Origin of the sequence: Anaerotruncus sp. AF02-27 (assembly GCF_003465835.1) — a bacterium.
GTDB classification, from domain to species: domain Bacteria; phylum Bacillota; class Clostridia; order Oscillospirales; family Ruminococcaceae; genus Anaerotruncus; species Anaerotruncus rubiinfantis.
Genome location: NZ_QSBX01000002.1, coordinates 57,282 through 110,966, shown reverse-complemented (window position 1 = coordinate 110,966; position 53,685 = coordinate 57,282). Strand labels below are relative to the sequence as shown.

At 54.6% G+C, this 53,685-nt stretch carries 51 protein-coding genes and 1 riboswitch (1 of these 52 cut by a window edge); of the genes, 21 read left to right on the top strand and 30 right to left on the bottom strand.

The window, feature by feature from the left end; translation table 11 throughout:
* From ispG to hisE, 12 genes are all read left to right on the top strand, one after another.
* The coding region (gene ispG, locus DWV16_RS02575) for a flavodoxin-dependent (E)-4-hydroxy-3-methylbut-2-enyl-diphosphate synthase (RefSeq protein WP_243007260.1) at window positions 1-764 on the top strand (764 nt) is incomplete at its 5' end.
* A 2-nt stretch (window positions 765-766) separates the two neighbouring features.
* Window positions 767-5,119 (top strand): PolC-type DNA polymerase III, encoded by a 4,353-nt coding sequence (locus tag DWV16_RS02570; RefSeq protein WP_370218683.1) that lies wholly within the window; start codon window positions 767-769, stop codon window positions 5,117-5,119.
* A gap of 118 nt (window positions 5,120-5,237) precedes the next feature.
* On the top strand, window positions 5,238-6,431 hold the full coding sequence (hisZ, locus tag DWV16_RS02565) for an ATP phosphoribosyltransferase regulatory subunit (RefSeq protein WP_066459501.1): 1,194 nt from the start codon (window positions 5,238-5,240) through the stop codon (window positions 6,429-6,431).
* A 15-nt stretch (window positions 6,432-6,446) separates the two neighbouring features.
* Window positions 6,447-7,091, top strand: a complete 645-nt coding sequence (hisG, locus tag DWV16_RS02560; protein ID WP_066459503.1) for an ATP phosphoribosyltransferase — start codon at window positions 6,447-6,449, stop codon at window positions 7,089-7,091.
* Window positions 7,088-8,374: a histidinol dehydrogenase gene (gene hisD, locus DWV16_RS02555; RefSeq protein ID WP_118477714.1), complete on the top strand. Its 1,287-nt coding sequence runs from the start codon at window positions 7,088-7,090 to the stop codon at window positions 8,372-8,374. Before hisG ends, hisD begins: the two co-directional genes overlap by 4 nt.
* Complete coding sequence (locus DWV16_RS02550; protein WP_118477713.1) at window positions 8,374-9,423, top strand: histidinol-phosphate transaminase; 1,050 nt, start codon at window positions 8,374-8,376, stop codon at window positions 9,421-9,423. The genes hisD and DWV16_RS02550 overlap by 1 nt, the downstream gene beginning before the upstream one ends.
* An 18-nt stretch (window positions 9,424-9,441) precedes the next feature.
* On the top strand, window positions 9,442-10,020 hold the full coding sequence (gene hisB / locus DWV16_RS02545; RefSeq protein ID WP_118477712.1) for an imidazoleglycerol-phosphate dehydratase HisB: 579 nt from the start codon (window positions 9,442-9,444) through the stop codon (window positions 10,018-10,020).
* Window position 10,021: 1 nt separating this feature from the next.
* Window positions 10,022-10,624, top strand: a complete 603-nt coding sequence (hisH, locus tag DWV16_RS02540; RefSeq protein ID WP_066459512.1) for an imidazole glycerol phosphate synthase subunit HisH — start codon at window positions 10,022-10,024, stop codon at window positions 10,622-10,624.
* Window positions 10,621-11,346 carry a 1-(5-phosphoribosyl)-5-[(5-phosphoribosylamino)methylideneamino]imidazole-4-carboxamide isomerase gene (hisA, locus tag DWV16_RS02535; RefSeq protein WP_066459513.1) on the top strand — a complete coding sequence of 242 codons (726 nt, stop codon included), beginning with the start codon at window positions 10,621-10,623 and terminating at the stop codon, window positions 11,344-11,346. Before hisH ends, hisA begins: the two co-directional genes overlap by 4 nt.
* Window positions 11,340-12,098, top strand: coding sequence for an imidazole glycerol phosphate synthase subunit HisF (gene hisF / locus DWV16_RS02530; RefSeq protein ID WP_118477711.1), 759 nt, complete (start codon window positions 11,340-11,342; stop codon window positions 12,096-12,098). Before hisA ends, hisF begins: the two co-directional genes overlap by 7 nt.
* 3 nt (window positions 12,099-12,101) lie before the next feature.
* On the top strand, window positions 12,102-12,434 hold the full coding sequence (hisI, locus tag DWV16_RS02525; RefSeq protein WP_066459517.1) for a phosphoribosyl-AMP cyclohydrolase: 333 nt from the start codon (window positions 12,102-12,104) through the stop codon (window positions 12,432-12,434).
* A complete protein-coding gene (gene hisE, locus DWV16_RS02520; protein WP_118477710.1) occupies window positions 12,431-12,757 on the top strand; it encodes a phosphoribosyl-ATP diphosphatase in 327 nt (108 codons plus the stop codon). The genes hisI and hisE overlap by 4 nt, the downstream gene beginning before the upstream one ends.
* A 58-nt stretch (window positions 12,758-12,815) precedes the next feature.
* Here the strand turns inward: hisE and DWV16_RS02515 are convergent, their stop codons facing one another.
* Genes DWV16_RS02515 through DWV16_RS02495 form a run of 5 tightly spaced genes read right to left on the bottom strand, consistent with a single transcriptional unit; the run spans window position 12,816 to window position 17,300 of the window.
* Window positions 12,816-13,289, bottom strand: a complete 474-nt coding sequence (locus DWV16_RS02515) for a hypothetical protein (protein WP_066459521.1) — start codon at window positions 13,287-13,289, stop codon at window positions 12,816-12,818.
* Window positions 13,290-13,307: 18 nt separating this feature from the next.
* A complete protein-coding gene (dapB, locus tag DWV16_RS02510) occupies window positions 13,308-14,057 on the bottom strand; it encodes a 4-hydroxy-tetrahydrodipicolinate reductase (protein ID WP_066459523.1) in 750 nt (249 codons plus the stop codon).
* Between the two features lie 28 nt (window positions 14,058-14,085).
* Window positions 14,086-14,973, bottom strand: a complete 888-nt coding sequence (dapA, locus tag DWV16_RS02505; RefSeq protein WP_118477709.1) for a 4-hydroxy-tetrahydrodipicolinate synthase — start codon at window positions 14,971-14,973, stop codon at window positions 14,086-14,088.
* 38 nt (window positions 14,974-15,011) lie between these two features.
* Window positions 15,012-16,091 (bottom strand): aspartate-semialdehyde dehydrogenase, encoded by a 1,080-nt coding sequence (gene asd / locus DWV16_RS02500; protein ID WP_118477708.1) that lies wholly within the window; start codon window positions 16,089-16,091, stop codon window positions 15,012-15,014.
* A 27-nt stretch (window positions 16,092-16,118) separates the two neighbouring features.
* Window positions 16,119-17,300 (bottom strand): PLP-dependent aminotransferase family protein, encoded by a 1,182-nt coding sequence (locus DWV16_RS02495; RefSeq protein ID WP_066459528.1) that lies wholly within the window; start codon window positions 17,298-17,300, stop codon window positions 16,119-16,121.
* A gap of 161 nt (window positions 17,301-17,461) precedes the next feature.
* A riboswitch (Lysine riboswitch) is annotated at window positions 17,462-17,642 on the bottom strand.
* Between the two features lie 102 nt (window positions 17,643-17,744).
* Here DWV16_RS02495 and queA point away from each other — a divergent pair.
* The 8 genes from queA (at window position 17,745) to DWV16_RS02455 (ending at window position 24,050) form a co-directional block, all read left to right on the top strand.
* Window positions 17,745-18,773, top strand: coding sequence for a tRNA preQ1(34) S-adenosylmethionine ribosyltransferase-isomerase QueA (queA, locus tag DWV16_RS02490; RefSeq protein ID WP_066459530.1), 1,029 nt, complete (start codon window positions 17,745-17,747; stop codon window positions 18,771-18,773).
* A gap of 12 nt (window positions 18,774-18,785) precedes the next feature.
* Complete coding sequence (tgt, locus tag DWV16_RS02485) at window positions 18,786-19,916, top strand: tRNA guanosine(34) transglycosylase Tgt (protein WP_118477707.1); 1,131 nt, start codon at window positions 18,786-18,788, stop codon at window positions 19,914-19,916.
* Between the two features lie 113 nt (window positions 19,917-20,029).
* Complete coding sequence (gene yajC / locus DWV16_RS02480; protein WP_066459534.1) at window positions 20,030-20,338, top strand: preprotein translocase subunit YajC; 309 nt, start codon at window positions 20,030-20,032, stop codon at window positions 20,336-20,338.
* A 70-nt stretch (window positions 20,339-20,408) separates the two neighbouring features.
* Window positions 20,409-20,807: a TIGR04086 family membrane protein gene (locus DWV16_RS02475; protein WP_066459535.1), complete on the top strand. Its 399-nt coding sequence runs from the start codon at window positions 20,409-20,411 to the stop codon at window positions 20,805-20,807.
* Window positions 20,808-20,873: 66 nt separating this feature from the next.
* Window positions 20,874-21,020 carry a six-cysteine ranthipeptide SCIFF gene (scfA, locus tag DWV16_RS02470; RefSeq protein WP_066459537.1) on the top strand — a complete coding sequence of 49 codons (147 nt, stop codon included), beginning with the start codon at window positions 20,874-20,876 and terminating at the stop codon, window positions 21,018-21,020.
* Between the two features lie 71 nt (window positions 21,021-21,091).
* Entirely contained in the window at window positions 21,092-22,459 is a 1,368-nt protein-coding gene (scfB, locus tag DWV16_RS02465; RefSeq protein ID WP_066459539.1) for a thioether cross-link-forming SCIFF peptide maturase, read from the top strand.
* A 24-nt stretch (window positions 22,460-22,483) separates the two neighbouring features.
* Entirely contained in the window at window positions 22,484-23,287 is an 804-nt protein-coding gene (proC, locus tag DWV16_RS02460) for a pyrroline-5-carboxylate reductase (protein ID WP_066459541.1), read from the top strand.
* 97 nt (window positions 23,288-23,384) lie between these two features.
* Window positions 23,385-24,050 (top strand): stage II sporulation protein M, encoded by a 666-nt coding sequence (locus tag DWV16_RS02455; protein WP_341423469.1) that lies wholly within the window; start codon window positions 23,385-23,387, stop codon window positions 24,048-24,050.
* On the opposite strand, the gene DWV16_RS02450 is transcribed toward DWV16_RS02455, so the two are convergent.
* From DWV16_RS02450 to DWV16_RS02440, 4 genes are all read right to left on the bottom strand, one after another.
* Window positions 24,036-25,049 (bottom strand): tyrosine recombinase XerC, encoded by a 1,014-nt coding sequence (locus tag DWV16_RS02450; protein ID WP_066459544.1) that lies wholly within the window; start codon window positions 25,047-25,049, stop codon window positions 24,036-24,038. The genes DWV16_RS02455 and DWV16_RS02450 overlap by 15 nt on opposite strands.
* 141 nt (window positions 25,050-25,190) lie before the next feature.
* On the bottom strand, window positions 25,191-25,343 hold the full coding sequence (locus DWV16_RS18955) for a hypothetical protein (protein ID WP_158572757.1): 153 nt from the start codon (window positions 25,341-25,343) through the stop codon (window positions 25,191-25,193).
* 7 nt (window positions 25,344-25,350) lie between these two features.
* The gene (locus tag DWV16_RS02445) at window positions 25,351-26,541 is read right to left on the bottom strand and encodes an ABC transporter permease (protein ID WP_118477706.1); all 1,191 of its coding nucleotides are present in this window, start codon (window positions 26,539-26,541) and stop codon (window positions 25,351-25,353) included.
* Between the two features lie 4 nt (window positions 26,542-26,545).
* Window positions 26,546-27,631: an efflux RND transporter periplasmic adaptor subunit gene (locus DWV16_RS02440; RefSeq protein ID WP_147349414.1), complete on the bottom strand. Its 1,086-nt coding sequence runs from the start codon at window positions 27,629-27,631 to the stop codon at window positions 26,546-26,548.
* 184 nt (window positions 27,632-27,815) lie between these two features.
* Here DWV16_RS02440 and DWV16_RS02435 point away from each other — a divergent pair, with 184 nt between their 5' ends.
* Window positions 27,816-27,995, top strand: a complete 180-nt coding sequence (locus tag DWV16_RS02435; RefSeq protein ID WP_066459552.1) for a hypothetical protein — start codon at window positions 27,816-27,818, stop codon at window positions 27,993-27,995.
* Window positions 27,996-27,998: 3 nt separating this feature from the next.
* On the opposite strand, the gene radA is transcribed toward DWV16_RS02435, so the two are convergent.
* From radA to uvrB, 21 genes are all read right to left on the bottom strand, one after another.
* Window positions 27,999-29,384 carry a DNA repair protein RadA gene (gene radA / locus DWV16_RS02430; RefSeq protein WP_066459554.1) on the bottom strand — a complete coding sequence of 462 codons (1,386 nt, stop codon included), beginning with the start codon at window positions 29,382-29,384 and terminating at the stop codon, window positions 27,999-28,001.
* Window positions 29,385-29,407: 23 nt separating this feature from the next.
* The gene (locus DWV16_RS02425) at window positions 29,408-30,187 is read right to left on the bottom strand and encodes an N-acetylmuramoyl-L-alanine amidase (protein ID WP_242863682.1); all 780 of its coding nucleotides are present in this window, start codon (window positions 30,185-30,187) and stop codon (window positions 29,408-29,410) included.
* A gap of 49 nt (window positions 30,188-30,236) precedes the next feature.
* Window positions 30,237-31,049, bottom strand: a complete 813-nt coding sequence (locus tag DWV16_RS02420) for an HAD-IIB family hydrolase (protein ID WP_079988296.1) — start codon at window positions 31,047-31,049, stop codon at window positions 30,237-30,239.
* Complete coding sequence (locus DWV16_RS02415; protein ID WP_243007259.1) at window positions 31,046-31,972, bottom strand: RluA family pseudouridine synthase; 927 nt, start codon at window positions 31,970-31,972, stop codon at window positions 31,046-31,048. The genes DWV16_RS02420 and DWV16_RS02415 overlap by 4 nt, the downstream gene beginning before the upstream one ends.
* A complete protein-coding gene (lspA, locus tag DWV16_RS02410; RefSeq protein WP_066459561.1) occupies window positions 31,965-32,495 on the bottom strand; it encodes a signal peptidase II in 531 nt (176 codons plus the stop codon). Before lspA ends, DWV16_RS02415 begins: the two co-directional genes overlap by 8 nt.
* A 119-nt stretch (window positions 32,496-32,614) precedes the next feature.
* Window positions 32,615-35,413: an isoleucine--tRNA ligase gene (ileS, locus tag DWV16_RS02405; RefSeq protein ID WP_118477703.1), complete on the bottom strand. Its 2,799-nt coding sequence runs from the start codon at window positions 35,411-35,413 to the stop codon at window positions 32,615-32,617.
* Window positions 35,414-35,451: 38 nt separating this feature from the next.
* A complete protein-coding gene (locus DWV16_RS02400) occupies window positions 35,452-36,204 on the bottom strand; it encodes a DivIVA domain-containing protein (RefSeq protein WP_066459565.1) in 753 nt (250 codons plus the stop codon).
* A 26-nt stretch (window positions 36,205-36,230) separates the two neighbouring features.
* Window positions 36,231-36,995, bottom strand: coding sequence for an RNA-binding protein (locus tag DWV16_RS02395; protein WP_066459567.1), 765 nt, complete (start codon window positions 36,993-36,995; stop codon window positions 36,231-36,233).
* Window positions 36,995-37,447, bottom strand: a complete 453-nt coding sequence (locus DWV16_RS02390; RefSeq protein ID WP_066459569.1) for a cell division protein SepF — start codon at window positions 37,445-37,447, stop codon at window positions 36,995-36,997. Before DWV16_RS02390 ends, DWV16_RS02395 begins: the two co-directional genes overlap by 1 nt.
* A gap of 51 nt (window positions 37,448-37,498) precedes the next feature.
* Window positions 37,499-38,221, bottom strand: a complete 723-nt coding sequence (locus DWV16_RS02385; RefSeq protein ID WP_066459571.1) for a YggS family pyridoxal phosphate-dependent enzyme — start codon at window positions 38,219-38,221, stop codon at window positions 37,499-37,501.
* Complete coding sequence (locus DWV16_RS02380) at window positions 38,202-39,443, bottom strand: HlyD family efflux transporter periplasmic adaptor subunit (RefSeq protein ID WP_118477702.1); 1,242 nt, start codon at window positions 39,441-39,443, stop codon at window positions 38,202-38,204. The genes DWV16_RS02385 and DWV16_RS02380 overlap by 20 nt, the downstream gene beginning before the upstream one ends.
* 21 nt (window positions 39,444-39,464) lie before the next feature.
* The gene (hfq, locus tag DWV16_RS02375) at window positions 39,465-39,713 is read right to left on the bottom strand and encodes an RNA chaperone Hfq (RefSeq protein ID WP_066459575.1); all 249 of its coding nucleotides are present in this window, start codon (window positions 39,711-39,713) and stop codon (window positions 39,465-39,467) included.
* 53 nt (window positions 39,714-39,766) lie between these two features.
* A complete protein-coding gene (gene miaA, locus DWV16_RS02370; protein ID WP_066459577.1) occupies window positions 39,767-40,729 on the bottom strand; it encodes a tRNA (adenosine(37)-N6)-dimethylallyltransferase MiaA in 963 nt (320 codons plus the stop codon).
* On the bottom strand, window positions 40,730-42,709 hold the full coding sequence (gene mutL / locus DWV16_RS02365) for a DNA mismatch repair endonuclease MutL (RefSeq protein ID WP_118477701.1): 1,980 nt from the start codon (window positions 42,707-42,709) through the stop codon (window positions 40,730-40,732).
* Between the two features lie 17 nt (window positions 42,710-42,726).
* A complete protein-coding gene (gene mutS / locus DWV16_RS02360; RefSeq protein WP_118477824.1) occupies window positions 42,727-45,333 on the bottom strand; it encodes a DNA mismatch repair protein MutS in 2,607 nt (868 codons plus the stop codon).
* A 54-nt stretch (window positions 45,334-45,387) separates the two neighbouring features.
* Window positions 45,388-45,792 carry a YlbF family regulator gene (locus DWV16_RS02355; RefSeq protein WP_066459580.1) on the bottom strand — a complete coding sequence of 135 codons (405 nt, stop codon included), beginning with the start codon at window positions 45,790-45,792 and terminating at the stop codon, window positions 45,388-45,390.
* A 41-nt stretch (window positions 45,793-45,833) separates the two neighbouring features.
* Window positions 45,834-47,246 (bottom strand): tRNA (N6-isopentenyl adenosine(37)-C2)-methylthiotransferase MiaB, encoded by a 1,413-nt coding sequence (miaB, locus tag DWV16_RS02350; protein WP_341472897.1) that lies wholly within the window; start codon window positions 47,244-47,246, stop codon window positions 45,834-45,836.
* A 126-nt stretch (window positions 47,247-47,372) separates the two neighbouring features.
* Entirely contained in the window at window positions 47,373-48,578 is a 1,206-nt protein-coding gene (locus DWV16_RS02345) for an FprA family A-type flavoprotein (protein WP_118477700.1), read from the bottom strand.
* Window positions 48,579-48,648: 70 nt separating this feature from the next.
* On the bottom strand, window positions 48,649-48,807 hold the full coding sequence (locus DWV16_RS02340) for a rubredoxin (protein ID WP_066459586.1): 159 nt from the start codon (window positions 48,805-48,807) through the stop codon (window positions 48,649-48,651).
* Window positions 48,808-48,915: 108 nt separating this feature from the next.
* Window positions 48,916-51,735 carry an excinuclease ABC subunit UvrA gene (gene uvrA, locus DWV16_RS02335; protein WP_066459588.1) on the bottom strand — a complete coding sequence of 940 codons (2,820 nt, stop codon included), beginning with the start codon at window positions 51,733-51,735 and terminating at the stop codon, window positions 48,916-48,918.
* A gap of 64 nt (window positions 51,736-51,799) precedes the next feature.
* A protein-coding gene (gene uvrB, locus DWV16_RS02330; protein ID WP_066459591.1) for an excinuclease ABC subunit UvrB crosses the window boundary here: on the bottom strand, window positions 51,800-53,685 show its 3' portion. It continues 124 nt past the right edge of the window; only the last 1,886 of its 2,010 coding nucleotides appear in the window; the start codon falls outside the window, past its right edge — the gene reads right to left on this strand; the stop codon is at window positions 51,800-51,802.

The window sequence follows — 53,685 nt, the reverse complement described above, 5'->3', positions numbered from 1 at the left end:
TCGACAAGATTCGGATCACCCCCGGCAACATTGGGGTTGACGAGCGGGTTCGGCAGGTGGCGGTAGCCTGCGCAAACGCGGGCATCCCGATCCGCATCGGGGTTAACTCCGGCTCGCTCGAAAAGCAGATCCTTGCGAAATACGGCGCGCCCACGCCGCAGGCGATGGTTGACAGTGCGATGTATCACGCGCGCCTGCTGGAGAAGTTTGACTTTCATGACATTGTGATTTCGATCAAGTCGTCCGATGTGCGAACGATGATCTCGGCTTACCGGCTGGCGTCCCAGCAGCTTGACTATCCATTGCATCTCGGCGTGACCGAGGCAGGCACCAGGCATATGGGCCTTCTCAAATCGGCGGTCGGAATCGGATCGCTCCTATGCGACGGAATCGGGGATACCATCCGCGTTTCGCTCACCGCAGATCCTGTGGAGGAGATCCGCGCGGCAAAGGACATCCTAAAGGCGATCGGCTATCCGGATTGCGGCGTGCAGATCGTTTCCTGCCCGACCTGCGGACGTACAAAGATCGATCTGATCGCGTTGGCGGAAAAGGTGGAAAATGCGCTTGCTGGCTGTCGCAAGAACATCAAGGTGGCGGTCATGGGCTGCGCGGTGAACGGTCCGGGGGAGGCCCGTGAAGCGGATATCGGCGTGGCCGGTGGGGACGGGGAGCTTTTGCTCTTCAAAAAGGGGAAGGTTGTTGGGAAGTATCCGGAGCAGCAGATCTTTGAGGTGCTGTTTGCGGAGATTGAAAAGCTTTAGGAGTGAAATCATTGGCGTCATTCATTGAGATTTTTGGCGATTACATAGATACTCCGGTTGCGGATGAGGTCGCCCGAGGGGAGATCCTCTCAATGCAGGTTGACCGGGACAGCCGGGAAATGCGCCTTGCTCTGCAAATGGACGGGCTTGCCGCGCATGCGGCGCTCACCAAGCTGGGGCGGGCGCTTTGTGCCGCGCTGGGATTGCAGGAGGTAAAACTTCAGCCGCGTTACGCGCCGGAAAGCTTTTCAAGCGAATGCCTTTCGGAGCTGGTCGCCTGCATTGGCGCGCGCGGCGTACCGGTCAACGGCTTTTTTAATGGCGCAAAGGCGGATCTGCTTGGCGACACGCTGCGCATCTATCTGAGCCACGGCGGACAGGATTTTCTCGAGCAGATCCATTGCGCAAACCACCTTTCGGCCCTGATCAGGGAGGAATACGGCAGGGAGGTTTCGGTTGTGTTCGACGGGGTGCTTGAGATCGCGCCGGACAGCGAAATCTATCAGGAAACGATGGAAAAGGCACGGCCGGAGCCGATTGCCTACACGCCGCCCGCGCAAAGGCCGCAGGAGAAAAAACTCGACAACGGCGTTGTGATCCCCGCGCCGACCCGGCATTCGTTCGACGCGCAGGGGCTGCCCTTTGAACCGAACTCGATGGTGACCCTTTATGGCAACCCGCCGAAGGGCCGCCCGGTCGAGATGGCGCAGGTCAACATCGAAAGTGGGAATGTGACCGTCTGGGGGGACGTATTCAAGCTTGACCGCCGCACCAGCCGCGACGAAAAGACCCTGATCCTGACGATCTATTTTACCGACTACACCAATTCTTACTGCGCCAAGGTGATCGGGCGCTTCGATAAGAAGGTGAAGGGACTCGACGAACTGCGGGAAGGCGACACGATCGTTTTGCATGGGCTGGTGGAGTACGACCGGTTCGATCATGAGAACGTCCTGCGCCCGGACAGTATCGCGAAGGTGAAAAAGGTCCTGCGCCGCGATCTTGCGGAGGAAAAACGGGTCGAACTACATATGCATTCCAACATGTCCGCGATGGACGGCATGACTCCGGCGGACAAGCTGGTGCAGCGGGCCTATTCCTTCGGGCACAAAGCGGTCGCCATCACTGACCACGGCGTTGTGCAGGCATTTCCCGACTGCATGAACGCCTGCGCGAAGATCCGCGCGAAGGGCGGGGACTTTAAAATCATTTACGGCGTGGAAGCCTACTTTGTGGACGACATCATCCATGCTGTCAGCGGGCATGCGAAGGGGACCCTCGATGACGAAATGATCGTCTTTGACCTTGAGACAACCGGCCTTTCCGCCGCAACCGAGCGGATTACCGAAATCGGCGCGGTCAAAATCCGCGCAGGTGAAGTGGTTGAACGGTTCGACACTTTCGTGAATCCGGAACGCACGATTCCGCCGCAGATCACGCAATTGACCGGCATCACCGACGAAGATGTGCGCGGCGCGCCGCTCGAAGCGGAAGCGCTCGAGCAGTTTTACGCCTTCATCGGCAACCCGAAGGCGGTGCTCATCGCGCATAACGCGCCGTTTGATATGGGATTTTTGCGGCAGGCGGCGCGGCGCAGCAAGTTGCCGTGCGAATATTCCGCGATCGATACGGTGATCCTGTCGCGTTCGCTTTTCCCGGAGCTCAAAAAGCATAAACTCGATATTGTAGCCAAACATCTGGGCCTTGGTGAATTTAACCACCACCGCGCTTGCGACGACGCGGAGATGCTCGCGCGGATCTTCCTCAAGATGTGTGAAATTCTTAAAACGGAAAAGGCCTGCAATACGATTGAAAAGATCAATACCTCGCTCGCGTCGGTCGATGTGAAGAAATCCCCGACCTTCCACCAGATCATCCTGGTCAAGAACCTCACCGGTCTTAAAAACCTCTACCGGCTGGTTTCCATCTCCCATCTCGACTACTATGCGAAGCGCCCGCGTATCCCAAAAAGCAAATTGATCGAGCATCGGGAAGGACTGCTGATTGGCAGCGCCTGTGAGGCTGGACAGCTTTACCGTGCGATCATTGAGGGCAAAAGTTGGGGGGATCTCTGCGACATCGCAAAATTTTACGATTACCTGGAGATCCAGCCGCTCGGCAACAATGAGTTCATGGTGCGCAACAATACGGTTCCCAGCATCGATACGGTCAAGGAGTACAATGAAACGATCGTCAAGCTTGGCGAAAAGCTGAAAATACCGGTTGTGGCGACCTGCGACGTGCACTTTATGGACGCGGGCGACGCGAAATTCCGCGCCATCCTGATGGCGGGCATGGGCTTTTCGGACGCCGATCTCCAAGCTCCGCTCTATCTGCGCACGACCGATGAAATGCTCAAAGAGTTTGACTATCTCGGCGCCCAGAAAGCGCATGAGGTGGTCATCGAAAATCCCAATCGGATTGCCGATCTCATCGAAGCGGATATCCGCCCGATCCCGGACGGCACCTTCACGCCAACCATCGACGGCGCGGAGGAACAGCTTCAACAGATCACCTGGGACCGTGCCCGCTCGATGTACGAGCATAACGGCGTGATTCCGGAACTGGTCAGCAAGCGGCTCGACCGGGAGCTTGGCTCGATCATCAAACACGGTTTCGCCGTTCTTTACATGATCGCGCAGAAGCTGGTTGCCAAAAGTGAAGCCGGCGGCTACAAGGTCGGTTCGCGTGGATCGGTGGGTTCTTCCTTTGTCGCCACGATGGCGGGTATCTCTGAAGTCAATCCCCTGCCGCCGCACTATTACTGCCCCAACTGCGGCTGGAGTGAATTTTTTACGAAAGGCGAAATTGGCTCCGGATTTGACCTGCAAAGCAAAGATTGTCCGGAATGCGGGACCCATTGCAAACAGGACGGCCATGACATCCCGTTCGAGACATTTCTTGGTTTTGACGGAGACAAGGCGCCCGATATCGACCTCAACTTCTCGGGCGAATACCAGTCGAACATCCACCGCTACACCGAGGAGCTGTTTGGCCCGACCCATGTTTTTAAGGCCGGAACTATCTCGACCGTGGCGGATAAGACCGCGTATGGCTATGTCAAAAAGTACGCGCAGGAGCGCGGGCTTGTGATGACCCGGGCGGAGGAGGAGCGTCTGACCATCGGCTGCACCGGCGTCAAGCGCACGACCGGGCAGCATCCGGGCGGCATGGTCGTCGTGCCGAGCAGCCATGAGGTATTTGACTTTACGGCGGTACAGCGTCCGGCGGACGACGCGACCTCCGAAATTACCACCACCCATTTCGACTTCCATTCGCTGCATGACACGATCCTCAAGCTCGACGAACTCGGGCACGATGTTCCGACCATGTATAAATATCTGGAGGACATGACCGGGCTGGATGTCAACGACATCCCGATGAACGACCCGGCGGTCATGAGCCTGTTTTTGTCCCCGGACGCGCTCGGCGTTACAGCCGAGGACATTGACTGCAACACCGGCACGCTCGGCATCCCGGAATTCGGTACCAATTTTGTGCGCGGGATGCTCATCGAGGCACAGCCAAAGAATTTTTCCGACCTGCTTCAGATCTCCGGCCTCAGCCACGGTACCGACGTCTGGCTCGGCAACGCACAGGAGCTCATCAAGAACAGAACCTGTACGATTTCCGAGGTTATCGGAACACGTGACAGCATCATGACCTACCTGCTCCATAAAGGCCTCGAGCCAAAGATGGCGTTTAAGATCATGGAAATCACCCGAAAGGGCAAAGCGCCGAAACTGCTGACTGAGGAGCACATCACCGCTATGAAGGAGCACGGAGTGCCGCAGTGGTACATCGACAGCTGTCTCAAAATCAAATACATGTTCCCAAAGGCACACGCGGCAGCTTACGATATCGCCTCAATCCGGCTTTGCTGGTTCAAGGTGCATAAGCCGCTCGAATTTTACGCGGTTATCTTCACAGTGCGCGGCGGAGACTTCGACGCGGAAGCGGCGGTCGGCGGCAAGGCGATGACCAAGCAGAAGATGCAGAACCTCCTGGCGCTCGGCAACGACCGCACCGCAAAGGATGAAGGCGTTTTAACCATGCTGCAGATCATCCACGAATGCCAGGCGCGCGGGATCAGCTTTTTGCCGGTCGACCTCTATAAATCCCACTACAATGTTTACGCGGTGGAGGATGGAAAAATCCGGTTGCCCTTTATGGCGCTGAAAGGGGTTGGAGAGGCGGCCGCTAAAAGCCTGTGGGAAACGGCCAAAAAGGAGGATTTCATTTCCGCGGACGATATTGCGAACCGTGCGGGAGTTTCCTCCGCAGTCATCGAGATGCTGCGCGGTGCGGGCGCACTGGGGGATCTGCCCGACACTTCGCAGGTTTCTTTCTTCTGAATCCTGTCCCAGCATTTTTGTGAATTTTCCGCAGGTTTCTTTGGTTATTCTGTTGACAAGAAAAGTTTATCATGTTATCATATTAGCATGATAAAGTGAAACGGCAACGGAGGCAAATATGAAGCAGTATAACAAAATCACACCGGATGGTACCCGCGACCTGCTCTTTGACGAATGTGTTCTGCGTGAAGCGGTGACCAGCCGGCTGACAGCAATGTTCCGCTCCCGCGGATACCGGCAGGTGATCACCCCGGCAATCGAGTTCTACGACGTTTTCACTTCGTCCGCGGCGCATTTTCCGCAGGAAAATATGTATAAGCTTTCCGATATCCACGGCCGTCTGATGGTTCTGCGCCCTGACTGCACCATCCCGATCGCGCGGCTGGTCGCGACCCGGCTGCAGAATGTCCCGATGCCGCTGCGGCTTTACTACAGCCAGAATGTCTACCGCGTTGAGCACGATCTGCGCGGAAAACGCAACGAGATCTTTCAGACCGGCGTCGAACTCATCGGCGCGAGCAGCCTGCGCAGCGATCTCGAAATTGTCGAGCTCGCCGCCGCCGGCCTTTCGGAGATCAGCGGGGAAGGCTATCGGATCGAGCTTTGCCACATCGGCTATTTCAAATCGCTCATCGACAGCCTGGACGCCTCCTTTGAGACGAAGGAGGAGATCCGTCAGTGCGTCGAGCAGAAGAACTACGCGGCGCTTGGAGAGCTGCTCGAGCAGTTTGACGGTAGCCGCGCGGCTGTGGCGCTCAAATACCTGCCGCGGCTCTTTGGCGGGGAGGAGGTCTTTGAAAAGGCCTATGAACTCTTCTCGGAGAACGGCGCGAACGAAAGCCTCGATTACCTCCGTACAATTTACGAGAATCTGCGTGAGCTCGGCCTTGCCGACCGGGTTATCATCGACCTTGGACTGGTAAACCAGGCCGAATATTACACCGGGATCATCTTCCGCGGCTACTTTGACGGAATTGGGGAACCGGTACTCTCGGGCGGCCGGTACGACAACCTGCTCGCCGAGTTTGGCGCGCCGCTTTCAGCAACCGGCTTCGCATTCAATGTCGATCCGGCCACTACGGTCATCGGAATGGTACCGCAGCAGCGCACTGATATTTTGGTTTTTTCGGACGATGGTCATCTTCCGCAGGCGATCAATTATATGAAATCGCTTATCCAAAACGGCCTTACGGTCGAACACTGTGTTTTCGACGAGTTCGACGCGGCGGTAGATTACGCGCGAAAGCGCGGCATCCGGCATCTGCATGTGGTGGACGACGAGATTGAAGCGCTCGACGTCGAAAAACTGTAAAGGGAGGGCATACATATGAAACCGATTCGGATTGCCCTCACTAAGGGCAGGCTGGAAAAAGACAGCGTTGAAATGTTTGAGAAGCTCGGCTATGACTGCACTGCGGTGCACGAAAAGGGCCGCAGGCTGATTTTGCCGGTCGTGGGCACCAACCTCGAGATTGTGCTTGCGAAGGCCGCGGACGTGGTGACTTACGTCGAGAACGGCGTCTGCGATATTGGTGTGGTTGGCAGGGACACGATTATGGAGAAGGGGGGAACCTTCTACGAGGTGGCCGACCTGGGGTTTGGAAAATGCCGGTTCGCGCTGGCGGTGCCGAAAGGGGTCGACTTCTATGAGGGCTATCACACCCGCTGTATCGCCTCAAAATATGTAAATGTGGCGCACGCCTATTTTGAAAAGAAAAATATGGATGTCAAGATCGTCAAAATCGAAGGCTCAGTTGAGCTGGCGCCGATCCTTGGGCTTTCGGACGCGATTGTCGACATTGTGGAAACCGGCACAACCCTCAAAGAGAACGGGCTGGTTATCGCGGAATATATTTCGGACATCAGCGCAAGGCTGATCGTCAACATTGCAAGCCTCAAACTGCGTAAGGCGGAGATCGAGCCGTTTATTACGCGGATTGAAGATTACCTGAAGGAGAGGGCTGACGCATGATCCAGGTCGTCAAGGCGGACGGAACCGCTGAAAAAGAGCTTCTCGCGTCGCTGCGCAGCCGCAGCGGTGAGGTTGATAAACGGGTCGCCGGGCAGGTCGCAACGATCATTGAGGACGTAAAACAAAAAGGCGACGCGGCGGTGCGGGATTACACCCTGCGCTTCGACGGACACTGCCCCGATCTTTTTGAAGTTGACCGCGAGGTGATCAACGATGCGCTTTCGCAGGCCGACGAGGAATTCGTTTCTTCGCTTCTCAATGCGATGGAGAACATCGCGGCTTTCCATCAGAAACAGAAGCAGCAGAGCTTTATCGACGCGCAGCCAAACGGCGTCATTCTGGGGCAGCGTATCCGCGGGCTTGCCCGCGTGGGGCTCTATGTGCCGGGCGGAACGGCGGCCTATCCATCATCGGTGCTGATGAACTGTGTCCCGGCAAAAATTGCAGGGGTCGGGGAGATCATCATGGTCACGCCGCCACGCAAAGATGGCACGCCGAATCCGGACATCCTTGTCGCGGCGGCGATTGCCGGGGTGGACCGGGTGTTTCTGATGGGCGGCGCACAGGCTGTGGCGGCGCTCGCATTCGGCACCGAAAGCGTGCCAAAGGTCGATAAGATCGTCGGGCCGGGAAATATCTACGTCGCAACCGCAAAAAAGCTGCTTTACGGCGTGGTGGATATCGACATGATCGCCGGGCCGAGTGAAATCCTCGTGATGGCGGATGAAACCGCGAACCCGGTCTATCTGGCGGCCGATATGATGAGCCAGGCGGAACACGACGTGCTGGCATCTTCGATCCTGCTCACCACGAGCGGACGGATCGCAAATGATACCGTCGCGGAGATCGAGCGCCAGATAAAAGAGCTCTCGCGGGCAGAGATTGTCCGCAAATCATTGGAGACCTACGGCGCGGTGATCGTCTGCCGCAGTATCGACGAGATGGTTGCGCTGGCAAATGAGCTTGCGCCGGAGCATCTCGAGGTCATGCTGGAAAACCCATTTGAATATATCGGGAAGCTTGACAACGCGGGCAGCGTATTTCTCGGGCAATACGCCCCGGAACCGCTGGGCGACTATTTTGCCGGACCGAACCATGTCCTGCCGACCTCCGGCACGGCGCGGTTCTTCTCGCCGCTTGGGGTGGACAGTTTTATCAAAAAATCGAGCTATATCTACTACACGGCCGACGCGCTCTGCCAGGCGAAGGATGACATTGTGCGCATCGCGGAGCGTGAACAGCTCACCGCCCATGCGAATTCGATCAAAGTGAGGTTTTCCTGATGTACGAACTGCCGGAAAAGCTGAAAAATCTGACGCCTTACGTGCCGGTCACGGGGCAGTACCGAATCCGGCTTGACGCGAATGAAAGTTATCTGACTGCACCGGGCTGGCTGCGGCAGGAACTTGCCGCGGCGATTGAGAAGCTTGATTTCAACCGCTACCCGGACCCTTATACAGTTGAACTCTGCCAAAAGTTTGCGGATTTTTTTGACGTCCTGCCGTCGCAGGTGGTTGCGGGCAACGGTTCGGATGAACTCATTGGTCTGATCGTTTCCTCGTTTACCTCCACCGGTGAGGATATGGTGGTGGTCAACCCGGACTTTTCAATGTATTCATTTTACGCGCAGATGAACGGCGTCAGAGTACATACCTTCCAGAAGCCGGAGCTTGCGCTCGACGCGGACGCGCTGATTGCCTTTGCCAAAGAGCGGGCCGCAAAGCTTGTGGTCCTTTCGAACCCCTGCAATCCGACTTCGCTCGCCGCCTCGCAGGCGGATGTGCTCAAAATCGTGGAGGAGCTGTCCGACCGGCTGGTTGTAATCGACGAAGCGTATATGGATTTCGCAGAAGGCTCGATTCTGCGGATCGCACCGCGGCATGACAATCTGATTGTCCTCAAGACCTGTTCAAAAGCGTTTGGCATGGCTGCAATCCGGCTTGGCTTCGCGGTCGCGGGGACACAGATCACCCTTGCGCTCAAGGCGGCCAAGTCGCCTTACAATGTAAACAGCATGACCCAGGCGGCGGGCTGTGTCCTGCTGAGCCATCCGGATTATCTGCGGGGTTGCACCGAACAGATTAAGACGTCCCGCACCGAACTTTATCAGAAGATTCTTGCGCTTGCCAAAGAAAAAGCAGAGATTCTGGAGGTGGCCGACACCTGCGCGAACTTCGTCTTTTTGCAGATGCTGGACGCGCGCCGGGTGTTTGACGCGCTGAGTGCGCGCGGAATCATCGTGCGGCTCATGGCTCCTCGCCTGCGTATTACGGCAGGCACGGCCGAGGAAAACCGGGAGGTCGTCGGGGCCTTGCGGGAGATTTTAGACTGAAAACAGGAGGAAACCAGTATGCGGGAATGCACCATCCACCGGAAAACCAATGAAACGGACATCACGCTCTCGCTGAACCTCGATGGGAGCGGGAATTTTGCCGGTACGAGTGGGATTGGCTTTTTTGATCACATGCTGCACGCGTTCGCGGTGCACGGCGGATTCGATCTTGCGCTCACCATGGCTGGAGACTTGGAAGTGGACTGCCATCATTCGGTCGAGGATTTGGGTATTGTGCTCGGACAGGCGTTTGCGCAGATTCTTTCGGACAAAGGCGCCATCGCGCGTTATGGCAGCTTTGTGCTTCCGATGGATGAAGCCTTGGCTTTTTGTGCGCTCGATATTAGCGGCCGGGCCTTTTTGGTGTTTGACTGTGTCTTTCAAAACCCGCAGGTTGGTGCGTTTGACTGCTGTATGACAGGGGAATTTTTCCGGGCGTTTGCGATGAATGGGGGAATCACCCTGCATATCAAGGTGCCCTACGGGGAGAATGACCACCATAAGATCGAGGCGGTATTCAAGGCTGCAGCGCATGCGCTCAAAGCAGCGGTGACGCCGCGGGAAGGCGGGGTCCTCTCCTCGAAGGGAGTTTTGTAAGATGATTGCGATCATTGATTACGGAGCGGGAAATCTTTTCAGCGTCAAAAACGCGCTTGATTTTATTGGCGCGGAAAGCTGTATCACCGCGAAAGCAGAGGAGCTTGCAAAGGCAGACGGCTTGATTTTGCCGGGGGTGGGCGCCTTCCCGGACGCGATGAAACGGCTGACGGCGACCGGTCTCGTTCCGGTCATCCGGGAGCAGGCACAAAAAAAGCCGCTGCTCGGCATCTGCCTTGGAATGCAGATGCTGTTTGAGAAGGGGCATGAATTCGAAACGTGCGATGGACTAGGCCTTATTCCGGGCGACGTTCGGTTGATCGAAGCGGCGGGGCTCAAAATTCCGCACATGGGCTGGAACGATTTGACCGTTCTCAACCCCTGTGAACTGGTCGCAGACGTGAAAGAGGGCGATTACGTCTATTTCGTCCACTCCTACCGCGCTGATACAGCGGATGAAAACATCTCCTGTTACACCGTCTATGGGGAACGCATCCCGGCACTAGTGCACCGGGGAATGGTTTACGGCGCGCAGTTTCATCCTGAGAAAAGCGGCGCTGTCGGCATCCAGATGCTGAGAAATTTTGCGAGGTTGTGCCAATGATTATCTTACCAGCAATCGACATCAAGGACAAAACCTGCGTACGGCTTGTGCGCGGCGACTTTGCGACCGCGCACAAAGTTGCGGAGGACCCGTTCGAAACCGCTGCCGGCTTTCGGGCGGCGGGCGCTTCATGGATTCATATGGTCGATCTCGACGGGGCCAAAACCGGCGGCGCGGCGAATGCGGGGATCTTTCTGCGTGTCGCGCGGGAGTCGGGCCTCAGGGTGGAACTCGGCGGCGGCATCCGCAGCATGGACACCATCGCTTATTATCTTGAAAATGGAGTTTCCCGCATCATTCTGGGCTCGGTGGCAGTGAAGGACCCCGCTCTTGTGAAAGAGGCTGCCCAAGCTTACGGCGAAAAAATTGCGGTTGGGATCGACGCGAAAAACGGCATGGTCGCCACCGAAGGCTGGCTCGACACAAGCGATGTGAACTACATCGATCTTGCGAAGGCGATGGAGCAGGCCGGTGTTCAGACCATCATCTTCACGGACATCTCAAAGGATGGGACGCTTGAAGGTCCAAATCTTGAACAGTTGCAACGGATTAACGCTTCCGTATCCTGTAAGATCATTGCGAGCGGCGGGATCAAGGATATTTTGGATATCAGTGCATGTAAAGATTTGGGACTTTACGGAGTGATCTGCGGAAAATCCATCTATTCCGGAAGCCTTAGGCTTCCGGAAGCGATTGAAGTGGCAGGTGATCAGCAGTGTTAGCAAAACGGATCATCCCATGCCTTGATGTGCGGGATGGAAAGGTCGTCAAAGGAGTCAATTTCGTCGGCATCAAGGAGGTCGGCGACCCGGTCGAATGCGCGATCGAGTACGACCGGCAGGGAGCGGATGAGATCACCTTTCTCGACATTACCGCGACCCATGAGGGCCGCAGCACAATGATCGACGTGGTACGAAACACCGCCAAAAACGTATTTGTACCGCTTACAGTGGGCGGCGGAATCCGCACAGTGGAGGATTTTCGCGATATCCTGCGGGCAGGAGCTGATAAAATTTCAGTAAATTCCGCCGCGGTGCGCAATCCCCGGCTCATCCGCGAGGCCGCCGACCGGTTCGGCAGCCAATGCGTCGTGGTTGCGATCGACGCGCGCAGGAGTCCGGACGGGAACTTCACCGTCGTGGTAAATGGCGGCAGAATCGACATGCGTATCGACGCGGTCGAATGGGCCAAAAACTGCGAACGGCTCGGCGCGGGGGAGATCCTGCTCACCTCAATGGATACCGATGGCTGCAAGAACGGTTTCGACATCGAATTGACCAATGCGGTTACCGAAGCGGTTTCCATCCCGGTCATCGCATCTGGAGGCTGCGGAACGCTCGAACATTTTTCGGAGGTGTTTGAACAGACCGGCGCGGACGCGGCGCTTGCGGCGTCGCTTTTCCATTTTCGGGAACTGACTGTCGAGCAGGTGAAAGCACACCTTGCGGCGCATGATATCCCGGTCAGGAGGTAAACTATGAAGGATTTGGACCGTTATTTCGCAAAATCGGCGCTGATCCCGGCGGTCGTGCAGGAAGCCGGTACCGGAGAGGTTCTGATGCTCGCCTACATGAACCGCGAGAGTCTGCAAAAAACCTATGAAACCGGCTACACCTGGTTTTACAGCCGTTCACGGCAGGAACTCTGGAATAAGGGTGCGACTTCCGGACATCTGCAAAAGGTGGTTGATCTGCGCGCCGATTGCGATGACGATACACTGCTCGTCACAGTTGTTCAGACGGGCAATGCCTGCCACACCGGAGCGCACAGCTGCTTTTACAAAGAGATTTGGGAGGAAACAAAGCCATGACTGATGTAGTGAAAGGCCTTTATGAAGTGGTTCAGGATCGCCGCGACCATCCGCAGGAGGGTTCTTACACCTGCTATCTGTTCGAGAAAGGGATCGACAAGATCCTGAAAAAGGTGGGGGAAGAGTGCAGCGAGGTGATCATTGCCGCCAAAAACCGCAAGAACGATGACACCGCCGAGGAGATCTGCGATCTGATCTACCATCTGCTGGTGATGATGGCTGAGCAAGACATCCCGCTTGAACAGGTCGAAGAGATCCTGGAGGCACGCCGCCAAAAGATCGGCAACCTCAAACAGTTCCACGAGAGTGACCACAACACCTGACTGAAAAGCATAAAAGGACCCGCAACTGTAGTTGCGGGTCCTTTTCAATTTTATATGATCAGTCGGCCTTGACCTGGAACGCTTTTTCAAGCGCGCCGACCGCCTCGTTACAGCAGGCCTGCGGGACCAGCAGGGAGATTTCCACCTCGCCGGTCGAGATGAGGGTCAGCTCCGCGTTGGCATCAGCGACAGCGGTGATTGCGGCGGCGGCGACACCGTACATTTCGCGCATCTCTTCGCCGTAAAGCTGAATCTTGCAGTTGCCGTTCGAGACCATCGGTTTGAAGTCGGCATGGGTCTCGCAGAATTTGTTGACCAATCCCAGGACTTCCACCAACTGGTTTGCAAGCAGGGTGAAGGAGATATCGATATAATGTCCCTGCGGTGCGGTCTGGCTGATCATATCAAGGTTTACCTTGACATTTGCAAGCCCTGTAAAGATGGTAGAGAGCAGTTTCGGGTCGTTTGGAACCTTGTGGAAGGTCACAAGGGCAACATCCTCCACAATGGAAATTTTAGAAACGCCATTCATATGGACACATCCTTTCTATCAAACGATATCACCCATGTTGTAAAGTCCGGCCTGCTTGCCGCAGAGGAAGAGCGCCGCATTGAGCGCGCCGACGGCAAACACCCCTTTGCTGGCGGCTGAATGGGAGAGGGTCAAGATCTCGTCGTGACCCGCAAAAAGGATCTCATGCTCGCCGACAATCGTTCCGCCGCGCACCGCGTGGATACCGATCTCATTTTTTGCACGTTTACGGCGGTAGGCGTGGCGGTCATAAACATACTGGGATGGCTCATCGAGCACACCGGAGATCGCATCTGCAAGCATCAGGGCAGTGCCGCTTGGGGCGTCGATCTTCTGGTTGTGGTGTTTTTCGATGATTTCAATATCAAACTGCCCACCCAGGACTGCGGCCGCCTTTTTTGCAAGCTCTGCCAGCAAGTTTACGCCAAGCGACATGTTTGCTGTAAAAAAGAGCGCGACCTCGTTCGATTTTTCCCGGATCAGCGCGGTCTGTTCGGCGGAAAGGCCGGTCGTAGCGATCACGGCCGGGATCTTCTTCTGTACCGCGTATTCGAGCAGCGGCGAAAGCGCGCTCGGATGAGAAAAATCGATGATAACGTCGGCATCAACCGAGCAATCCGACGGTATGGTAAAGACGGGGAACGCGTCGAGCGCCTTCCCGGTGATGTCGATGCCCGCGACAATGGTACAGTCGTCCCGTTCCCTTGCGCATTCGGCGATCATCCGCCCCATCTTTCCATTGCAGCCTGATAAAATGATCCGTTTCATTTGAACCTCCAGCGCTTTGGCGCCTTTTTTAGATGAGTTTTGCGTCCCGCATCGCTTTTTCGAGCAATTGTTTATTCGCATCGGAGAGGTCGACAAGCGGCAGCCGGCAACGTCCAGCCTTCCAGCCAAGCAGGTTCATCGCTTCTTTGACCGGGATTGGATTCACGTCGCAGAAAAGCGCGTTTATAAGCGGCATCAGCCCGATCTGCAGGTCAGCGCTTTCCTTGATCTTGCCGTCGAAATAGAGCCGGCAAATGTCATGGGTTTGGCGCGGCGCGACGTTCGAGAGCACCGAGATGACGCCCTTGGCGCCAAGCGACAGGAACGGGACAATCTGGTCGTCGTTGCCGGAATAGACATCGAGTTCGTCTCCGCATAGATGGCGGGTATTGGCAAGCGCGGAAAGGTCGCCGTTCGCTTCCTTGACCGCAACGATATTCGGATGCTTCGCAAGTTCCTGATAGGTCTTAGGCTGGATATTCACGCCGGTACGGCTCGGGACGTTATAAAGGATGACCGGTAGGTCGGTGGCGTCCGCCATTGTGCAAAAATGACGGATGAGGCCCGCCTGTGAAGTCTTGTTGTAATAGGGGGTGACATGCAGCAGCGCGTCTGCGCCGGCCTGTTTGGCTTCCTTTGAGAGCCACAGGGCATAATCGGTATGGTTGCTTCCGACACCTGCAACGACCGGTACGCGGCCGGCAGTGTGCTCCACGGCAAAGCGGATGGCTTCGACATGTTCGTCATCAGTGAGGGTGGAGGCTTCGCCGGTGGTACCGACGATGACAATCGCGTCGGTGCCGTTTGCAACCTGGTCGTCGATCAGTCTGCCGAGCTCCGGCCAGTTGATCGAGAGATCCTCGTTCATCGGCGTGATGATTGCGACGCCCGCGCCGGTAAATATGGTTTTCTTCATATCGGATCAATCCTTCCTGAAAATAAGAGAGGTGGTGGTCAGTCAAGCCAGCCTTTCGCCGCAAGCAGCTCGGCCAGCAGCACACCGCCGCCGGCGGCGCCGCGCAGGGTGTTGTGTGAGAGGCACACGAACTTATAGTCGTACTGGGTATCTTCGCGCAGGCGGCCGATCGAAACAGCCATTCCGTTTTCGAGCATCCGGTCAAGTTTGGTCTGCGGGCGGTTATCCTCTTCAAAGTAGTGCAGGAACTGTTTCGGCGCGCTCGGAAGGCCAAGCTTCTGCGGAGCGCTCGCAAAGGAAGCCCATTTTTCCTTGATCTCCTCGATGGTGGGCTTTTTATCGAAGCTGACGAATACTGCCGCCATATGGCCGTCGGTGCAGGCCACGCGCAGGCACTGCGCGGTGATCGAAGGAGAGGCGACCGGTACAATTTCATCGTTTTCGATCTGTCCCCAGATTTTGAGCGGTTCCTTCTCGCTTTTTTCCTCTTCGCCGCCGATATAGGGGATAACGTTGTCGACCATCTCCGGCCAGGTTTCAAAGGTTTTTCCGGCGCCGGAAATCGCCTGATAGGTACAGACCAGCGTTTTGGTGACGCCAAAATCGGCCAGCAGCGGATGCAGCGCGGGGACATAGCTCTGCAGCGAGCAGTTCGATTTGACGGCGATGAAGCCGCGTTTGGTGCCAAGCCGTCTGCGCTGCGCCGGGATGATCTCGGCGTGCGCGTCGTTGATCTCAGGGATAATCATCGGAACATCCGGTGTAAAGCGGTGCGCGGAGTTATTGGAGATGACCGGGCATTCCGCTTTGGCGTAGGCTTCTTCGAGCGCGCGGATTTCGTCCTTCTTCATGTCGACCGCACAGAAGACAAAATCCACCTTCGCCGCGACCGCTTTCACATCGGAAGCATCCATCACGATCATCTTTTTGACGGCCTCGGGGATCGGGGTAGCCATTGCCCAGCGTTTCCCGACCGCTTCCTCGTAGGATTTTCCGGCCGAACGCGGGGAAGCCGCGACCGCGACCAGATGGAACCACGGATGATTTTCGAGCAGGGATATAAACCGCTGGCCAACCATCCCGGTTGCACCGACAACTGCGACTTTAAACTCTTTCATGATATGACAAATCCTTTCATTTGGAAATTATGCATAGTACCTGTTAAGCAGCTTTCCAAGGCGTTTGAGCCCTTCCTCGATCCTTTCATAGGGAACGTTCGAAAAGCTTAGCCGGATATGATGGGGCTGATCCTGATTGGCATAGAAGGAGGTTCCGGACAAAAACGCGACCTTTTCCTCTTTTGCCGCGCACAGGAGCAGTTCATCGCTTGTGGGACCCTTCTGCGGCAGGTCAAGCCAGTAGAAGAACCCGCCCTGCGGTTTTTGATAATGAACCGAAGCGGGGAAGTATTCCTTCATGCAACGGTCCATCAGATCGTTGCGGGCGCCGTAAATCTCACGGACACGCGCGATATGGTCATTCCAGTCCACCTGCTGGAGAAATTCTTCCGCAATCAGCTCATTGAAGGAGCTGCACTGCAAATCGGACATCTGCTTTGCCAAAATGATCTTCGCCCGGATATCCTCCCGTGCGATCACATACCCCAAGCGCAAGCCGGGACAAAAGATTTTAGAGAAGGTCCCCAGATAGATCACAAACCCTTTTTCGTCAAAGCTCTTGATTGACGGGTAGGCTTCGCCATTGTAGCGCAGTTCCCCGTAAGGGTTATCCTCTACAACCGGGATCTCGTACCGCGCGGCAAGCTCCGCCAGTTTTTTACGTTTCTCGACACTCATGGTCACACCGGTCGGATTCTGGAAATCCGGAATGGTATAGATCATTTTTACATCTGGAATTTCGCACAGCGCCTTTTCGAGCGCCTGCAAATTCATGCCATCAGCGTCCAGCGGAATCCCCACGCATTTTGCCTGAAAACTGTGAAAGACGTTGAGCGCGCCGACATAGCTTGGATTTTCGCAGAGCACCACGTCGCCGGGATTGAGGAAAATCTTCGCGGAGAAATAGATGCCCTGCTGGGAACCGGAGGTCAGGGTGATATCGTCCGGCGAGGCCTTGGTTTTGGTGTGGGAGGCAAGCGCGCAGATCTGCGCGCGGAAGCTGGAAAAACCTTCGGTATCGCTGTACTGAAAAGCGCGAACTTTGTCATTCGCAAGCACCCGCTCAATCGACGATTGGATCATCGCAAAGGGGAAGGAGGACTCCTCCGGTTTACCGGCCGAAAAAGAGATCATATCCGGCTGATCAAACAGCTTGTTGCGGATGGCCGATGGCACAAAATATTGCGTACATTCAGAAAATTGCAGCATGTAAATCCTCCTGTCTAAAAATATACGCCTGTTTTACGTCCGATAAGCTTCCTTTACAATAATAAAAAAACCGGTTGAAAACCGGCGTTGATTGCAATATAATAGAGTAGTTATCGTGATGGGCACGGAAACGCACGATCCATCCGCACATACCGCATGCCACCACCCATAGCCCTCCATCATAGTCCAATGATGACAGTCACACGCCTTTTCGACTGTGTGCCCAGGAAGTACGCCCGCCAACGGCGCCAACCTTCGGCGTCTGACCCTTTCACACGGCTTTTTACGACCTGGCAGTCTGAAGTCCCTGTTACTGATGAAAGACGCGCCTCTACCGGTTTGGCTTATTATTGATTATATTATCATTTAGCCCCGCTTATGTCAATAAAATTAGGAGGTTCACCGCAATAAACTGGTGAATTGTACAGATATTTGGAGGAAGAGATGAAAAAATCCGACTTTTTTTTCGACCTGCCGCCGGAACTCATCGCACAGACGCCGATTGAGCCGCGCGACCACAGCCGCATGCTGAAGCTCAGCCGCAAAACCGGAGAGATTGAGCACCGCTGTTTCCGCGATGTGATTGATTACCTGGAACCGGGCGATACGCTGGTTGTAAACACTTCCCGCGTCATTCCGGCGCGGCTTTACGGCCACAAGGAGCAGACCGGTGCCGCTATGCAGTTTTTACTGCTGGAGCAGAAGGAAAAGGACATCTGGGAGGTTCTGGTGAAGCCTGGCAAGAAAGCCAAAACCGGTTCCCGGTTTGTGTTTGGAGAGGGGCTGCTCACCGGGGAAATTCTCAGCACCGTCGAGGGCGGAAACCGCCTCGTAAAAATGCATTACGAAGGGGACAGCATCTATCCGGTGCTCGAAAAGATCGGCCAGATGCCGCTGCCGCCATACATCACCGAGACGCTCAGGGATAACGAACGTTATCAGACCGTCTATTCCAATCAGCTCGGTTCAGCCGCGGCGCCGACTGCGGGGCTGCACTTCACCAATGAGCTGCTCGACCGCATCCGCGCCAAAGGCGTCAACGTGACCGACGTGATCCTGCACGTTGGCCTTGGGACCTTCCGTCCGGTCAAGGTGGACGAGATCACCGATCACCATATGCACGCGGAACACTACCACCTGCCCAAACACACCGCCGACCTGATCAATGAAACAAAGCGCAAGGGGAAACGGGTGATTGCGGTTGGAACGACGAGCTGCCGCACATTGGAATCGGTCGCTTCAAAGTTTGGTGAGATCCGAGAGGATGACGACGATACCAGCATTTTCATTTATCCAGGCTATGAATTCAAGGTACTCGACGGGCTCATTACCAACTTCCATCTGCCGGAAAGCACGCTCATCATGCTGGTTAGCGCATTTGCGGGTTACGAGCATGTGATGGAAGCATATAAAACCGCGGTAGCCGAACAATACCGGTTCTTCAGCTTCGGTGACGCGATGCTGATACTATGAGGAGGAAACAGATTGTATACGCTTTTAAAGCAGGAAGGCAACGCCCGGCGCGGCACCTTTGAAACGGTGCACGGCACCGTACAGACCCCGGCGTTCATGAACGTGGGAACCTCGGCCGCGATCAAAGGCGGGATTTCATCGATCGACCTGGTGGAGCTCAAATGCCAGGTCGAGCTCTGCAACACTTACCATCTGCATGTGCGCCCGGGGGACGATGTCATCCGCGCGATGGGCGGGCTGCACAAATTTATGAACTGGCACCGTCCGATTCTCACCGACAGCGGCGGTTTTCAGGTTTTTTCACTTGCAAAGCTGCGCCGCATCAAGGAGGAAGGCGTCACCTTTGCCTGCCATCTCGACGGCAAGCGGATCTTTATGGGACCTGAAGAGAGTATGCGCATCCAGTCGAACCTTGCGTCAACCATCGCAATGGCGTTCGATGAGTGCATAGAAAACCCCGCGCCTTACGATTACACCGCCCGTTCCATCGAGCGCACCACCCGGTGGCTCATCCGCTGCCAGGCGGAAATGGCGCGCCTCAACGCGCTGCCTGACACATTGAATCCGCATCAGCTCCTGTTTGGGATCAACCAAGGCTCAACTTACGCCGACCTGCGCATTCGGCATATGCAGCAAATTGCCGAACTCGGGCTTGACGGTTACGCAATCGGTGGTTTGGCGGTTGGTGAGACCGCGCAGGAGATGTATGATACGATCGATGCGGTCGAACCGTATATGCCGAAGGACAAGCCCCGTTACCTGATGGGCGTCGGGACGCCGGTCAACATTCTGGAGGGGGTTTACCGCGGCATCGATCTGTTCGACTGCGTCATGCCCTCGCGAAACGCGCGGCACGGGACGCTTTTCACCTGGGAAGGTATCCGGATCATGCACAATGAAAAATACAAGCTGGACGACCGTCCGGTCGACGAGCACTGCGGCTGCCCGGTCTGCCGCAACCATACCCGCGCCTATCTGCGGCACCTGTTCCGGACGGGCGAAATCCTTGCTGCGCGGCTCGGGGTCATGCATAACCTCTACTTCTATAACACTCTGATGGAAAAGATCCGCGAAGCGCTTGATAACGGTACCTACGAGGAATTTTACCGGCATTGGGTGCCGATCTTGGGGCGGCGCATTTAAGTTCTTGTTAAAGTACAGGCTAAATTCCCAAAAAGGCTTGCAATAACGGGACGAAAACAGTATAATATTATTCGTATCTTTCCCGCTTTGGAATATTTTTTGGAGGTATCAAAATGGACCAACAGACTTCCGCGACCCTTATGAGTTTTGTTCCGCTGATCCTGATCTTCGTGGTGTTTTACTTCATGCTGATCCGGCCGCAGAAAAAACGTGAAAAAGAAACCCAGGCAATGCGCTCCAACCTTGATGTGGGCGATGAGATCGTGACCGTCGGCGGCATCGTCGGAATCATCGTTTCGGTGAAGGATGACACCCTGGTGATCGAAACCGGTTCCGATCGGAGCAAAATCCGCATCACCCGCTGGGCGGTTCAGGCAAATGTCACGCCGAAGGAGCCTGCGGACAAGCCTGCTGCAAAGTAAGAAACTGACAATTGGAACTGGTATAATGGGCGTTCGCTTTGAATACTCTTGTACAAAAGGGGGAATCAGAGTGAAACAACCCGATATCCATGGTGCCAAACGCTTTATCCGGCCGATCACTTATGGGATTCTTTGCGGTGCTACAGCATGTTTCCTGCTCCTGATCATCATGTCGATCCTCATGAGTTTTAAGGATATCCCACAGTCGGCCGTCTCCTTGATCTCCACGCTGACCTTTGTCTGCGGCGGCTTTGTTGCCGGACTCGCTGCGTCGTCCTTTTCCAGGGAAAAGGGGATGTTTCTCGGCCTTTGCTGCGGGCTTTGCCTGTTTCTTGTGCTGTCGCTCGCGAGCCTCGCGGTGGACGGCTCCGGATTCGGGATGGTTGCTTTGACCAAATTGATTGCGGTGCTGTTTGCCGCGGCAATCGGCGGGGTCATCGGGGTGAACCGTAAAAAAAAGTTCAAATGAATTGAAATTCAAAAATGATTGTGGTAAAATAATACCTAAGATCATGAATGAAATGGGGTAAAACCGATGAAACACGTAAAGACCATTAATCAGGCCAATTTGAAAGCTTCTGCTGTCAAGGGCGGTTGCGGCGAATGCCAGGCTTCCTGTCAGTCCGCCTGCAAAACTTCCTGCACAGTGGCCAACCAGAAGTGCGAAAACAAGAACAAGTAATTTTGGTCTACTGATTTTTAGGGCAGTCGCACGACTGCCCTATTTATTTGCTTGATATTGGAGAGAGAATATTGATACATAAGTATAAACTTTACGGCTATAACATCGTGCTTGATGTCAACAGCGGCGCCGTCCATGTGGTGGACGACCTGTTTTATGACCTGATCGACGGGCTTGGCGAGGATCTGCCGGAAAAATGCCCGCAGGAATTGCTGTCCAGATTTTCAGATAAATATCCTGCCGATGAAATTTTGGAAACCTACGCGGAAATCGTGGACCTGCATAAAAAGGATCAGCTCTTCTCCACGGATGATTACGATCAGTTCGCCAAGATGATGGTGCCCTCGCCGGTCAAAGCGATGTGCCTGCATATCGCGCACGACTGCAACCTGCGCTGCAAATATTGTTTTGCCGATACTGGTGAGTATATGGGCCACCGGCAGCTGATGTCCTTCGAAGTCGGAAAGGCCGCGATTGACTATCTCATCAAGCATTCCGGCGGGCGGCACAATCTGGAGCTCGACTTTTTTGGCGGGGAACCGCTGATGAACTTTGATGTCGTTCGGCAGGTGGTGGAATATGCCCGTTCACAGGAGAAGGCATATAACAAATTGTTCCGCTTTACCATCACCACCAACGGCGTGTTGCTCGATGATGCCAAGATCGATTTTATCAACAGGGAGATGTCGAACGTCGTCCTGTCGATTGACGGGCGCAAAGAGGTCAACGACCGGGTTCGTTCGCGCGTGGACGGCAGCGGATGCTATGACAGCATCATGCCGAAATTCCAGCGTTTGGTGGAAAAACGGGTAGGGAACGAGCCGTTCGACCAGTATTATGTCCGCGGCACCTTCACCAAGTATAACAAGGACTTCGCCAACGACGTGCTGCATTTAAACGATATGGGCTTCGATCAGATTTCGGTCGAGCCGGTTGTGGCAGACCCCAAGGAGCCATACGCGCTCACCGAAGCGGATCTGCCGGAGGTTTTTGCCGAGTACGAGCGGCTTGCAAAAATTATGATCGACCGTCATGGAAGCGGCCGCGATTTCAACTTCTTTCACTTCATGCTTGATCTTGACCAAGGCCCCTGCGCGATCAAGCGGCTGCGCGGCTGCGGCTGCGGCAATGAATACGTTGCGGTTACGCCGGATGGAGATGTCTATCCCTGCCACCAGTTCGTCGGCCACGACGAGTGGAAGATGGGCAACGTCTTTGATCAGTCGCTTGATTTCGACCGCAAATGCCAGTTCGCGGCCGCCACCGTCTATGGCAAGGAAGACTGCAAAAACTGCTGGGCGAAGTTTTATTGCTCCGGCGGCTGCAACGCGAATAGCATGGTCTATTGCGGCGATATCTTAAAGCCGTTCAAGCTCTCCTGCGAACTTGAGAAAAAACGTCTGGAATGTGCCATCATGATCAAAGCGGCGACGCTTTGACTCTTCTGGAAGGGGGAATTTTCCATGCAGTGTAAAATCGGATTTATCGGCGCTGGCAATATGGCCGGCGCAATCATCAACGGGATCGTTTCTTCCGGGTTGCTCAAGCCGGAGGAAATCGCGGTCAACGATGTCCGTGCGGCACAGGTGGAAAGTTATACGTCGCGTGGATTCGCCGGCTGCGATACCATTGCGCAGCTTGTGGAAAGCTGCGCGTACGTTGTTCTATCTGTAAAGCCGCAAAACTTTCCAGATGTGTTGGCCCAGATCAAACCAGCTGCAAAGCCGGATACGGTCTTTATTTCAATTGCTGCGGGTATGAGCGCTGAATATATCAAAAAGGCGCTTGGCTTTGACGCAAAGGTTGTACGGGTAATGCCGAATACGCCGCTTTTGATCGGTTGCGGCGCGGTCGCAATCAGTCGGGTGGATCCGACCTCCCCCGAAGAATTTGCCTTTGCCAAGAGTATCTTTGCCGCAGCGGGCCAGGTTGAAGAGGTTGACGCCGACAAGATGAACGAGGTCATCCCGCTGAACAGCAGCAGTCCGGCATATATCTACCTTTTTGCAAAGGTATTTGTCGACCGCGCGGCGGAGCTTGGCTTTGATCCGGACGTGGCGAACAGACTTTTTTGCAATACACTGATCGGATCGGCAAAAATGATGATGGAGACAGGGAAGACCCATCAGGAACTCATCGATATGGTGACTTCCCCTGCGGGTACCACCTTTGAAGGGCTTGCTGCGCTCGGACGCAACAATTTTGAAAAGGCCCTGACCGAATGCTTCGATGATACGATCCGTCGGGCTTATGAGCTTGGGAAGTAATATTTTCTGAACCTGCGGCATATCTTTTCGTATGGAAGACTGTGAAAAACGAAAGGATGGCTGCAAAATGAACCTTAACGCGACCGACTTGGACAAGATGATGCGTTACCAAAATAAAAGAACCGCAGGAAGATTTACGCCTGTTCGCAATGGGCGCAGATTCCTGCGGTCTTTTTGCACTTATTCAAAAGCACATCTGATGACCTATCTTTTTGCTGCGGTTTTTCTGACAGGCCTTCTGATCGGTACGCTTCTCGTCAACCGGAGCAGCCCCGAGACCCTGGAGGTGCTCAAAGCAATCCTGGGCGGTTATGTGGAAGAACGCGCGCATCAGAGCTTTGCCGGGATCGTTGTCTCGACCTTCAGCTCGATCTTCGTTTCCTTGCTGCTGCTGTTTTTCTGCGGATTCTGTTCAATTTCGCTGCCAATCATCTTTGCCGTACCGCTTTTCAAAGGTTTGGGATATGGCTTTTCGATTGGCACACTTTATGCTCAATACGGTACACAGGCGCTTTTATATGTCAGTGTGCTGTTGTTTCCAGCGATGTTTCTTGGCACACTGCTGCTGATCACCGCCTGCCGGACTTCAACCGCGCTGTCAGTAACTCTATTCCGGTCGACATTGATCAATTCGGAACTGGCAGACGGCGTTCGGATCAAACGATACTGTGTAAAGTTTTCTGCTTTTACAGTGATTTGCTTGTTGATCGCCCTGTTTGATGCGCTGCTGTATTATAAATTCGGCGCTTCAATCGTTCTTTGATGGATCGGGAACCCGTTTTTTCTTCGCTGGCGACACGTTCGACAGCGGAGATTTTTTTGCGGCATTTTCCATCTGCCGGTCGGAGACATGCGTGTAAATTTCGGTTGTGGAAAGACTCACGTGACCCAGAATTTCTTTCAATACCCGGATATCCACATCGCCATGCTGATACATCAACGTTGCAGCGGTATGCCGGAGCTTATGCGGTGAATAACCCTGGCCAGCCAGCCCAGCCTGCCGCAGGCAGTCCTCAATGATCTGTTCTACACGGCGCGGCGTGATCCGTGTCCCACGCGCGGAAAGAAAAAGCGCATCCTTTGCGTCTTGCTTCTGCGGCGGTTTGCGGACGGCTAGATAGGCTTCCAACGCCTTTTTGCAGGCGTCATTCAAATAGATGACACGTTCTTTGTTGCCTTTTCCGAGCAGTTTGATCGTATCGTCACGGATGTCGTATAAGTTGATTCCAACGAGCTCGGAGAGCCGCATTCCGCAGTTTAAAAACAAGGTGACGATACAGAAGTCCCGTTCATAATTGGAGGACTCGATATGTGTGAGCAGTTCTAAGCTTTCCTCCAGTGTCAAATAGCGTGGAACGGATTTTTTTACCGACGGAACCTCCAGATTCTCAACCGGATTTGTCTTTAATAGATTTGATTTTACGGTAAGGTAATGAAAAAATGAACGGATCGAAGAAACCTTGCGGGAGCGGGTCTTGGCATTATTTGCGCGGTCGCTGGCAGCATAGTTGAGGAATCCATAGACATCCGAGAGGGAAATGGCAGAGATGGTTTCCAAGGGAATGTCCTGAATGGACATCTGCTCGAAAAAGTCAAGATCATCCGGATTGTGTGAAAGTATTTTTACGCATTTGATATATCGCAGAAAGGTGCGCAGGTCGATATGGTATGCGTCAACCGTGCGCTTGGAACGGCCACGTATGGTCAGCATATAGAATAAAAAATCTTTTAAATAAGCGGGACAATCCTGATAATCAGCCATAGTCCAATCTCCTTTTATCTTCCCTTAATTTCTCTAAATTTTTATTTAGCGAAATAATATATTTTTATATTACTACAGATTCTTTGGCCTGTCAAGTAATGATTTCACATTCCTCTTTCTTAAGAATCGCACCAATCACATTCACAAAGGTTTGTCATGCGGCAGTTCTGTGTAGCCGACGGTACAGCTTTCCAAAGCCTCCATATGTGTCCAGAGCACTGTATCCAGGTTGACCTCCTGGCGTTCCGCCGGAATCTGAACGCCAGGAGTATCGTTTTCATAGAACCCGGTCATCTCCCCTTTATTCAGTACGAAGCGCATCAACCGGTTTGAGTTTTGCGGCGACCGTTGCAGGATAGACACCAAAAACTACGCCAATCCCAACCGAAAGCGCCACACTTGCGGCAAGCTGTGTGAAATTGAGGTGCATTGGCATGGATGTGATCATACAGCCAGCCCAGACAAATGCGAGCCCTGTTCCAAGCCCAATCAGGCCCCCAATCAGCGAGATGATAAAAGCTTCAATCAAAAATTCCATCAGGATAATACCGCGCGTCGCACCGATCGATTTTTTGATGCCAATTTCCCGGGTCCGTTCATTAACCGACACAATCATCACTGTCATGATTCCGAGTCCGGCAACCACGAGAGAAATTGCTGCAATTGCTGAGAGGATCAGCGTCACAATCCCCAGCATATTATTAAGGGAATCCTTTTGTTTTGAGATGTTCTCGGTTTTGAATCCTCTGCTGATGTTATGGGACCGGTTGATTATCGCGGAAATCTGCTCCGCCGCGGCGTCGATATTCTCCTGATCTTTGAGCGTAACTGCAATCTGCTCAAAAGAATCTTCCCCTTTATAGCGCTGCAACGTCGTATATGGGATATAGGCAAAGGACGGTATCACCTCCCCCAACATCGTCTGCAGGATATTCCCGCCCGATGTGGCAACACCGACAATCTCCAGGGTGACATAGCTTCCGCCAATGAGCGCCTCCACCTGTTTGCCTACAATATTGTCCCTTTTATAAAAAAGCTGCGCGACGTTCGAATCGACCACACAGACATTTGCCGCAGATGCAATATCCGCCTGGTTGATCATCCTTCCATATTTCGGCGTAAGTGAAATCACCTGGCTGCTGCCGGAATCCACCCCCCAAAGAACAGAATTTGCGACCAGTCCCCGCATTCGAATGTTGCTGTAATCCACCACAATTGGGGTCGCGCTTTCCACCGCCGGGGTGCCGCGAAGAAGGGACAGATCTTCCTTGGTCATTTTTAAGGATGTAAAACGTTTGTCCGCGCTGACTGTCACACTTCCCAACCCAAGGGAATTGAGCTCCTGCCCGATCGCCTCCTTGCCAATTTCCCCGATTGATCCGATCAGCACAACTGAACAGACGCCGATTGCAATGCTGGCAATGGTCAGAAAACTGCGAAACTTCTTACGTCCCAAATTCCGAAAACTGCTGACGAGACAATCCCTGATCATCTCATCACCCCCGTTTCAGCTGGATCCGGTCACCCGCCAGACCATCCGCGGCGTTTTTGAGAATCACGTCGCTTTCAGTGAGTCCCTCACGTACTTCCACGCCCTCCAAAAGCTCCATTCCGGTTTCAATATCCCTGCGGACAGCCCTGGAACCCTTTACAAGATAAACATATTCAACATTGTCTGTATCCTGGAGCACCGCCTCATAAGGTACGACCAGCATCTCTTTCTGTTTTCCCGTGGTGATCTCAGCGCGCGCCGTAAAACCGGTTTTGAGTGCGTCATCCGGATCGTCGATGGCAATTTCCAGATCCACCACTGTTTCCTGAGCTGTTGTTCCTGCCGTCTTTCTGGCAGTCGGGTAAACACGGCTCACATGACCCTCATATTTTTGGGAAAATCCGGACCCCTCAATCACCGCCGGGTCCCCAACCCGCAAATCGGAAACGTACGATTCCCCCACAGAAACCTTTGCGATGAAACTGCCGGTATCGGCAATCGTGACGATTGGCTTTGCGGTGCGAGAAAGCACGTCGCTCTTGATCGACAGGTCGGTGACCACCCCGGACATCGGAGCAGTTACCACCTGCGGGATGTACAGATACTCGTTCTTTGGTTCGCCGGCTTTTGTATCGGTTGAACCAAATACCTCTGCGAGCTCCCCCAATCCGGAAATGCCTCCAAAACCCGAGGCCAGACCGGATGCTTCCAACGCGGAATAAAGCCCCAGAAGCTCGGATGCCTCCTGGGCGGACGGCAGGCTGTCGAGCAGATCTGAGGCTGGAACGCTTTGTTCCAACACGCTTTTGGTGAGGCTGGTATCGATAACCGCGATCACCTGGTCCTTGTGTACATAATCCCCTACCGATACATTGACCGCCTGCGCGATCACCGGTGTTTCCAGATAGACCTCCTTTATCTCCCGCGCTTCTATCGTGCCGCTGGCATTGATATGTTTTTCGTATAGAATCCGCGTCGGCGTGATGCAGGCTGCGGTTGGAATGGCCCGCAGCGTTATCATAGGCGCGGCGGCCACCATCCCAAATGCTCCCGTCGCAAGCAGTAATGCAATCACACGCTTAAAAGCCAAAATAAAACCCCCATCGTTGAATTGTCGAAAACGCTTCCCATTAACGAAGTTAGTTTTCGCGTTCACAGGAGTTTTATTCCTTCAAAAACCAGTGCAAACAAATGCGAATGGCAATCGAATCTCCGGGTTATACTGTATTGCAGGAACCCGTAAGAAAATAATGATGTGTTTTGGAGTGAAGTTTATGGCGACGCCCAAAGAACGGAAAATTCATTTGATTCCCTGTGACAAGGACTGCTACCATCAGCAGCAGGGTTATTGTTCCCTTGACGATATCACCTATCTCACAAACTGCGAAAATGGCTGCGGCTATTACACCCGCACCGATCCATATGCCGATCTGGAAGATGAGGGAAAAGGATAAAATTTAGCGGATCACCGCAATCGCCTGCTGGATATTCTGCACACCAATCAGGTTGATGTTTGGCATGTCCTTTGTATCGATCATTTTGACGTTGTGTTTTGGGACGATACAGGTCGTGAAACCAAGCCGGTAGGATTCGCTGACCCGCTGCTGGATATTGCTGATCGAACGGATTTCCCCCGCAAGCCCAATTTCCCCAAATGCCGCAAGATCGTCCGGGACGGCTTTGTCGAGCAGATTTGACACCAGCGCGACCGCGACCGGCAGGTCAGCAGCAGGCTCATCCAGCCGCAGCCCGCCCACAACATTGATATAAGTGTCAAGCGCGCCGAAAAAGAACCCGCCGCGCTTTTCGAGCACCGCGGTGAGCAGCGCCGCCCGGTTTCCATCAAATCCGGTGGACATCCGCCGCGGCGTACCGAATCCTGTTTTTGAAACCAGCGCCTGCACTTCGGCAAGGATCGGCCGGGAACCTTCCATCACGCAGGCCACACAAGTCCCGGAAACGTTGGCCGGCCGGCCGGAAAGCATCATCAACGACGGGTTTGGCACCTCCCGAAGTCCATACTGACCCATCTCAAAGACGCCGATTTCGTTTGTGGAGCCATAGCGGTTTTTGACCGCGCGCAGGATACGGTAACTCTGGTGGCGTTCGCCCTCAAAATAAAGCACCGCGTCTACCATGTGCTCAAGAACCTTCGGTCCTGCGATCGCGCCGTCCTTATTGACGTGGCCGACGATGAAAACCGGGATCTCCGAACCTTTCGCAATTCCAATCAGCACCTGTGTGCATTCACGCACCTGGGTAATGCTCCCCGATGAGGAGGAAATTCCGGACAGGTTCATCGTCTGGATCGAATCGATCATCACCATGTCGGGGGAAAGCTGGCGCACCGTTTCCAGCACGCTTTCGATATCGGTAGTGGCGGCCACATAGAGGTTGCCGCTGTCCACGCCGAGCCGGTTCGCCCTCAGTTTGAGCTGCCGTGCGCTTTCCTCACCTGATACATATAGAATTTTAAGCCCCTCGCAAAGATACTGGCAAATCTGCAAAAGCAGAGTCGATTTCCCGATGCCCGGGTCGCCGGAAAGCAGCATCACCGAGCCGGGTACCACACCGCCGCCAAGCACCCGGTCAAGTTCCAGAACACCGGTCTTATACCGCAGGCTCTCATCGGATGAAATTTCATTGAGCCGTGCGACCGAAGCGGTACGAGCTGGGGCCGCAGAGGCGGATTTGGCCTTCGCGGAGCCCGCGCTCACCTGCTGGCGCACCTCCTCCACAAGTGAATTCCATTCTCCGCAGTCCGGGCATCGGCCGTACCATTTGACCGACTCATAACCGCAGTTTTGGCAGACATAGACGCTTTTATTTTTTGTAACCGCCATTTTAAAATACGTCCTTTCCCTTTTTATGGGATATTTTCAGCTTCTCCCGCTTCCGATGGTGCGGTCAGTTCGTCCGGCTGCGAAGTTTCGAGCCCCAGGTATTCCGCCGTGCCGGAAAAGATGGCAAACGCAATCTGCTTTTGGTAAGCCGGATCGATCAGCTTATGCGCTTCCTCAGGATTTGAGAGGAACCCGCACTCGATCAGCAGCGAGGGCATCGGCGCATTGTAGATCAGATAGACGTTGTCGTCGCAGGCTTTATAGACGCGGGTATTCTCCGGCTGTACCATCTCGATAAGCCTGCGCTGCATGATCTCCCCAAGCGCTTTGCTGCTTTCATTTTTGGGCCCGTAAAAAACCTGCGCGCCCCAATATTTTTCCCGTGGAAATTTGTTTTGATGGATGCTCAACAAAATCGAGTTTGGATAAGACTTTGCAATCTCCATCCGATTATGGATGTCGGAATTTTTCTTTTTCCGGGTACTGGCGCTGTCAAACTCGCTGCTGTGCAGTGATTCGTCCCCCTGTCTTGTCAGCACCGCGTCAAATCCGTTCACCGTGAACAGGTCGTACAGGTTCCTCGCAATGGCCAGATTGATGTCCTTTTCGACGATATTGTCCACACCAATGGCACCGCCATCAAAATTTCCATGCCCCGCGTCAATGACAATGGTCGGCAGATCTCCGCCAAGTTCATAAACCGGTGCGACAGCTGTGATCGCGGAAAAAGAATAATGCGCCAAAAAAGCAACAGCGGCGCCCAATATTACGAGCGTCGCCGCCACGCGTCCATTTCGTTTCATGCACATCCCTCCGCTTCAATCTATGCAGAAACGAAAGAGGTTTATGCGCTTATCCGCAGTGTGCTTCGAGGTATTCGACCAGGTCTGCAAGCGCGCCGTTCTCACAGGGACCGGTCACCAGCTTACAGACCGCTTTGATGTCGTCCGGCGCGCCAGCAACCGTCACTGGAAATGAAACGCTTCGAAGCATTTCAAAATCGTTATAATAGTCACCGATCGCGACAATACTCTCATGCAAAATGCCGCATTGCCGCGAAAGCTGTCGGATTCCCTCCCCTTTGTTCGAACCTTTCGGCAGCATCTCCAGGAAATTGGGACCGGAAGTGACAAACTCCACGTCGTCCCAGCACTGTGCCCGGACAAATTCAGAGACCGGCCCAACCAGCTCCTCCGGCATGGCCATCAACAGCTTAAAGTAGTCCCCGGTGAGTTCCTCCGCGCCAAGCGGAAAGATGGGAAGCCCTTCAATCTGCATATATGCCCGGGTCTGTTCAACATTGTGGAGCGCATGGATCTGGTACATTTCGTAAACAGCAAAACCGATCTGCGGAAATAATTGAATCAGTTTTTGTACATAGCCGGCAAAAGTTCCGGGCAGGTAACGCGCGTAATAAAGGCGGTGCTGCGCATAGTCATAAACCGCGCTGCCGTTAAAAACGATGCAGGGCGCGTTGACCGGCAGCAGGTCAATATACCGCCGCACCGAAACCAGCGGCCGGCCGCTGGCAATGCAGAAGCGCCCACCCTTTTCAGTAAAGTATTCGAGCGCCTCCAGATTACGCGCCGGGATGGGGCCCGGCGTCGGCATCAGCGTCCAGTCAACGTCGCTGACAATCAGATAATCAGAAAGTTTTTTCTTCACCGGACCTTGCCCTCCTTGATAGAGTTCAAAAATTGCAGATAGTATTCCGGCAGCTCACTCGTAAATTCGAGATATGCGCCGGTGCGTGGATGGACAAAGCCGATTGTCCGCGCGTGCAGGCACTGGCCGCGCAGGCTGGTGATCACTTTTTTGGGGCCATACACAGGGTCTCCCGCAACCGGATGGCCCTTATAGGCCATATGCACCCGGATCTGATGGGTGCGGCCTGTTTCAAGGCGAAGGACAAGATCGGTGAATGCGCCAAACGGTTCACGCACGCTGTAATGGGTAACTGCTTTACGGGCGTTTTTTTCAGTGACACACATTTTCTTTCGGTCACTGGGGTTCCTGCCGATTGGCGCATCAACCGTCCCCTCCAACTCTGTAAATCTACCGTAAACAATGGCGTTATAAATACGTGTAAAGCTATGTTCCTTTATCTGTTCCGCAAGCATACTATGGGAAAAATCATTCTTTGCCACGATAAGCAAGCCACTGGTGTCCTTATCGATCCGGTGGACAATCCCTGGCCGGATCACACCGTTGATGCTGGAAAGTCTGCCTGCGCAGTGGTAAAGCAGTGCGTTTACAAGCGTCCCATCCCAGTTGCCCGGCGCGGGATGAACAACCATCCCTTTGGGTTTGTTGACCACCAGCAAATCGTCGTCCTCATAGAGGATTTCCACGGGAATATTCTGCGGTAAAACATCCAGCGGCTTTGCGTCCGGAACCCGCAGCAGGATCTCTTCCCCGCCGCGCAGCCGGTAATTCTTGGCAACAGTTTTTCCATTTGCCAGCACGCCGCCGGATTCACAAAATCGCTGGATCGCGGAGCGGGTAAGCCCGTCCGCGTTTTCGCAAAGCCATTTGTCGATCCGCTCGCCCGCATCCACTTCATCGGTCAGATAGAACTGCTCATTCACCGCTCGGCTCCTCTTCTTCCGGATGGGTTTCTTCCGCCTTGACCGGCTGCGCATCTTTCCCCAAAGTTTTTTTCTCCTCAAAGAAAAGCAGGTAAACAAGCAGCAGCCCTGTCCCGATAACGACACAGCAATCCGCAAAATTGAATACTGGGAAATTGAAAAGCGGAGAAATATCCAGGTAATCGACCACAAAGGTGCGGAACACCCGGTCGATCAGGTTGCCGACGCCGCCCGCGATGATGAGACCCATGCTCCAGAGCACCAGCTTATGTTTGAACTTCCCCATCACCAAAGCGACGATAATACCGGCAAGCACAATCCCGGTCACGATCGAAAGCAGCTGGGTTTTCCCTTGGAAAATTCCAAAAGCCGCGCCGCGGTTCTCCACATAGGTCAATTGCAGAAGTCCTGGAATCAGTGTCACCGAAGGCGCTCCCACAAGGGTCCCCAGTACCCAAATTTTCAGCAGCTGGTCTACGATCACCAATGCGGCAGCCGAAAGCAATATCAAACTTACTGTCATGTTTTCCTCCCAATCGATGTGCCGCAAACCGGACATCGCGCCGGTTTGGGAACCGGCATTTCAAAAATCATGCGGCGCTTAAATAGGTCTTTAAGCGCCGCATTTTTTCATTTGGTTTATCAGCCGATGATCTGTGCGCAGCGTGCACAAAGGGTCGGATGCTTGGCATCAGCCCCAACAGAGTCGCTGTGCGCCCAGCAGCGCGGACAAAGTTCACCATCCGCCTTGGCCACGTCAACGGTAAACAGGCCGTTCGCACCGGAGAACCTGCCCTCCCCGCCCTTTTCCAGAACCACCTGGGAAACGATAAACACCGGCGCCAAATCCTTTTCCACACTGGAAAGGAATGCGAAGGTCTCGTCATCCGCAGCGTGCAGGATGACCTTCGCTTCCAGCGATTTACCGATCATCTTGGCGTTGCGGGCATCTTCCAACGCCTTAAGCACATCGTCGCGCACCTCATGGATGCGATCCCATTTGGCAATAAACGCACTGTCAACCAGGTTGCCGCAGTATTTCGGCATCTCGTTAAACATAACCGAAGCACTGTCATAATTCTTGTCGGCGGGCAGATAGCTCCATACCTCTTCCGCTGTGAACGGGATAATGGGCGCAAACACCAGCGTAAGCCCGCGCAGGATGGTATAGATCGCGGTTTGTGCCGCACGGCGGTTTTTGGAATCCGCCGCTTCGACATAGAGCCGGTCCTTGAGCACATCGAGGTAGAAGTTCGACATATCGATTGTGCAGAAATTATGCAGCGCGTGATAGATGCTGTGGAATTCAAAATTGTCGTAGGCCTCGGAAGTGGTCTTTACGAGACCATCAAACCGCGCCAGAGCCCATTTATCGAGATCGGTCAGCTCCGCAAAGGGAACCATATCCCTGTTGGGATCAAAGTCATAGAGGTTGCCGAGGATATAACGCGCCGTGTTGCGGATCTTGCGGTAAACCTCGGAAAGCTGCTTGAGGATGTCGTTCGAGATGCGGATATCCGCGTGGTAATCGGCCGAAGCGACCCACAGGCGCAGGATGTCCGCGCCGTATTTGTCGGTGATCTCATGCGGTTCCATGCCGTTTCCGAGGGACTTGCTCATCTTGCGGCCTTCCCCGTCGACCACCCAGCCGTGGGTGCAGACGGTTTTATAAGGCGCGACGCCCTTCCACGCGACCGAGGTGAGCAGCGACGACTGGAACCAGCCGCGGTACTGGTCGGTGCCCTCGAGGTAGAGGTCGACCGGCCAGGTCATCTCCGGATTGTCATGGATGGTGGAGGCATAGGACGTGCCGGAATCGAACCAGACATCCATGATGTCGGTCTCCTTGGTGAATTCGGTGCTGCCGCAGTATTTGCACTGGGTGCCCTTCGGCAGGATATCCTTGGCATCGGTGGTGTACCAGGCGTCGGAGCCCTCCTTGCGGAAGAGCGCGGCGACAGCCGCAATGCTCTCCTCATCCACATGGTATTTCCCGCAGTTTTTGCAGTAGAAGATCGGAATCGGCACACCCCAGGTGCGCTGGCGCGAAATGCACCAGTCGCTGCGATCACGCACCATGTTGATCATGCGGCCGCGGCCCCACTCAGGGATAAAGTTGACCTTTTCAATCTCTGCGATTGTCTGCTCCTTGATGTCGTCCACCGAGCAGAACCACTGTTCGGTGGCCCGATAGATGATCGGCTCCTTGCAGCGCCAGCAATGCGGATACTGGTGGATAATCTTCTCGATCGCAAAGAGATTTTTGGTTTCCTCAAGTTTCTGCGCAATCGCCTTATTGGCGTCGTCGGTGGAAAGGCCGGAAAATTCGCCCGCCAGTTCAGTCAGCTTGCCGTATTTGTCGACGGGCACAACCACTTCGATTTCCGGATAGTGCTGTGCACAGACATCAAAGTCCTCGACACCGTGACCAGGCGCGGTATGGACGCATCCGGTACCGCTCTCAAGGGTGACATGGTCTCCCAGGATAACCGGCGACTGACGGTCGAGGAATGGATGCTGATAGGTGATATATTCGAGCTCCTCGCCCATGCAGGTGCCCAGGATCTCATAATCTTCGATCTTGGCGGCCTTCATTGTGGAGGCAACCAGCTCTTTTGCCATGACAAGGTATTCGCCGTTCGCCTTGACAACGCAGTATTCAAACGCCGGACCGACACAGATGGCCATATTGCCCGGAAGCGTCCAGGTGGTCGTGGTCCAGATTACGATTGAAGTCTTGGAAAGATCGGCGGCGCCCATCCGAGTGAGCACGCCGTTCTTGTCGTCAATCACATTGAATTTGACGTAAATCGAATAGCATTTGTCCTCCTGGTATTCGATCTCCGCTTCCGCCAGAGCGGTCTCGCAGTGCGCACACCAGTAGACCGGCTTGAGACCTTTATAGATATAGCCTTTGTTGGCCATCGCGCCGAAGATTTCGATCTGGCGCGCTTCAAATTCCGGTTTCAAAGTCAGATAGGGATTGTCGTAGTCAGCGACGGTGCCGAGACGTTTGAACTGTTCCTTCTGATTGCCCACAAAACGCAGCGCAAAATCGTGGCAGACCTTCCGCAGTTCAATGGGGGTGATGTCCTTGCTCACGCCGATTTCCTTAAGCGCTTTGAGCTCGATCGGCAGACCGTGGGTATCCCACCCGGGGATATACGGGGCCTTATATCCGGACAGGTTCTTCTGGCGGATGATGATATCCTTCAGCACCTTATTGAGCGCGGTACCCAGATGGATGTTCGCATTCGCGTACGGCGGGCCGTCATGAAACATGTAGAGCGGCTTGCCTTCGTTTTTTTCGATCATCTTGTAGTAGAGGCGCTCCTCATCCCATTTTTTCACCATGCCGGGCTCCTTCTGGGGAAGCGCGGCGCGCATGGAGAAATCCGTTTTGGGCAGGTTCAAGGTCTTGCTGTAATCCTGTTCGGACATTGGACATATCTCTCCTTGTTGAAACTTTTTGTCAAAGCTTATTTTTTGCGTTTATCGTCGTCACGACGGATATCAAACTCCTTGCCGAACTTGAGCGGTCCGAAACGGGATTCCCGCTTGGCTGGGCGCTCAGGCTGCGGTTCGGGCTCATAACGGTCTTCCGTGGTATATTCAAGCTTCTGCTCGGTATATTCCAGCTGCTCCTCCACCGGTGGCAGGTCATCGGCGTAGTCTTCCGCTGGAAGCTGTTGGTCATCGTAGTCTTCCGAAGCCTCGGAAGACTCATAAACGGGCTGCGGCTCCGGAGCCGGTGAAGACGCGCTCGCGGCTTCCAGGAAATCCTGATCCACCGGAATCGAACTGATCAGCTCGAGATGCTGTTTATAAAGCAGCTGCAACTTGCTTTTAAAGGTTGCCACCTCGCGCTGCAGGCGGATATAGGCGTTCTGCTCCTTTTCGATGGCGTGCTTCGCATTTTCGACGAGCATGCCGGCCTGAACCTTAGCATCCTCGACAATCGACGCCGCCTTTGCTTTTGCCTCGCGCACGACGCTGTCCCCCAGCTTCTGCGCGCCGATGAGCGCGGAGCGCAGGCTTTCTTCATCCTGCTTATATTCCTCCAACTTGTCCGCAAGCACCATCATTTTATGTTCCAGATCGCGGTTCTGCGCGATCAGATCATTCATCTCATCCGCCACCTGATTGAGGTAGGCGTCGACCTCTTCCGCCTTGTAGCCGCGGCCCATTCCTTTGTCAAATTTTTTGCCGGCAATATCGCTCGGATTCAGCACAATGAAACATCCCCCTTATCGGATTTTTACACATATTTTTTGCATAAAATCTGAAGTCTGCCCTTTTTTGTCGTATGCGCGACCTGCGCAAAAAGGAATTTCCCATACCCGCGGATGCTCAGCACATCCCCTTCGTCAAGGTTCCAGGATGTCTCGGTTTTCACGGCGCCGTTGACGCTCACAAGCTGCGCGCGGATCATCTGCGCGGATTTTTCGCGGGAAAGCTTTGTGACGGAGGCAACTAGGCAGTCGAGCCGCAAAGACGGCACGTTGGCCACCCGGTCCTCGTAGCGGTGCAGCACAGGCAACGGCTCCGTATAGCCCCGCGTGACCCGCACGCCGCACCTGCCGACCTTTGTAAGCTCAGATTGAATGAGCGGGGCGATCTTGTCGCTTACGAACAGGACGGCGCGGCCCTGCTCCACCAGGATGTCCCCCACCGCCTCCCGCCCGATCTGCAGGCCGGTCAGTGAACCGAGAAAATCCCGGTGCCCAAGCGCGTCCTCCTCGCGGAAGGACACAGTCAGCGGTTCAATCGGGAACGCCCAATCGGCGGGTTCTTCAAAAGGCGCGAAAACGCCGAGCATCACCCGCTCTCCGTCGGGATGCCCCGCAAAGAAAACATAATTATCATAACCCGCTGACGCGGCAAGCCGCCGGGCCAGCAAAGCCTGATGCAGATCAAGGAAAGCTGAAAAACGCGTGATGTGTTTTTCCTGCGCGATTGTAAAGAGATCACGGACATGGGCCGCAAACGCCCGATCCTGTTTCTCCTCCATTCCCGGGATCATCAGAAGAACACGCCGTTGCTTTCCAGTTCGTCAAGCAGATCGCCCATAATATCGACATTGTACGGCGTAATGATATAGGTGCTGTTTGCAACGCGTTTAATCTGGCCATTGTTGGCATAGGCCACGCCGGACAGAAAGTCGATCAGCCTGCGGGAGACGTCTTTATTGGTCGATTCAAGATTCAGAACGACCGTGCGCTTATCATTGAGATGGTCGGCCACGGTGGAGGCATCATCGAAGCGTTCCGGCTTCACAAGCACCACCTGAAGCTGGGTCGTGGCATGGATGTTGACCACCTTATTGCCGCGTTTCCCACTTTCGGTATGCACCGGAGAATCTTCGGCCGGAGCTTCCGCACGAGGCGTTTCATTCGAGATGAAATCCACATCATCCTCGTAATATTCATCCTCAGGAATTCCGATGAAATTCTTGAATTTGTCCATGATTCCCATAAAAACATCCCTCTCACTATTTTTATTGCGAACGCAGTGCAGCAATAAAATTTACGGTTGCGGATAGATCCTGCGGCCGAACATCGCGCTGCCGATCCGCACGAGGTTGGAGCCGTGCTTGACCGCAAGCGTGTAATCGTCCGACATGCCCATCGACAAAAAATCCATATTGATATTATCTATTTTTTTGTCCCCAATGTCAACAAATAGTTTATACAAACTGGAAAAATGCCGTTCCTTTTCCAGCTCGCTGTCATCCACTGGCGGAATCGACATAATCCCGCGGACGCGCAGGCGTGAAAAGCCGGTGATCGACCCCAAAAAGTCCTCCAGCTTATCCGCTTCCACCCCGGATTTTGTCAATTCGCTTCCAATATTTACTTCCACCAGGCAATCCATCGTTTTATCGTGTTTTTCACACTGGCGTTCGATTTCCTGTGCAAGCGCAAAGCTGTCGAGCGATTGAATCATTGTGACTTTATCGATGATCTGGCGGACTTTATTGGTTTGCAGATGCCCAATAAAGTGGATTTCCACGCCGTCCTTGCGGTAGCTGTCATACTTCGCGAGCAGTTCCTGCGCACGGTTTTCCCCCAGCAGCCTTACGCCCGCGGCGATCGCTTCATTGACCCGTTCGGCCGGGACCGTCTTGGTGACGGCCATGAGCCGCACATCCGCGGGATTCCTGCCGCACTGGGCACAGGCACGTTCTATACTCTCCGTAATACACTGGACCGAAGCCTTCACCGATCCGTCATTTAAGCCGTTTGTCATTGTATAACTGGGTGCCTCCTATCACAACTTCATCGAACTGCTGCAGGCCGGTATAAACCGTACCGCTCATATATTCCGGGTCGTTTTCCCGGCATAGGACGAATCCCACATCCTCGTAAATGACCGTGATCGGGCGAAAAACCAGTTTTTCGCCCAAGACGATATAGACCCCTTTCTGGGTACCGTTAAAACGGATGGCCGAATCGCTCACCCGAAGCCCGGTGATCGATTTGAACCGTACCTCCACCTGCGTCACCCGCAGGTTCACCAGCGCTTCACTGATGTAGTCGGTTTCAAATATCACAACCGCGTCCGGTTCGTCGCGTTTCGTGTTGACATATTTTACGGTCGCGGGAACCGGCTTCTGACCACTGATGTTGAAGTCAAGGGTTACCGTCGCACCTTCGCGGTAGCGGCTGGCCTCGTCCGATGTGACAACCGCCGCGAAATACCAGAGATGGCTGGTCATCAGTTTTCCGACGCGTTTGGAAGCGGAAATCTTATTGGAATTGATAAGCTTGACGAGCTCCTCCGGGGTCAGTTCATCAAGGGCGTCCATATCCACCTTGTCCTCCAACCCGTCGATCGTACGGATGAAGTAACCCGGCTGCGGCGCTTTGATCACATCCGGCTCCGCTTCGATTTTTCCGCGGTAGTATTCCTCCTCGGCTTTGAGCTGCTCGATCGCACCGTTAAAATCAGTCTGTTTTCCAGTGGCGATCTGCTTGGTGTTCATCAGCACCAGCAGCTTGTCCGACATTGTCTTGAGCTCCAGGAGCGATTCCCGGTTGACCGCGTCGATGATCCCACCAAGCTCGCTGAAGATCTGCTTGTTGAGCACGTCAGTATGTGCAAATGAGGTGGTGCCCGGGTCCTGCGCCTTTTCGAGCAGCTGACGCCGGTTCTCAAGTTCCCGCAGGGTGCGGATATTTGCGATGTCCTCCTCGCTGTCATAGATCTCCGCGAGCGTGGTGCCAGGAGAAACCTTGCTCCCGTCGCTGGTTACATAGGTGGCTACCCCGCCGGTAATAAAGTCGTCGAGAAGGATCTCGCGGCGCAGCGCGATACCGGTCAGCTTGGTGCTTTCCGCCACGGTATATGGGTTCGCAGTCTCCGTCTTATATTGCGAATTTGTGTACCGGTAAATTTGCAGCCCGACATAGCCCAGCAGAAATAGCGCAAGCGTACCGAGCACAATCCGCTGCGTAAAGGTATTTTTCATAATAAGAAATACTCCGATCGGTCAGTCCGTATTTTCCTTATCGTTCTCAGCGGATTCCAGGATGCTGATCGGCTTTGAAGGGATGATGGTCGAAATTGCATGTTTATATACGAGATTCTGTCTGCCTTCGCAGTCCAAAATGACTGTAAAGGAATCAAACCCTTTCACCACGCCCTTGAACTGGAACCCGTTGGTCAGATAGATGGTGACAGTGATCTTCTCACGCCTCGCCTGATTCAGAAAGACATCCTGTAAATTGAGCTGTTTCATGTTTTGCCTCCTGGCTGGAAAACCAGCCTCACTGATAAGAGCTGTATAACTAGTTAATTATAGCATATTATCCCGCTCTTGTGAACTACGTTTTCTGCTTCCCTTGCAAGCTCTCCGGCAGAATCAAAATGGTCGGCCAAAAGCCAGTGAACCCTTTCATCCCGCCGGAACCATGAAAGCTGGCGTTTGGCATATCTTCTTGTTGCCTGTTTGAGATTCCCGACACAATTCTCGAGCGTTTCCTCCCCGTCGAGATACGGCTGCAGCTCTTTGTAACCGATCGCCTGCATGGCAGTCCCTCCATAGATGCGGCTGATTTCGCGCGCTTCTTCCACGAGCCCTGCCGCAAGCATTCCGTCTACCCGGCGGTTAATACGCTCATAGAGCCGGCTGCGGTCCTCAAATGTGATGCCGATCACGCACGGCAGATAGCGGGCCGGCGCAAGCCTTGAACGCCGTTGGTGTTCGCTCATCGGGATGCCCGTGAGCCGGTAAACCTCCAATGCGCGCAGGATTCTGCCCAGATTGTTGGGGTGCAGCTTTTCCGCGAGCGCGGGGTCCACCCGGCGCAGCTCTTCAAGCATCGCTTCGTTTCCGCGTTCGGCCGCCTGCGCATGAAGCGTCCGCCGGAGCGCTGGGTCGTTTTCGATCTCGGTGAGATCGAGGTTGTCGATCACCGCATTCACATAAAGCCCGGTGCCGCCCGCGAGAACCGGGAGCTTACCTCGCGCGGATACCTCTGCGATCGCATCATGTGCAAGCTTTGTGTAATCCGCGACGGAAAAAGCGGTATTGTCCGGTTCGGCAAAATCAATCAGATGGTGCGGGATACCCTGCATCTCCTCCCGCGTCGGCTTTGCGGTTGCAATTTCCATACGCCGGTAAATCTGCATTGAATCGGCCGATATCACTTCGCCGTCAAATGCTTTTGCCAGCGCGACCGCAAGCGCGGTTTTTCCAGAAGCAGTTGGCCCAACCACCGCGATGAGTGGGATTCTTTTCTTTTCCTGCATCATCTATCCCAGCCTGCCAAATTTTTTTTCAATCTCCTGCCTCCGCATACGGATTGCCACCGGCCGTCCATGTGGGCAATGCTGTGCGTCTCCATCCTCAATGAGCAGCGTGATAAGCTGCTCGAGCGAAGGCACAGGGGTTTTGTCATGTGCCTTGATGGCCGCGCGGCAGGCAACCGTGTGATAGAATTCCTCCAAATACTGGGGCAGAAGCCGGCTGCTGTAATGCAGCAGCTTTTGCGCAAACTCCTCCACAATTCCGGCAAGGTCCGCATCAGCCAGAATCGGAGCCACTTCCCGCACCACAACGAATGAATCTCCAAAATCCTCGACCGAAAGCCCTGCTTTTGCGAAAAGCTCCAGATGGTCGAGCACCGCCGCGTATTCCTCCGGGGAAAGCCGCACCGAGACCGGTGTGAGTAAAATCTGCTTGTCCGCCCCGACTCCTTCACGCAGAAGCTTATTGAAGATCAGCCGTTCATGTGCCGCGTGTTTGTCGACGAGGATCATTTCGTCCCCGGATTGCAGAACAAGATAGGTATCGAACAATTCCCCAACGAGCAATGCGTCCGCGAATATATCCGCGGTTTTCGCAGATATCCCCTGGGAGACGGACGGTTCCTGCGCCGCTTTTGGCACCGGCTCATAGGTGAGCCGAATCGGCGGATCGTCCGCGTTTCTGCTGGTGTATGGGGTATTCGGCGGCTCCGGCGACTCCACGGTCAAAAAACTGGCTGGCGCCTGCTGCTGAAGTTTCGGTTCAGGCGGGGTCTCGACGTCAAGCTTCCAGGAAGGCGTCCGGACCGGCTGTGCCGGGACCGCGGAAAAAACATGGTCAAGCGACGGTCGCTTTGGCTCCTCCCTGTACATCTGCTTTTCGAGCAGCATCTTGTATTCATTCACGCTCAGCCGCTGCTGCTGTGGCGCGGCTGGTTCAGTGTGGAGCGCAAATGGATTGAACGGTTCCGATTTCGCCTTGATTTCGGGCTGCAGGCGACTTTGTCCGAGCGCCGTTTTGCAACCGTAATAGACCAGGTCGAAAATGCTCTTCTCATCCGCGAAGCGCACCTCGATCTTGGCCGGATGGACATTCACGTCGACCACCTGCGGCGGGACGGTGAGGTCCAGGACACAGGACGGGAATTTCCCAACCATCAGCGCATTTTTGTAGGACTCTTCCAGCGCCGCCATACATGTTTTTGAGCGGATAAAACGGTGGTTGATGAAAAAATTCTGCATCGAACGGCTTCCGCGGGCCGCCAGAGGCTTGCAGATGTAGCCGGTGAGCCGGATATTCCCATGCTGATAGTCCACCGGGATCGCGTTCTCTGCGAATTCCCGACCAAGGACGCAGCGGATCGAGGAAAGGGTCTGGCCATCCCCCGGCGTCTGCAGCTTCACCGCGCCGTCGCGGATAAACTTAAAAGCCACGCCAGGATTGCCGAGCGCGGCTTTTTCAACGGCAGCCGCCACAGAGTTCCCCTCCGACACGTCCTTTTTGAGAAACTTCATACGTGCCGGGGTGTTATAAAAGACATCCCGCACCGTGATTGTGGTGCCGGCAGGACAGCCCGCATCCTCGCAGACAAGCTCCTCTCCGCCCGCGATCGCGTAATGGGTCCCGGCCACGTCATCCGGCGTGCGGGTCAAGAGATCGACCCGGCACATCGCTGCGATCGAAGCAAGCGCCTCACCGCGAAATCCCATCGTCAGGATATTCGAAAGATCCTCCTGCACGCGCACCTTGCTGGTCGCGTGCCGCAGAAAGGCGTTTGCTACGTCCTCCCGCAAAATGCCGGATCCATTGTCGGTGACACGGATATACCGCACCCCGCCCGCCTGGATTTCGACCGTCACGGCGGTAGCGCCCGCATCGATTGCGTTTTCCACGAGCTCCTTCACGATGGACGCCGGCCGTTCGACCACCTCACCCGCCGCGATCAGTTCGGCGATCTGCTTATCAAGTACATTAATCCTTGCCATGCGCCCACCTCCATTCGTCAATCTTTAAGCAGTGTTTTCAGCTCGTACAGTTTATTGAGCGCCTCAATCGGCGTGAGGGTGTTGACGTCGATCTGTTTGAGCTTTTCCTCCACTTCGGAAGGAATCACCGCTGTGAAGGACATCTGATCGCCCGGCGCTTCGGCGTGCGCTTTCTTCTTTCCGGCAGGTTTCACTTCTTCGCCTTCCTCAAGCTTGCCGAGCACCTGCCGGGCGCGCTTGATGATCCAGTCGGGCACGCCCGCGAGCTTACTGACCTCGATGCCATAGCTGTCGTCCGCGCCGCCCGGCACGATCCGGCGCAGGAAAGTGATGTCGTCCCCGCGCTTTTTGCAGGCGATATTGTAATTTTTGACGCTTGGCAGCTCGTCCTCGAGCGCGGTCAGTTCGTGGTAATGGGTCGCAAAGAGGGTCTTTGCGCCGACATAACGTTTATTTGCGATGTATTCAAGCACCGCGCGTGCAATGCTCATGCCGTCGAAGGTAGAAGTGCCGCGTCCAATCTCATCGAGGATGAGCAGGCTCTTGTCGGTCGCTTCACGCATGATCTCCGCGACTTCGGTCATCTCGACCATGAAGGTTGACTGTCCGGATGCGAGGTCGTCCGAAGCGCCCACGCGGGTGAAAATCCCATCAACCACGCCGACCGAAGCCGACGCGGCAGGCACAAACGAACCGATCTGCGCCATCAGCACAATAAGCGCCGTCTGACGCATATAGGTCGATTTTCCGGCCATATTGGGGCCGGTGATAATTGCGATCAGCTTGTCGGAATTATTCAGCGCCGTATCGTTGGCCACAAATGGAGCCCCGTTCATCAGAAGCTCCACCACCGGGTGCCGCCCGTCTTTGATGCTGATTTCGTCCGAAAAATTGACCTCCGGGCGGCAGTAGCCGTTTGCAACCGCGACCGCCGCGAGCGAACAATATACGTCGAGCTGCGCGAGCGCCGAAGCGGTCGCCTGCACCCGGTGCAGTTCGGAGGAAACCTGCTGGCGCACCGACTCAAAGAGCTTTGCCTCCAATAACGTGATCCGCTCGCCCGCCGAGAGGATTTTGTCCTCCAGGTCCTTGAGCTCCTGGGTGATGTAGCGTTCACAGTTTGCAAGCGTCTGCTTGCGGATATAGGTGTCCGGAACCAAGCCAAGATTCGACTTGGTCACTTCTATGTAATATCCGAATATACGGTTATAGCCAATTTTCAAATTTTTGATGCCAGTCTTTTCCTTTTCCTGCGTCTCGATCCCAACAAGGATCTGCTTGGTGTTGTGCACCAGCGTCCGCAGGCCGTCAAGCTCCTCGTCGAAGCCCTCCTTGATCACGCCGCCGTCCTTGAGCGCCACCGGCGGCTCGTCCACAATTGCACGGGAGATAAGCCCGCACAGGTCGGCGAGCGGGTCGGTCTGGCGGTAAATATCGGACAGATAAGCGCTTTTGCAATCTTCCAACCGCGCTTTGATCGGAGGCAGTACCCGGCAGGTACATTCAAGCGATTTGAACTCCCGCGGGGAGGCATTGCCGTAGATTATGCGGGTCATCAGCCGTTCAAGGTCGTAAACGCCCGCGAGCGATTCGATAAGGTCGCAGCGCAGCATCGTGTCGTTATAGAGTTCCTCCACCGCGTTGAGCCTCTTGTTGATCACCGCCGGGTTCACGAGCGGCTTTTCGAGGAAACTGCGCAGCAGGCGCTTTCCCATCGCGGTCTTTGTCTTGTCGAGTACCCAGAGCAGCGTCCCTTTCTTTTCACCGGAACGCATCGTCTGGGTAAGCTCGAGGTTGCGCCGCGCGGTGAGCCCGAGCACCATATACTGTTCCGCGTTGACATAGCTCACGCTGGTGATTCGCTCAAGACCCTTCTGCTGGGTCTCATACAGATAGGAAAGCAGCGCGCCGAGCACCGAAACCGCAAGCGCCTTGCCTTCAATCCCGAGCTCCTCCGGGCTCTTTGAGAAATGTTTTTCAATCAGCCCGCGCGCATTCCTAGCGGCAAAGCGGTCCGCGTCCAGCAGATCGGCCACACAGTGCAGCTTATTTTTAATAAAACCGGTGAGAGCGGCTTTATCAAGGATGCCGTCGTTAAAGATGATCTCGCTTGGGGAATACCGTCCCAGCTCGTTGATGAGCTCGCCTTCGGCGTCGGCCGCGAACTGGGAGACAAACAGCTGCCCGGTCGAGATGTCCGCGCAGGCAAGGCCGAAGCCCGCCTCCGTGAACATCACGCAGGCAATATAGTTATTCGCATCCTCCGAAAGCATATTCTGTTCGATGAGGGTGCCGGGCGTGACCACACGGATGACCTCCCGCTTGACCACGCCCTTTGCCTCGGCAGGGTTTTCCATCTGCTCACAGATGGCCACCTTGAACCCTTTTTTGATCAGCCGGTTGATATACGCGTCGCAGGCATGGTATGGCACGCCGCACATCGGCGCGCGCTCCTCCTGCCCGCAGTCGCGCCCGGTCAGGGTCAGTTCCAGTTCTTTTGACGCGACGATCGCATCGTCAAAGAACATCTCGTAAAAGTCGCCCAGGCGGAAAAACAGGATGTGATCCTTGTGTTTTTCCTTGACGGCAAAATATTGCTGCATCATTGGAGAGAGCTTTGTCATGTCAACTTGCATCTGCGGCGACCTCCGGGATGATTTTTGTTATCTGTCTTTCTTTTAATGGCAGCCGGAACAGGAATCGCAGCTCCCGCCGCAGCTCGCCTGCTGTTCGATCAGGTCAGGGTCCTGCCCATTCACGCTGCCGCGCAGGATCTGGAGCACGAAGTCCACCATGCTGTCAAGCCCGGCTTTCGCTTCGTTGTAAGCAAGCATGTTCTCATTCGTCATGATTTTGCCGTAGATCTCCTTGATCTCATCATTCACCTTGTTGATCGCTTCCTGATCTTTGTCGGCCTTATTGATCTCGTTGTTGAGCGCGATGCGTTTGAGGTTGAATTCTCCGATGAGCTGCTGCAATGCGGCATCCTCATCATTCTGCTGCTGCGCGGTCATCATGCGCAGATAGTTTTCATCCTGCTGGATGGCCTTTCCCAGTTCCCGTGCGATTGCAATAACGTCCATTTTTTGTTTCTCCTTTTATTTTCTTGGTTTTGATCACAATTCTATTCTATTTTGCCGAAGAGCGCCCAGTTTAACGCACGCGCAATCTTTACATCGGCAAAATTTCCAACCGCCTCTTCGGGTCCGGTAAATTCGACAATGTCGTTCGATACCGTCCGTCCGGAAAGGTAGCCTTCTCCGGTTCTTCCGGGACCTTCCACAAGTACCCGCAGTGTTTTTCCGACGCAGGCCTCCTGCTGTTCCCCGCGTATCCGCGACTGCAAGTCAAGCAATTCCTGAAACCATCTCGACTTCTCCGCCGCCGGGATAGGGTCCTCCATTTGAGCAGCTCTGGTGCCGGAACGCGGCGAGAAGATAAAGGTAAAAAGCGTCGTGTAGCGCACCCGCTTCACCAGTTCAAGCGTCTGTTGAAAGTCCTCGTAAGTTTCTCCCGGAAATCCAACGATGATATCGCTTGAAAAAGTCACGCCGGGGATCCGCTCACGCGCGTAATCGACAAGCCCGAGATAGCTTTCAACCGTATAACGGCGGTTCATTGCCGCCAGAACCCGGTTGCTGCCGCTCTGCACCGGCAGATGGATGTGGTTGCAGACCTTCGGACACTGGGCGATCGTATCGATCAGTTTTTGGGTGCAGTCCTTCGGATGGCTGGTCATGAACCGGACCCAGAAATCGCCCTCCACCGCATTTACCTCACGCAGGAGATCGGAAAAATCGACCGGATCGGCAAGCCCCTTGCCGTAGGAGTTCACATTCTGCCCGAGCAGAGTGATTTCCCGGTAGCCCGCCGCCGCCAGTTCCCGCGCCTCGTGCAGCACGTCGCGCGGTTCGCGGCTGCGCTCCCGGCCGCGCACATACGGCACGATACAATAGGTGCAGAAATTGTCGCATCCGTACATAATCGGCAGGTTTGCCTTGATCTTACCATCGCGGGCAAGCGGGATTCCTTCGACGATCTCTCCGTCCATATCCGCGTTTGAAAATTGCCTTGCCCTGCCGGACAACCGGTTATAGAGCAGCTCCGGCAGTGTGTAAAGCGCATGGGTACCGAAAACCAAGTCAACGTATGGGTAGCTCTGGCGGATCTTTTCCGCGACCCGATGCTGCTGCATCATGCAGCCGCAAAGCCCGATCAGCATATCCGGCCGGCGCTTCTTCACCGGCTTTAGGGCCCCCACATTTCCATAAACCCGCTCCTCCGCATTTTCGCGGATCGCGCAGGTGTTGTAGATTACCAGATCCGCATTTTCGGGCGAATCCGCAAAACCATATCCAATTTCGGCAAGCATCCCTTTAATCTTTTCCCCGTCGCTCGAATTCTGCTGGCAGCCGAACGAATGCACATAGCAGAGCGGCGGATGGTCGTATCGCTTCGCGAGCAGCTCGCCGGCACGGAAAGAAAATTCCTTCTGCCGCAGCATCGCTTCATCGCTCAGGCGGATTCTCTCTATCACAGACAAAATCAGTCCTCCAAAACCACAATATATCAGTTTATTATACCATTGGAGCACCATATTTTCAAGAGCAGGGCCGCAAAAAGCCGGACGGAATCCCCGTCCGGCTTGCAAGCTGCATTTTGATTATTTCAGGCTTTCCGCAAAAGCGCGGCCAAGTTCTTCCGCTTTGCGCAGATCCTCCTCTGAGGGGACGAAGCAGACCTTGTACCCCTCTCCGAATACCGACATCTTGAGCCCCTGCAGACGGGCGGTCAGGTTGGGAACCGCTTCCCCGCTCCAGCCGTAAGAGCCAAATACCAACGCCGGTTTTTTGCGGTTGTTGACCGCGTCCACATGGGACAGCAGAATCCATGCGGGCGGGACCGCGTCACCGTTGATGGTGGGGCTGCCGAGCGCGAAAGCATCCGATCCGTTCAGGATCGCGGACAGCTCGCCCATATCATGCTTGATGATGTCATAGGTCACGACATCTGCGTCCGGTTTTACCGACAGGATGCCGGACTGGATCGCCTTTGCGACCAGCCGGGTGTTGCCATAGGCTGAAGTGTAGAAGACCGGGATGGTCAGCCGCTCATTCTTAACGGGCTGGCTCCAAGCGCGGTAAAGATCCATCGCCGCCTGCAGGCAGCCGTCCCTGGTCAGGACCGGGCCGTGGCTGTTGCAGCAGTATTCGACCGGCAAATCCTTGATCTTATCGAGCCCAGCCAGCACATAGGGCTTAAACGGCCCAAAGATGGCGTCATAATAGCCGCGGAAAGCCGCCTGGTATTTCTTTGGATAGGCCATGTTATAGTCAAAAGTATACGGCTCACAGTAGTGCGCGCCGAGAAAATCGCAAGAAAAGAGCGTTTTCTCCTCCTCGCACCAGGTGAACATCGAATCCGGCCAATGCAGAAACGGCGCCGAAATAAAGCGCAGCGTTTTGCCGCCGATATCGAGTACCTCCCCGTTTTTTGCCACCTGGAGTTTCAGATCGGCGCGGTTGGTAATGTTTTTCAGATAGATCGAACCGGCCTGAGAAGCAATGAGCGTGGCGTTCGGCGTGAAGTCCAGCAACTGGGCCAAACAACCGGAATGGTCGGGCTCGTTGTGGTTAAGGATAATATAGTCAATCTCGGCGGGGTCCACCACCTGGCGGATATTGTCGAGATAGTGCTTAAAATAGGTCTTGTGGCAGGATTCGATGAGGACGGTTTTCTCCGAACCCTTGAGGATATAGGAATTGTAGGATGTGCCGTATTCGGTGGTCATCACAATGTCAAACACCCGCATATTCGGGTTGAGGATACCCACGGAATAGATGCTGTCGGTAATTTTAATGGCTGCCATGATGAAAATTCCTCCCTGTTAGAAATCCGTATAAAAGATGTGACCATCCCGGCGGATGGCCACATGATCATTACTCCTGTTCGAAGAGATCTTTGCCAACGCCGCAGGTCGGGCAGACAAAATCCTCCGGGACATCCTCCCATTTGGTGCCGGGCGCGATGCCGCCTTCCGGATATCCTTCCGCTTCATCGTAAACATAACCGCAAATAGTGCAAACATACTTCGCCATATTCAGAATCTCCTTTACATTATTGTTAAAACATCTGCAATGTTTCCATACCAAAAACTATACCATATTCGTGTATTACTGTAAAGACCCTAAATGAAAAAATTTCCTCTATTTAAGCATTTTTTTGAGATACTGTCCGGTATAGGAGGCTTTTACCCTGCAAATATCCTCCGGCGTGCCGGTCGCAACCACCATACCTCCTTTGTCTCCGCCTTCCGGACCGAGGTCGATGATGTAATCGGCGGTTTTAATTACCTCTAAATTATGCTCAATTGTGATGACAGTATTCCCCGAATCCACGATTGTCTGCAGGACTTCGATCAATTTGTGCACATCGGCGGTATGAAGCCCGGTGGTCGGCTCGTCCAGGATGTAGACGGTCTTTCCGGTCGGACGCCGTGAAAGCTCGGTCGCGAGCTTGACCCGCTGGGCCTCTCCTCCCGACAGCGTGGTCGCTGGCTGACCGACCTTGATGTAACCGAGCCCTACATCATAGAGGGTTTGCAGCTTACGGGCGATCTTCGGCACGCTTGCAAAGAACGCAAGCCCCTCCTCCACCGTCATTTCGAGCACATCATGGATCGATTTGCCCTTGTATTTCACCTCAAGCGTCTCGCGGTTGTAGCGTTTGCCCTTGCAGACCTCGCACGGGACGAAGATATCCGGCAAAAAGTGCATCTCAATCTTGATGATGCCGTCGCCCTCGCAGGCCTCGCAGCGCCCGCCCTTGACGTTGAAGGAAAAGCGGCTCGATTTGTACCCGCGCATCTTGGCATCGGCAGTCTGTGCGAAAAGCTCACGGATGTCGGTGAAAACGCCGGTGTAGGTCGCCGGATTGGAGCGCGGCGTGCGTCCGATCGGAGACTGGTTGATGTCGATCACCTTGTCAACCTGTTCGATCCCTTCAATGTCAATATGCTTTCCGGGCTTGACCCGTGGGTTGGTGAGTTCTCGCGTCAGCCGTTTATAAAGCACTTCATTGATTAAAGAGCTCTTTCCAGAGCCGGAGACGCCGGTCACACAGGTGAACACGCCAAGCGGGATGTCCACATTCACCTCTTTGAGGTTGTTTTCCGCAGCGCCGACGATTTTGAGGAAGTTGCCATTCCCTTTCCGGCGTTCGACAGGCAGCGGGATATGCTTCGCACCGGACAGATACTGTCCGGTGATCGATCCTTTGCACGCCTTGATTTCGTCCACCGTGCCCGCGCAGACGATTTGACCGCCGTGCACACCCGCGCCCGGACCGACATCGACGATATAATCGGCCGCGTACATCGTGTCCTCGTCGTGCTCTACCACGATCAGCGTGTTGCCAAGGTCGCGCAGCCGCTTGAGCGTCGCGATCAGCTTGTCATTGTCCCGCTGATGAAGCCCGATCGACGGCTCATCCAGAATATAAAGCACCCCCATCAGCGATGAGCCGATCTGGGTGGCCAGCCGAATGCGCTGGCTTTCACCGCCTGAAAGAGTCCCGGCCGACCGCGCCAGCGTGAGGTATTCGAGCCCGACACTGCGCAGAAAACCGAGCCTCTCGCGGATTTCCTTGATGATCAGCTCGGAGATCATCTGCTCGCGTGCGGTGAGCGTAAGTCCATCGAGAAATTCGAGCGCGGCCGTCACCGACAACTTGCAGAATTCGCTGATGTTAAGCCCGCCGACCGTCACCGCCAACACGGTCTTATTGAGCCGAGCGCCGTGGCAGACCGGACACTCGACGCTGTTCATCCAGTTGGTGATCTCTTCACGCATCCAGCTCGAATTGGTCTCCCGGAACCGGCGTTCCAGGTTGTTGACAATCCCCTCAAAATCGGTGTAGTAGGTGCCTTTGGTAGTCCCGTTTTCACGGTGCATCTGGATCTTTTCGCCGTTGGTGCCGTAAAGCAGGATGTCAATGACCTTCTGCGAAAGCTTCCCCACCGGCACATCAAGCGAAAAGCCGTAATGCGCCGCCAGTCCTTCGTAGTACATCTGCGCGATTCCGCCTTCGGCGTAGTACCAGCCGGAGGCGCGGATCGCGCCCTCCCGGATGGTCAGGCGTTTGTTGGGGATCACAAGGTCCGGGTCGACCTTCAGGAAAGTGCCGAGCCCTGTACACTTTTCGCATGCGCCGTACGGCGCATTGAAAGAGAACATGCGCGGGGTCAGTTCCTCAATGCTGATGTCGTGGTCCGGGCAGGAGTAGTTCTGGGAGAAGGTCAGTTCTTCCCCATCTGCGTCGACGACCGCCAGACCACCTGAAAGCGCAAGCGCTGTTTCAAGCGAATCCGCCAAGCGAGAACGGATCTCCTCTTTGACCACGAGCCGGTCCACAATGATTTCGATTGTGTGCTTCTTATTTTTTTCAAGCCGGATCTCCTCCGAGAGATCGTACAGATTCCCGTCGACACGCACGCGGACATAACCCGACCGGCGCGCGGCGTCAAACTCCTTGATATGTTCGCCCTTCCTGCCGCGCACGGTCGGCGCAAGGATCTGCACACGGGTCCCCTGCGGCAGAGACATCACCTTGTCCACCATCTGGTCGACCGTCTGCTGTTCGATCGGCCGGCCGCAGACCGGGCAGTGCGGAATGCCAATGCGCGCGTAAAGCAGACGCAGATAATCGTAGATTTCTGTCACGGTGCCGACCGTGGAACGCGGGTTTTTGGAAGTGGTCTTCTGATCGATTGAAATCGCGGGCGAAAGCCCCTCGATCGAATCGACGTCCGGTTTTTCCATCTGTCCCAAAAACTGCCGGGCATAGCTCGACAGGCTTTCGACATACCGCCGCTGCCCGTCGGCATAGATTGTATCGAATGCCAGGGAGCTCTTTCCCGAGCCGGAAAGCCCTGTAAAGACAATTAGCTTGTCACGCGGGATTTCCAGATCTACGTCCTTCAAATTGTGCTCCCGCGCGCCTTTAATTACAATTTTATCAAGTGCCATCTAATTTTGTTCCTCCAGCCTGCCGCGGCATTTACGCGGCGAGATGCGCGGATTTGCCGCGCACTTATTTCCTGCCTTTCATCGAAGGCAGCCTATTCGGTTTCTCATCTTCCGCTTTGAGCTTCTGGATTTTGTCACGCAGGTAGGCGGCATGCTCAAATTCCAAAATTTTTGCCGCATTCTTCATCTCAGCGGTCAGTTTCGCAATCATCGCTTCGCGCTCCCTGTGGCCCATCTTCTTGCCGCGCTTTTTCCCAGAGGAGGGCTCCTCCTTCGCAGAGATTTCGATGATGTCGCGGACATCCTTTTTGATCGTCTGCGGCGTGATGCCGTGTTCCTTATTGTAGGCGATCTGAATCTCGCGGCGGCGGTAGGTCTCCCGAATCGCGTTCTCCATCGATTCGGTGACCGAGTCGGCGTACATGATAACCTTTCCCCCGGCGTTTCGGGCGGCGCGGCCGACTGTCTGCACCAGCGACGTTTCGCTGCGCAGGAACCCTTCCTTATCCGCATCGAGGATCGCCACAAGCGAAACCTCCGGGATATCGAGGCCTTCGCGCAGCAGGTTGATGCCAACCAGCACGTCGAACTCCCCAAGACGCAGGTCACGGATGATCTCCATGCGTTCGATCGTATCGATGTCATGGTGCATATACCGGATTTTAACCCCCATATTCTCCATATATGCGGTGAGATCCTCCGCCATCTTCTTGGTGAGCGTTGTGACAAGCACCCGTTCCCCTTTTTCCGCGCGCAGGTTAATTTCGGAAAGCAGGTCGTCGATCTGCCCTTCGACCGGGCGCACCTCGATCTCCGGATCGACAAGTCCAGTCGGACGGATCACCTGCTCGACAATCTGAGCACTTTTTTCACGCTCCAGGCTGCCCGGCGTCGCGCTGACGAAAATGATTTGATTGAGCTTCTGGTAAAACTCGTCGAAATTGAGCGGCCTGTTGTCAAGCGCGGACGGCAGCCGGAAACCGTAATCAATCAGGCTGCGTTTACGCGACTGGTCGCCTCCATACATCCCCCGCACCTGCGGCAGAGTCACATGGCTTTCGTCTACAAACAGCAGAAAATCATCCGGGAAATAGTCGAGCAGCGTATATGGCGTGGAACCCGGCGCACGGCCGGAAATAACACGGGAATAGTTTTCAATGCCCTTACAGAATCCGACCTCCTGAAGCATTTCGATGTCATAGTTGGTGCGTTCCATAATTCGCTGTGCCTCGATGAGTTTACCCTGACTCTTAAAGCAGGACACCCGTTCGTCACATTCGCGGCGGATCTCATCGATCGCTGTCAGCATCTTTTCGCGTGGAACGATGTAATGGGAGGCCGGATAAATTGCGGCGTGGTTCACGATATTTTTGACCTCTCCGGTCACCGTATTGATTTCTGTGATGCGGTCGATCTCGTCCCCAAAGAACTCCACACGGATAGCCGTATCGCTCCAGTAGGCTGGAAATATTTCCACAACATCCCCACGGACCCGGAATTTATTGCGCACAAAATTGATGTCATTGCGTTCGTACTGCAGCTCTACGAGCTTTTTAAGAAGCTCGTCCCGGTCCCGCTGCTGGCCGGTACGCAGGGAGATCACCATGTTTTTATAGTCGATTGGGTCACCCAGCGTATAGATGCAGGAAACGCTCGCAACAATAACGACATCCCGGCGTTCGCCAAGGGCCGCCGTCGCCGAATGGCGCAGCTTTTCGATCTCATCGTTGATGGCCGAGTCCTTTTCGATGTAGGTATCGGTGTTCGCGATATACGCTTCCGGCTGGTAGTAGTCGTAGTAACTTACAAAATACTCGACAGCGTTGTTGGGAAAAAACTCCTTGAACTCGCTGCAAAGCTGCGCGGCCAGCGTCTTGTTATGCGCGAGCACCAGCGTGGGCCGGTTGAGACGCGCGATAACGTTTGCCATTGTAAAGGTCTTTCCGGAGC

Coding starts and splice junctions, on each gene's coding strand:
- DWV16_RS02385 (WP_066459571.1), bottom strand. CDS start 38,221: ATGACAAACGGCTTAAATGACGGATCGGTGAAGGCTTCGGTCCAGTGT.
- DWV16_RS02445 (WP_118477706.1), bottom strand. CDS start 26,541: ATGATCAGGGATTGTCTCGTCAGCAGTTTTCGGAATTTGGGACGTAAG.
- asd (WP_118477708.1), bottom strand. CDS start 16,091: ATGAAAGAGTTTAAAGTCGCAGTTGTCGGTGCAACCGGGATGGTTGGC.
- DWV16_RS02515 (WP_066459521.1), bottom strand. CDS start 13,289: ATGAATGGCGTTTCTAAAATTTCCATTGTGGAGGATGTTGCCCTTGTG.
- DWV16_RS02435 (WP_066459552.1), top strand. CDS start 27,816: ATGGCGACGCCCAAAGAACGGAAAATTCATTTGATTCCCTGTGACAAG.
- mutL (WP_118477701.1), bottom strand. CDS start 42,709: ATGGCAAGGATTAATGTACTTGATAAGCAGATCGCCGAACTGATCGCG.
- queA (WP_066459530.1), top strand. CDS start 17,745: ATGAAAAAATCCGACTTTTTTTTCGACCTGCCGCCGGAACTCATCGCA.
- ileS (WP_118477703.1), bottom strand. CDS start 35,413: ATGTCCGAACAGGATTACAGCAAGACCTTGAACCTGCCCAAAACGGAT.
- hfq (WP_066459575.1), bottom strand. CDS start 39,713: ATGAAACAGCTCAATTTACAGGATGTCTTTCTGAATCAGGCGAGGCGT.
- radA (WP_066459554.1), bottom strand. CDS start 29,384: ATGGCGGTTACAAAAAATAAAAGCGTCTATGTCTGCCAAAACTGCGGT.
- hisZ (WP_066459501.1), top strand. CDS start 5,238: ATGAAGCAGTATAACAAAATCACACCGGATGGTACCCGCGACCTGCTC.
- DWV16_RS02340 (WP_066459586.1), bottom strand. CDS start 48,807: ATGGCGAAGTATGTTTGCACTATTTGCGGTTATGTTTACGATGAAGCG.
- proC (WP_066459541.1), top strand. CDS start 22,484: ATGCAGTGTAAAATCGGATTTATCGGCGCTGGCAATATGGCCGGCGCA.
- hisG (WP_066459503.1), top strand. CDS start 6,447: ATGAAACCGATTCGGATTGCCCTCACTAAGGGCAGGCTGGAAAAAGAC.
- dapB (WP_066459523.1), bottom strand. CDS start 14,057: ATGAAACGGATCATTTTATCAGGCTGCAATGGAAAGATGGGGCGGATG.
- DWV16_RS02355 (WP_066459580.1), bottom strand. CDS start 45,792: ATGGACGTTATTGCAATCGCACGGGAACTGGGAAAGGCCATCCAGCAG.
- DWV16_RS02550 (WP_118477713.1), top strand. CDS start 8,374: ATGTACGAACTGCCGGAAAAGCTGAAAAATCTGACGCCTTACGTGCCG.
- DWV16_RS02455 (WP_341423469.1), top strand. CDS start 23,385: ATGATGCGTTACCAAAATAAAAGAACCGCAGGAAGATTTACGCCTGTT.
- DWV16_RS02345 (WP_118477700.1), bottom strand. CDS start 48,578: ATGGCAGCCATTAAAATTACCGACAGCATCTATTCCGTGGGTATCCTC.
- DWV16_RS02380 (WP_118477702.1), bottom strand. CDS start 39,443: ATGAAAAATACCTTTACGCAGCGGATTGTGCTCGGTACGCTTGCGCTA.
- mutS (WP_118477824.1), bottom strand. CDS start 45,333: ATGACAAAGCTCTCTCCAATGATGCAGCAATATTTTGCCGTCAAGGAA.
- scfA (WP_066459537.1), top strand. CDS start 20,874: ATGAAACACGTAAAGACCATTAATCAGGCCAATTTGAAAGCTTCTGCT.
- miaA (WP_066459577.1), bottom strand. CDS start 40,729: ATGATGCAGGAAAAGAAAAGAATCCCACTCATCGCGGTGGTTGGGCCA.
- DWV16_RS02390 (WP_066459569.1), bottom strand. CDS start 37,447: ATGGGAATCATGGACAAATTCAAGAATTTCATCGGAATTCCTGAGGAT.
- DWV16_RS02495 (WP_066459528.1), bottom strand. CDS start 17,300: ATGCTGCAATTTTCTGAATGTACGCAATATTTTGTGCCATCGGCCATC.
- hisH (WP_066459512.1), top strand. CDS start 10,022: ATGATTGCGATCATTGATTACGGAGCGGGAAATCTTTTCAGCGTCAAA.
- hisA (WP_066459513.1), top strand. CDS start 10,621: ATGATTATCTTACCAGCAATCGACATCAAGGACAAAACCTGCGTACGG.
- hisE (WP_118477710.1), top strand. CDS start 12,431: ATGACTGATGTAGTGAAAGGCCTTTATGAAGTGGTTCAGGATCGCCGC.
- lspA (WP_066459561.1), bottom strand. CDS start 32,495: ATGACAGTAAGTTTGATATTGCTTTCGGCTGCCGCATTGGTGATCGTA.
- dapA (WP_118477709.1), bottom strand. CDS start 14,973: ATGAAGAAAACCATATTTACCGGCGCGGGCGTCGCAATCATCACGCCG.
- yajC (WP_066459534.1), top strand. CDS start 20,030: ATGGACCAACAGACTTCCGCGACCCTTATGAGTTTTGTTCCGCTGATC.
- DWV16_RS02395 (WP_066459567.1), bottom strand. CDS start 36,995: ATGATCCCGGGAATGGAGGAGAAACAGGATCGGGCGTTTGCGGCCCAT.
- uvrA (WP_066459588.1), bottom strand. CDS start 51,735: ATGGCACTTGATAAAATTGTAATTAAAGGCGCGCGGGAGCACAATTTG.
- DWV16_RS18955 (WP_158572757.1), bottom strand. CDS start 25,343: ATGACCGGGTTCTATGAAAACGATACTCCTGGCGTTCAGATTCCGGCG.
- hisI (WP_066459517.1), top strand. CDS start 12,102: ATGAAGGATTTGGACCGTTATTTCGCAAAATCGGCGCTGATCCCGGCG.
- hisD (WP_118477714.1), top strand. CDS start 7,088: ATGATCCAGGTCGTCAAGGCGGACGGAACCGCTGAAAAAGAGCTTCTC.
- DWV16_RS02425 (WP_242863682.1), bottom strand. CDS start 30,187: ATGAAACGAAATGGACGCGTGGCGGCGACGCTCGTAATATTGGGCGCC.
- DWV16_RS02450 (WP_066459544.1), bottom strand. CDS start 25,049: ATGGCTGATTATCAGGATTGTCCCGCTTATTTAAAAGATTTTTTATTC.
- hisB (WP_118477712.1), top strand. CDS start 9,442: ATGCGGGAATGCACCATCCACCGGAAAACCAATGAAACGGACATCACG.